Origin of the sequence: Buttiauxella warmboldiae, assembly GCF_003818135.1 — a bacterium.
In the GTDB taxonomy this organism is placed as follows: Bacteria; Pseudomonadota; Gammaproteobacteria; order Enterobacterales; family Enterobacteriaceae; genus Buttiauxella; species Buttiauxella warmboldiae.
Window position 1 is genome coordinate 1 of the sequence record NZ_RPOH01000021.1, and the last position, 57671, is coordinate 57671.

Here is a 57671-nt window from a genome sequence, read left to right on the forward strand (position 1 = left end):
AAAAACGGAAAATTGCCGTCCGATAGAAGCTACCGTTAAAGCCTATCGTTTGTACCTTGAGCAATGTCCAACCGGGTCAGACGAAAAACCAGTCTTGGGTTTAACACGCGCATGGACATTATTGCGGTTTATCGACTGTGGCATCATAAAGCATACCGAATGCTGTGTTTGTGGTGGTGGGTTTGTTGTCACCTCAGAATATTCTAAAAATAAATTTACCTGTAGCCTGTGTAGTCCTCCTTCACGTGCGATAAAAATGTGTGAATTACCTGACGCATCTTTTGACGATTTTGCTAACACAGCGGTTGGCTGAGCATTCTATAAATCTTGCTTGAACCTAGTGTCGTTAATATGTGATACGGACTTTTTGTGTGCCAAATTTATCTTTATAAAAAACACTAATCTGGTCTTGATATTGAATTATTTAAGGAGTACAGGTGCTGGTATTAATTGGTTATCTCGTGGTTTTTTCAACGGTGTTTGGCGGCTTCATGATTGCCGGCGGGCAGCTAGGCGCACTGTATCAGCCTACTGAACTATTAATTATCGGTGGGGCCGGTTTAGGCGCTTTTATCGTGGGTAATAATGGGAAGTCTATTAAAGCCACTGTGCGCGCATTACCGCATTTATTTCACGGTTCGCTCTACACCAAAGCTATTTATATGGATCTGATGGCAATGATGTTCCTGCTGCTAACCAAGGCTCGAAAGGGCGGGATGATGCAGCTGGAGAGTGATATTGAAGATCCAAAAAGCAGTCCTATTTTTTCGACCTATCCCAGGTTGCTGGCTGATGCATCATTGATGAATTTTGTCATTGATTATCTGAGGCTTATGATTAGCGGCAGCATGAATACCTTTGAAATTGAAGCCCTGATGGATGAGGAGATAGAGACCTGCGAACACGAGCATGAGGTCCCGGCGAGTAGCCTTAACTCCGTCGGTGATGCCTTCCCTGCTTTTGGAATTGTCGCAGCAGTTATGGGGGTCGTTAACGCCTTAGCATCTGCCGACCGTCCTGCAGCTGAAATGGGTGAGCTGATCGCCCATGCGTTGGTAGGCACTTTCTTAGGTATTCTACTTGCTTATGGTTTCTTTTTACCCTTAGCAACCTTGCTTCGTCAAAAAAGCGCTGAACAAATCAAGATGCTTCAGTGTATTAAGATTACTTTGCTTTCCAGTATGAATGGTTATGCCCCCCAAATTGCCGTTGAGTTTGGTCGTAAAACCTTATTTTCCAGCGAAAGACCAACGTTTGTAGAGCTTGAAGATCATGTCCGTGAGGCTAAATCCTCTGCTAGTTCGGAAAGCGCTGCATCATGAGTAAGAGTTCAGATCAGATAATTATCGTTCGCAAGCGTAAAAAACATAAACACGCCCATCACGGGGGATCGTGGAAAATCGCCTATGCGGATTTTATGACCGCCATGATGGCCTTTTTTCTTGTGATGTGGTTGCTATCAACATCATCGCCACTACAGCGAGAACAAATAGCAGATTATTTCAAAATGCCGCTGAAAGTTGCTTTGTCTTCGGGCGATAAATCTAGCTTGAGCAGTAGCCTTATCCCTGGTGGCGGGGACGATTTAATGAAGCAGAGCGGTGAAGTTTTCAAACAAAAACTGGTTCAGCGCGATAAAAATAAGAGCGTCCACAATTTACAGCATGCGCATGAAATGGTGGATACGTTGATCCATAAAGATCCGCGGCTCAGTAATTTTCAATCCAATCTTCGCCTTTCTTTAACCGAAGATGGGCTTCTGATCCAGATTGTGGATACCCAGGAGCGCCCGATGTTTAAAGTCGGCAGCAAAACTCCGGAACCCTATATGCATGGAATTCTACAGGCATTAGTACCGGCGCTTAATAATCTTCCTAACCATATAAATATTACCGGACATACGGATTCGTTGCCGTATGTCAATGGTGACGCAGGATATGGTAACTGGGAATTATCGTCAGACCGGGCCAACGCCTCACGACAAATGCTAGTCGCCTCTGGGTTAGACGATAATAAATTTCTGCGCGTGATTGGTACTGCCGACAAAATGTCTTTTGAAAATATTCAACCGAACGATCCGGTTAATCGGCGTATTAGCATACTTGTACTTAGCATGAAAAAAGAAAAGTCTATCCGGGATGAGGACACGGTCTTACAAAATATCTCAGATAGTCAGAGCAGCGAGAAAATTAAAGCTGAACTGGAAAAGATGTCGGGTGGTAACGAAATCATCTCTGCGCCACCTGCTAATAATTTACATAATTCCTTACAGGGGAAAGGTGAGCAAGATGGACATCAGTGATTTTTACCAAACATTCTTTGATGAAGCTGATGAGCTCCTGGCTGATATGGAAGGACACCTGCTGGAACTTGATTCCACATCACCCGATATTGAGATGCTGAACGCAATTTTCCGTGCGGCACACTCTATAAAAGGGGGGGCAGGAACCTTCGGTTTTACAATTCTGCAAGAAACCACCCATATTATGGAAAACTTATTGGATGACGCACGGCGTGGGCAGCTACAGCTGAATAGTGACATCGTAAATTTGTTTCTGGAGAGCAAAGATATTATGCAAGATCAGCTTAATGCGTATAAATCCTCGCAGGAGCCGGACCAGGACAGTTTCCGCTACATTTGTGAAGCACTACGCCAGATAGCACAGCAAGATAAACAACCGAGCGCGCCGGCAGCACCCGTAGTGATTGAGCAGCCTGAAGCGCCTGAAGCAGGCGATCCTGCTAATGTGATGACGATTGCTCTTAGCGCCGTTTCAGATTCGGATAAGGCGGTCTTGCTGGAAGAGTTAGCTAATTTGGGTGATGTACTCGAGCAGAGCCAGCAGGCTGATTTATTGCAGGTTAAACTCCGCACGGCAGTACCGGCAGACGATATTCTGGCCGTATTGTGTTTTGTGCTGGAGCCGGAACAAGTCGTTATTACTCCAGACGTTGCTAAAACAGATGACGCGCCGGAAACGGCTCCGGCCGCTGAACAAGCTAAGCCTGAGTTAAAGGCAACTCCTCCGGTGAAACAAAAAGCTGCCCCGCGCGTGCAATCGGCGGAGTCAAGCAGCCTGAGGGTTGCGGTGGAGAAAGTTGATCAGATTATCAACCAGGTCGGTGAGCTTATTATCACTCAGGCGATGCTATCACAACTTTCGGCCGGGCTGGATCCGGCACAGCATGCATCATTGATCAGTAGTATCGGGCAGATGGAACGAAACGCACGCGACCTGCAGGAGTCGGTGATGTCTATCCGCATGATGCCAATGGAGTATGTTTTCAGCCGCTTCCCGCGTTTAGTACACGATCTGGGTAATAAGTTAAATAAAGATATTGAGCTAACGCTTAAAGGCGGTTCTGCCGAACTGGATAAGAGCCTGATCGAACGTATTATCGATCCGTTAACGCATCTGGTACGTAATAGCCTCGATCATGGTATCGAATCAATAGAAACCCGTCTGGCCAAAGGGAAACCGGCTAAAGGTAATTTGACTCTCTCTGCTGAGCACCACGGCGGCAGTATTGTTATTGATGTTATTGATGACGGTGCAGGCTTAAACCGCGAGAAGATCCTCGCCCGCGCCCATTCCCAGGGCCTTGCCGTAAATGATAACTGGAGTGATAAAGAGATCTGGATGCTGATCTTTGCTGCAGGATTCTCTACTGCGGAAAAAATCACCGATGTTTCTGGACGCGGCGTTGGCATGGACGTGGTGCGTCGTAATATTCTGGCGATGGGTGGCCATGTAGAAATTTATTCTGAGCAGGATAAAGGCACCACCATCCGTATTATTCTGCCGCTGACCCTGGCAATCCTTGATGGAATGTCGGTACGAGTCGGGAAAGAAATTTATGTTTTACCTCTCGGTACGGTTATGGAGTCGTTAAAACCGTCGGAAGATGCGCTGTATCGTATGACCGGTGACGAACAGATGCTGTTAGTCCGGGGAGAATATCTACCCCTGGTGGAATTACAGCAGGTCTTTAGTATCGAGAGTGATGTTAAACAGGCCAGAGATGGTATTGCCGTTATCCTTGAAAGCGCCGGGTGTCGTTATGCATTATTAGTTGATCAGCTTATTGGTCAGCATCAGGTGGTGGTGAAAAACCTTGAGCTTAACTATAGAAAAATACCTGGTATTTCTGCAGCAACCATTTTAGGCGATGGCAGCGTTGCATTAATTTTGGACGTTGTGGCTCTGATTTCATTGAGCAAAAACAAAAAGCTTTCGTTAAATAATAATCAACCTTTACCGACCGTGTGAGGCAATCAAATGCATTTTTCGGGCACAGAAAAAAAGAATGGTGAATCTAATGGCGATCAAGAATATTTGGTCTTCACATTGGGTAATGAAGAGTATGGAATTGACATTCTTAAAGTTCAGGAGATCCGTGGTTACGATCGTGTAACGCGTATAGCTAATTCACCGGAGTTTATTTCAGGAGTCACTAATCTTCGTGGGATAATTGTACCGATTATTGATCTACGGATTAAGTTTCAACTGGATTCAGCGGATATTAATGATAATACAGTCACGATTGTTTTAAATCTCTGCGATCGTATCGTGGGCATTGTGGTCGATGGTGTTTCCGATGTGATGGCATTGCGGGCCGATCAGATTAAACCCGCGCCAGATTTTACTGCCACATTATCCACTAAGTATTTGCTTGGCTTAGGTGCGCTCGATAACCGCATGTTGATCCTCGTTGATATTGAAAAACTGCTTAACAGCGATGAAATGGAAATTGTTGAGAGAGTGGCTGAAACTGCCAGTTTGTAATTAATCTGATGTATTAGTCGTGGCTTAAATTCATATCCTTCCTTAAAAGATTGAGGGTTGCCCTATTTTAATAGGGGGCTGAGACCTTATATAAAATACAAGGTAACTCTCATGTTCCATAGAGAAGATCCTGGCGGCTGGTTTAAAAGTCTTTCAACCAGCCGACATCCCGCCGTTCTTAGCTTGATTCTGGAGTATCCGGGCTATCCGCACGGTTTATTTTGGAGGGAGTTTTTAACTTTTGCTGAAGCTGGACACGGATAGCCCTGGCCGCTATCCGCTGCGGGCGACCTGCCAATAATCGGCTATCCGAAGATTTGAGGCTCGGTGAGAGTTAAATGCAAACATCCATTAACGCACTCGATTATATTTTTCCCGGGCGGTTCTCTCGAGGGCAAAAATGATAAGCTGAAGTTGACGTTCCTGGGAAGGCGTCACCCCCAGGAAACGGAAACCCAGGCGTGGTACTGCGACAGTTTCATTTTTTCTGTTAATAATTTTTCGTTCGGAAATCGTGACCAGCTGCATATTGAGACAGAGTTTGCCGAAGCTTGCAAAATCCAGCTCCACTTGTTCAAAGCATTGCCCTTCCTGTAGCGCTGTGGGCAGCTCTTTGTCCAGCAATGCGCCGACTCCTCCGAGTGATATATCGCGTAAAGGGAATATAAAGGGTATGCCGTCATCAAACTTAGTGCTGCCATGAAAAGTTGCCTGCAAGGGGGCTTCAATGCGGAAATATTCGCGACGTTGTATAAAACGTAATGATGATGGCAGTGATGAACTAAATGCAGGGAGATTAAGGTAATGAGTTACCTGTAATTGAGGTAAGCTAAACTCGATTTTGGCTCCATGATTTTCAGCAGAGATTTTAATTTTGGACGCATGCTGGAGAGCTTCGTTATCTGCTGCATGGCTACTAAAATCAATAATCAGGCTACCATCGGTTACCTTGAGGATTTTGCTAATACACTGCTTGCCGGGCCAGCTAATACTTATTGGCGCATCTCTTTTTTGTAGTTCACGTAATACGTTAATAATTTCTAATGGGTTATCTTTCAGAAATTGATCATTGTTAATACTCACTTTCGTAAATCCTTGCAATGCTCATGTGGTTATTGTTTTGCATACGTTATCTACATGCAACTGAATTGTAAATATATGCACCAGGGCGATTGTTAGCTAATTATAAATGTCAATAATACTTATTATGTATGAGTGTTAGTATCTAATCCGGTTTCCAGACGATTTTTCGTGGAGCGGAAGTGTCAGGCATAACCACTAATTTTTGCAATGATGATAGTTATGCCGTGATAAACGAATGCTAATGCACGCTGATTACTTTTTTTGATAGTTAAAATTATATGGCCTGGCTTGCCATTTTTAATCCGGCATTTTTATTTAGCTCAATCAAACCAATGGAGTTAATGAAAGGCATTGATCGAACCTAAAGAATAAACCGCATTACACTTTTTGCTGCGGTTCAAGGTTGACATTTCTGTTTTTAAGTCGGCAAGACGGTTTTTTATCTTTTGTTCAATTTTAGTTTCATTTTCAATCAGGTTATTAAACATGATTCTAAAATCAGAATGTTCATCTGCCTGCACGCTTGAATCATGAGTGCTGATAACCTCGTGCAGTTTAATGACATAGATCTCAGCAAGCGCAATGAATTCTTTCCATTTTCCCTGTTGAGCCATTTCGAGCAGGTTGAAATTTAACTGATACATTTCATTATAGACTTCTGATACGGCATTAGCCATTATTCACCAACCTTTTCTTTGGCTCAATTTCCTTCCAGGTAATGGAAAGGTTTGTCAATATTTCACTGACGCTATTTAACTGCTCAGGAGAATTTTTACGGTTTGCCTCCAGCAGCGTTCGTGACATATATTCGTATAATCTGTCGAGATCGCCTGCAATATGCTGTCCTTTCTCATGATCCAGGCTCGTGCGTAAGCCGTTATCAATAATATTGATAGCTTTCGAGATCATCTCTCCGCGCTTAGCGATATTCCCCATTTCAAAATAAATTTTCGCCCGTAGTACCGCGTTATTGGCTCCATCATATAGCATGGAAATTAATTCATGGGGTGAGGCGCCCGCTAGTTGGCTTTCCAGATCAACCTGAGCGTAAGCTTTACTTACCGATTTAGAATACATGCCGCTCCCGGATAAATAAGCAGGAAAAAACCTTCTCCTGCTGGGTCATAAATGAATGGTGATGATTACAGTTTCGCTAACATGCCGGTCATCTGGCTGCTCAGGCTGTTCATTTTGGACATGGTGTTGTCCAGCGCTTCGAACTGCACCCGATAACGCTCAACCTGTGCATCGATCAGCTTTTGCGTTTTATCCAGCTGGGTTTGCATAATTTTAACCTGCTCATCCAGGCCATCCGTGGATGATTTAATGATCCCAGTGGTTTTAGTCGCAGAATCCCCGACATACTTGGTCACAATCTTATCCAGGGTTGTTGCCAGCCCTTCCTGAGCGCCATGCCCCTTAAATAAATTGGCGATAGCATCCGGGTTATCCGCAATGGCCGAATCAAGCTCAGTATCATTTAGCTTCATTTGCCCGGTGGCAGCATCAATCTTAATACCCAGATCGGCCAGAGCGTTAATATCTGCATTGTCTTCGCCATAAATACCATTCACCGCAGAACGTATTTCACCCACCAGTCCACGAAGGGTAGAGTCCCCCATCAGCGCACCATTCTGACTGTTTTTTGATGCGACATCTTCCTCAGCTAATCCGGAAGTATCATTCCTGACGTATTTACTGGCAGAGGCGGTCACGGTAAGCAATGAGTTATATTTTTGAACGAAATCCTTAACGCTGCTTTTAATCGCGGTATTGTCATGGGTCAGCGTCAGCTGCTCAGGCGCCGTAGTTTCTGATTTATCTTTCAGATCCAGGGTGACGTCCGCGATGATGTCCGTAATGTTGTTGGTTGAACGGATATAATTAATGCCGTCAATAGTTAACCTGGCATCCTGGGCCTCAGAAACCTGGGTCATGCCATCTGCGTTACTGCCGGAGCTGGTATTGCTCTTTCCGCCGTGTGTGGTGTTGAGCATCGTGGCAAGCTGTGTATCGCCTGAAACCTCGACCTTCATTTCACCATCTTTACCCGTTTCTTTAGAGTTCAGCAGTAATTGATAGCCCTGTTCGACACGTACAACCGATGCGCTGCATTCGCCATCCTGTTTATTAATGGCTTTAGCAATCTGGTCGAGGGAAGTTTCGTCATCCTTCAATTCAACTTTGGTCTGCTTCCCGCTGCCGTTTGTGATAGTGATGGTACGAGTGCTTCCATTTTGCACGCCCAGCTGATCTGTCGATTTGGCCACCACGCTGCTGCTGAGCTTATGGCTCACCGCCAGCTGCTCAACATGCACGGCATGGGTATCCGCAAAGGCCCCCGTTCCTGCTTTGGCGGTAAATGCTTTATTGGTACTCACTGACAGGGCGTTAAAGGCATCCTTAGAGAGGCTTTTGACACCGCCCTGAAACGCCGACATCGCACTCGATATTTGTCCCCAGGCAGAAATCTTCGATTTGTAGCCGTTCTGCATAAGACTGTAAGGCCTCAAGCGCAGTTGCTCCGAAGACTGGAGCTTTTCAAGCATTCCTGCCGTATCCATTTGGGAGCCGATACCCAATGATGAGATAGAAGCCATTAAACTCTCCTTTGAAGATATATTATTTTAAGTGCACTTCATTATTAGATATCGGTTGGCGATTTTTAAAGTTTAATTTTTTTATCATTCAGGCGGCAACTTGAATCGGCATTAAAAGCACTTTTATCTTCTTCTCTCTACATCGAATTAACGGGTTATGGATTTTCAAGGAATATTTTTGTGCTAATGACGCAATAAGCGCACATTAATAACGGCATTTCACCCGGTTCCGGGTAATGTAAAATATTCCGTAAATGCAACATTTTACTGCGATGTTTAACATCTGTGTCTGGGTTACAGTGATAAATAAACACCGCCGGGTTCTTTAGCCACACGGCCATGATTGCATCATTAAATGCGGCTGCTGATGCCATCGGTGAAATACTTTTTCGGTGCCTATCCGCTGATGATGATTTCCTGCCAGCGTTATCCTGGGAATACTGAAAATCATCATCAAGCACAGCAAAATACGCTCTGGGTAAAAATGCACCACCGCTTGGCTTATTGATTAAAAATAGACATTTTTTGCATCGACTGAAACACCATCATCGAAGAGTTCAGGGCAAAATCAGACATTTTTGACTGGCTGAGCATCTTAATAAACGAGGTGTAATCGGAACCGACCGTTTCCTGCAATCGGGTTTCTACATTCATTTCCTGGTTGGCAGAGGTCAGCGCCAGAGCATCAATTTGCTGAAGGCTGGTCCCCACCTGGGCCTGAACCCTTCCCAGGTTATCGATGCCTTGTTTAATCGATACGTTCGCGCTATCAAGAGTTGTCTGCAGTGCCTGGCGGGCTTTGTCGTCGCCATCCGCAATCGGAACCTTCAGTGCGGCAATGGCGGAATCCAGCGCCGCAAACAAATCGTGTGGCGTTCCGCTCATAAAGACATCGCTACCAATATGTCCTACCTGCATTTCCGTGCTGTCTGCCACGTGCTGTGTGATCGGCGTATCGCCTCCCAGATAGGCGCCTGTTTTACTAAAAGGAACCTTATCTGTTTCATAACCGGCGAAAATATAGCAGCCATCGCTATTTTTTGTGTTCGCCAAATCCAGCATGCTATCGTGAATTCCCTGTAATTCCGTTGCCAGCGCCTGGCGGTCGGCATTGGAGCTGGTTCCATTACCCGCGGCAACAATTTTTGTACTCAGGCTGGTGGTTAAAATATTGCTTAATGAATTGAGGGTATTGTCTTCGAAATTCAGCGCATCCTGCGCATTCTGGCGTGCGGAATCATATTGATCCATGGTGGCTAAAGCATTCTGATAAAGCACGGCCTGTGCAGCACCGGAAGGATCATCAGAGGGCGTGAGTAATTTCTGGCCTGCAGATAAACGCGAGCCAATATCATTGCTGGTATTCATCGCCTTAGACAGGCTATCGATATTGTGCTGGTACATATAGTGGGTACTAAGGCGCATAACAAATCTCCTTAAAGTGGCGCTTGATCTCGCCGGCGTAAAAATAGAATTAACGAATATTCAATAGCGCATCAAAGAGGGTATTGGCCGTTTGTAATACTTGTGCATTTGCCTGATAAAACTGGGTATACATCTGCAAATTGATGCTTTCTTCATTGATATCGACGCCAATAATGCCTTGCTGCTGCTGCACGAGAGACTCACATGCTTTTGCGGATGTCGATAAATCTTCCTTTAATGCGGTCATCGAGGAACCGACAGAGCTGACCAGGCTTGAGTAAGCTTCAATAAGCGTCCCATTGCCGATAAGCCTGGTGTTCTTGATGGCAAGCATATCCTTGATATTTTCGTTATTGCTTTGACCACCTGTTTGACCTGCCGCCGCAATCTGCTCACCGGAGGTGATCTTCATGCTGAGCTTCCCTGCGGCGCCCGAGACGGGGTTCATCGTAAAGTTATCACCCACCTGCGGCGTACCCTGAGGTTTTACAGACAGCCCATCAAATTCCAGCTCGCCATTTACGCCAACCGTGGGGGTAATGGCTTTGCCATCTTTGGTCTGCACATCCCAATCGGTTTTACCGGGGCCTTTAAATGTCAGAGTGTAATTCTCAGACTGTGCTTTGCTGGCATCTGTAAAGGTAACGTTTAATGCCCCATTGCCCGTATTTTCACGATTGGCTAACGCAACAGGGTCGGCAATATTGAAAATCTTCTCGCCAGCCTGCCCTTTAGGATCGAGACCTGCGGCATTCACTTCATTGAATTTATTGGCCATCTGCAAGGCCAGCTGATTTAACTGGTTACGGGCATCGGTGAGATCTTCATTACGAAACTTAAATAACCCCCCCAGGGCTCCATTGGTCATTCGGGTCTCATCAAACGGCATTTTATTGCCGGAGGCGTCAACATATGAAACGACCGTCTTAGAGGGGTCCTGTGCAGAAGGGGAGGCGTCAAGCAGATAGGAGCGATTGCCGTTAACGAGCGGCATACCGTTAGATAATGTAATATCAACCCGGCCATTGTCGGTATTTTCGTTAACTTTAATTCCCACCTTTTCACTAAGGCGGCTGAGTAATTGATCGCGTTGATCAAGCAGGTCCGCTGGTAAATCTCCCGTGCGGCCATGAATTTTACCAATTTCATCATTCAGCTTTGCCAGCTGTTTAGCATCAGCATTGATATCAGCAACATTTTGTGTAATCAGGGTATTGGTGCTTTTTTCCAGCCCATCAAGCGTATTGCTGTTGGCATTAAAGTGGTAAACCGTTGCCTGAAACTGCGCAAATGCTCCCTGACGTGCAGCGGGATCTGCGGGTTTGCTGCTAACCATTTCTAATGCTTTAAAAACGCTATTGAGGGATACAGAAATATTATTACTGTCGTCACCCAGCATATTATCTATCTGACTGAATTGCTCATAGCGACTGCTCTGGCCCATATTTTCTGTCGTCGCACTGCGCAGTTGGGTATTGACAAACCCATCGTAAGCACGCTGCACGCCATCAACTTCAGCGCCATAGCCGAAATAACCAGTGTTGGTGGTTTTACCTCCACTTTCTCCCAGAATGATATTTTCCCGGCTATAGCCTGGCGTCATCGCATTGTTTAAATTATTGCCAATGACATTCATTGCAGCCTGTGCCGAACTAAGCCCACTCTGAGCCAGATACATAAGATTCATGGTTCACCAATGTTGGATTATTAACGAAATGTGTTCGCGTATTTCCCCGAGTTCGTCATGAAAATCCGCCCTCTGGATAATTTATCGGTATTTTTCAAATAAACTAAAATACTAATGATTAAAAAATTGAGGACAGATCCGTTTTACAGGAGTCCAGCCCGTGGCTGATATTTAATTTTACTTTATGCATAATATTGATCAGCTTTTGCGCATAATCGGGGTCGGTTGCATACCCGGCAGACTGTAGGGCCTGAGCGGCCTTTTCCGGCGAACCGGATCGTGCAACGTTATGGTAAAGAGGGTTATGCGTCAGCAGGGCGATATAATCATCCAGCGCCGAAGAATATGACGGGTAAACCTTAAATGCCGCTTTAACTTTTTGTAGCGTACCGTTGATCAGCTCAGTGGTGGTGATTTCTGTTGATTCACCTTTCCAGGCCGGGGTGGCCTTCACACCAAACAGATTATGGCTTTTCTTACCCTCAGCCGTGGTAATTTCTCTGTTACCCCACCCTGATTCCAGCGCCGCCTGCGCAATAATTAACAGGTGTGGGATACCACTCTTTTTAGCCGTCGCTAGCGCGGGCTCCAGCATCTTCGAAATAAAGTGCGTATTTTTTTCCATACTCCGGATGCTGGTCGTGACGGTTTGTTGATTAAGCCCGATATCCATTTTTTGAGAGAGGCTGGAAAGTTTCGCTTTTGTTGCCGCAAAAGCAGTTTGGTTGAGTACATAGGGGGCTGGAGCTGCACCTCGCGTCGGTTGGGATGTGGGCGCTTCTCCTCCCATTTGCTTGATCATCAGATCGGCAAATCCCATTTTACTCTGGGCGGCAATATCCTGAGAAACCTGCTGGTCATACATGGCGGTAAACATATCCGACTGGTCACTATTGAATAAGCCATCCTTAAAAGATGCCTCACGCATGCTTTTCAGCATCATCTGGATAAAGATGCCCTCCATCTGTTTGGCGGCCGCTTTTAATCCTTCCCCGGAATGGTTTTTGACCTCGCGCTTTAGCCCATCAAGGCCGCGAATATCAAATGCGGCACCAGAAACAAGCGATAAATTGGCCATCAGTTAGTCTCCAGCCTGGCTCGTAGACAACCGGCGCTTTTCATCGATTGTAATATTGACATCAAATCATTAGGGGTCGCCCCCAGCCCATTTAATGCCCGAACGACATGATTAAGATCGGTACTGGTATTGACCTTCTGCAATGAACCATTTTGCTCACGCAGCGAAACCTGGGTGCCCGGGGTCACCACCGTCTGACCGCCGCCAAAGGGAGTATCAGGCTGGCTTACCTCATTAGACTGGGAGACTTCTACCGTCAAATCTCCCTGGGCTACGGCACAAGAGTCCAGCACCACGTGACGGTTAATGACCACCGAGCCGGTCCGTGAGTTGACAATCACTTTCGCATCCATAATTCCAATATGAATGGGGATATTCTGGACATCCGCCAGGAAGCGGACCTTGGCTGAAGTTTCAACGGGCGCAAAAAGCTTGATCGTGCGTGAATCTTCGGCCACTGCGGTGTTACCGCCAAAGTGACGGTTAATTTCATCACTGATCTGCTGTGCGACACTAAAGTCATCTTCATTCAGCTCAAGATGCAGGATATTGTCCTGAGAGAAGCCGGTGGGAACGCTACGTTCGACAGTGGCCCCACCGCTGATACGCGCACCATTTAATTGATTCGACTGCACCCGGCTGCCGCCACTTTGAGCGCCGGCGCCCGATACCAGCAGATTACCCTGAGCCAGAGCATAAATTTGATTATCCACACCTTTAAGCGGCGTCATTAATAGGGTTCCGCCGCGCAGGCTTTTGGCATTTCCAAGAGAAGAGACCACCACATCAATGTGTTCGCCCGGCCGTGCAAAAGGGGGTAATTCCGTGGTCACCATGACAGCAGCCACGTTTTTAAGCTGCATATTGGTGCCGGCAGGGACGGTGATCCCCAGTTGCGACAGCATATTGCTGAGGCTCTGAGTGGTAAAAGGCGTCTGCATTGTCTGATCGCCGGTACCGTCCAGGCCCACCACCAGTCCATATCCCATCAGGGAATTGCTACGGATCCCCTGAATAGAGGTCAGATCCCGAATGCGTTCAGCCCGTGCATGTTGTGGCGCCATGAAGATCAGGCTACCGAGCACGCTCAGAGACAATGTGAGAAGTAAATTTTTCATGCGCTGTCACGTTAGCCATTAGTAAGGAGAAAGATTAAGGAACAGACGTTGTAACCAACCCATCTGCTGCGCTTCGTTGATATAGCCATTACCCACATACTCAATGCGCGCATCCGCCACCTGTGTGGATATCACGTTATTAGCGCTGCTGATGGTTCTTGGATTCACGATGCCTGAAAAACGAATAAACTCAGTGCCTTGATTGATGGCGATTTGTTTTTCACCGACCACCCTAAGATTCCCGTTTTCCAGTAATTGCTGAACGGTGACGGTGATGGTCCCGCTGAAGGTATTGTTCGCCGCGGCGCCGCCTTTGCCGGAAAAGTTATTTTTTCCGCTGATATCGGTGTTTACGCGATCGCCTCCCAGCAGCCCCTCCAGCATACCCGGCACCGCCGTGATGGAAAGACCCGTAGATCCACCACGATTAGCGCTGGCTGAAGAGCTTTTACTGGCACTGACATTTTCCTGCAGAATAATGGTCAGGGTATCGCCGATATTTCTTGGCCTGCGGTCTTCAAACATTGGCTGATAACCATAATTCATCGTCTGCCCGGACTGGAAAACCGAACCATTCACCTGAGGAGGCGTGGGGGGGGCGGGGGAGGCCGTCGTCGCGCCCTGAACTAATGGCTCGTGGGGAAGGTAGGCACACCCGGTTAATAAAAAGAGTAATACAGCCGTGGCTATTGAAAACCTTACGCGGCGGCTATCTTGCAAGAAAGTCCCATCATCCGGGGAATAAGGCTGGTTTTTCATTTTATCACTACGCTTTAAACAGCCGCAAAACGACGCCCGTCTGCAGGACGGGAGCGGCGTTAATAGGTGCATGAGATTAGAGTTGCGCCAGGCGTTGCAGCATCTGATCGGATGTTGATACGGCTTTGCTGTTGATTTCATAGGCTCGCTGAGTCTGGATCATATTGACCAGCTCTTCTGCCACATTCACGTTAGAGGTTTCGACATAGCCTTGTTTTAGCGTGCCGCCGCCGTTCAAACCGGGTGTGGTTTCATTGGGGGCACCAGATGCCTGGGTTTCGCGGTAAAGGTTTTCACCAAGGCTTTCCAGACCCGAATCATTAATAAACGTACTTAACGTCAGCTGCCCTACCTGCTGCGGCGCAGTCTGTCCGGGGATAGTTACGCTGACAATGCCGTCATTACCAACGGTGAGCGAGTCTGCTCCCTGAGGGATAGTGATAGCGGGCTGCACCTGATAACCACTGGAGGTGACCAGTTGACCATTCTGATCGAACTGGAAAGAGCCATCACGGGTGTAAGCCGTGGTGCCATCAGGCAAAATAACCTGAAAGAATCCATGACCTTCAATGGCTAAATCTTTGCTGTTATTGGTTTGAGTCAGGCTGCCCTGGCTATGCAAACGTTCTGTGGCAACGGGACGTACACCGGTACCCAACTGCAGGCCTGAAGGGATGGTTGTCTGCTCAGAAGACTGGGCGCCGGGTTGACGCAGAGTCTGATAGAGGAGATCTTCAAACACCGCACGCTGGCGTTTGAAACCGTTGGTGCTGACGTTTGCCAGGTTATTGGAAATAACGTCCATGTTAGTTTGCTGGGCTTCAAGGCCGGTTTTGGCAATCCATAAAGAACGGATCATGTTGAAATTCCTCTTTACTGGGTTTAACTCATGCTCAGAAGCTGGTTAGCTTTTTTATCATTGTCATCCACCGTAGTGATGACCTTCATATTCATATCAAAACCGCGAGCAGAGGCGATCATATCCACCATTGATGTCGCCGGATTGACGTTGCTACTTTCGAGTGCGCCCGGAATGAGCTGTAAAGACGGGTCTGCAGATAACTGTGCTGAACCGGCATTGAGAGAATCTGGTGCAATATGAAAGAGCCCATCATCTCCGCGCGTCAGATCCTGGAGTTTGGCGTTAACCATCTTTAACTTTCCAATCGGTGACAGCGCCTTAGGTTGATCGCCCGCGCCCCGGGCCGTGATAGTGCCATCAGGTGCTATGGTCAATTCAGCCTGCGGTGGAGCATTAATTTGCCCGCCATCGCCCATTACCGGTAGCCCACGGACGCTTAGCAGCCCTTCGCTGTTCACTTCAATATTGCCCGCACGGGTGTAAGCTTCTGAACCGTCCGGGAGGGCAACCGCCAACCAGCCATTCTGCGGGAGTGCAACGTCCAGGTTGCGCCCCGTCTGGTTGATAATTCCCATTGAATCATCGTGATAAGGCGTTGATGCTGTCACCAGGGTACGGGTTTCGACAGAGGGCCCCTGCACGGGTATGGCTCGAAAAGCCGCAAGCTGCGCACGAAAACCCGCAGTCGACGCATTTGCCAGGTTATTGGAGGTGATAGCCTGACGATCCAGGGCGGCATTTGCTGCGCCCATTGCGGTATATATTGCGTGATCCATATCAGCCGCCGTTAACCAAGGTTAGCCAGCGTCTGCAGCAGCTCAGACTGCGTTTTGATGCTTTGTGAGTTGGACTGGTAGGTGCGTTGAAAGACGATCATATTGACCATCTCTTTGCTTAAATCCACATTCGAGGATTCCAGACGGTTCCCCAGTAAATTACCCAGGTTGCCTGTCCCGGCGATACCCGTTGCGGGTTGTCCGGATGCCGGCGTTTCTGACCAGCAGTTATCCCCTTTTGATTTCAGACCACCAGGGTTGGTGAAGCCCGACAATACCACTTGCCCCAGCAGCTGCGTCTGACCATTGCTATAGTTCGCAACGACCTGGCCGTTGTCACCTACCACGTAACCGTTAAGTAAACCCGGCGCGTAACCCGTTGTGGTTGGGCTGCCCATATCCGTATCCGACGCCTGCTGAGTCATGCCATCCATACTCAGGTCGAAATTTAGCGCGGCGCCCCCGTTATAGGTATCCCCCTGGATATTCAGTTTTGCCGGGTTGGTCGTCAGCTGTCCTGAGGTATCAAAGGACAATGTGGTTTGCTGGTAAACGGGTTTTGCCCCGTTCATCTTCGGCGATGTCGCATTACTGGAATATGCCTGCCAGGTATTGTCCGCCGTTTTGACGTAATAAACGTTGATGGTATGTTTATTACCCAGGCTATCGTATGCGTCCATCTGAGTTACAGAGTTGTAGCTTTTACTGTTCGCAGGATCGAAAGGATAGGTCTGCTGATTAACGATAGACGATCCAGAATCGAGATTACCTTTCAGCGTACCGGCATCAGAAGCACGTGCCTGCATCTGGTCCGTAGGTATTTTAATCCGGTCAATAGCCGCACCCGGTTGAATGGCTGGTGGCATACCGGTTGCCTGATAACCCGTCAGAAACATGCCCTGGTTATTGACGATATAACCGTTTTCATCCTGTTTAAACTGACCGTTACGGCTGTAAAAAATCCCTCCCGCGGCGTTCGCCAGACGGAAAAAGCCGTTCCCTTGAATACCCATATCCAGAGAGCTGTTGCCCATGCCTAACACGCCATCGCTGAAGTTCTGGTTTACTGCAGAAACCTGAACCCCCATACCAATCTGTGAACCTGCGAAGACGTCAGCAAAAGCTGCCGAGCCGGATTTGAAACCCACCGTTTGGGAGTTTGCAATATTATTGCCGACCACATCGAGGGCCTGCGATGAAGCATTTAACCCGCTGAGACCTTGTGAAAAACTCATTGTTATTCTTCCAGAACGTTAAATAAATTAAAAATTCAGGCCCGCTTATTCGATCAAATAAACTTTGCCAATAGGTACGCTGCCGTTTAATCCCAACTGCAACTTAGCGCCGCCATTGGTGAATGAAACGCTGTCCACTTTCCCTTTTTTAAGGGAGGTAATATTGGGTGTGCTACCGTCTTCATTTGCTGCCGAGAAAGCCACTTTGAATACGCTGCTGGCATCAAGTGAAGGAGCCGAAGGTGTAAAGTTGACCAAATCATCAAAGGTGTATTTATTGACCCCGGCTTTGGCATGTTTTATGTCTGCGGTATAAGCATTGCCTGACCGATCGGTCAGCGTTACCGCCACCTTGCTGGCGTCGCTATCAAGGTTAAATGCGAAGTCTTTATTTCCACCCTGGGCGCCAGAGATAACGGAATCACCTTCAATAAACACGCTGCTCCCAATCCACTGCGAGGCGTTCATCTGCTGCATACTGTTTACCATCACCCCCACGCCTTCTAGCGTGGTATTCAGCTTCTCCACCCCCGCTGCCGTATTGAATTGCGCGAGCTGTGAAGTCAGCTGATTGTTATCCATCGGGTTGATCGGATCCTGATTCTTCATCTGCGCCACTAACAGCGTCATAAAACTTTGCGTCAAATCAGCTGCACTGTTCCCCTGATTTGTTGCGGGTTGAGTGCTGGCATTACTCTTGTTCATTACTGGAGACACAGCCATTGATTCGCCCTTTATTGACCCAGAGTGAGTGTTTTCAACATCAGCGCTTTTGCCGTGCTCATGACCTCAACGTTCGCCTGATAGCTGCGAGAAGCAGAAATGGTGTTAACCATCTCATTGACGACATTGACATTGGGCATCCTGATATATCCTTTCGCATCAGCCAGTGGATTGGACGGGTCATACACCATTCGGTCTGGTTCATTGGTTTGCACCACATCGCTTACTCGCACCCCACCAATATCTTGTCCTGCTGCGCCATCGACCTGAAAAATAACCTGCCGGGCGCGGTAAGGTTGCCCATCGGGGCCGGCAATGCTGTCAGCATTCGCCATATTACTGGCGCTGACATTAAGGCGCTTCGACTGGGCCGCCATCGCTGAGCCCGAAATATCAAAAATACTCATCATAGACATAGACAATCGTTAACCCTGGCCAATGACACTCATCATGTTTTTAATTTGGGAGCCTAATACGGTTAAGCTGGTTTGATACTTCATGTTGTTATCAGCAAAACTGACACGCTCGCGATCCATATCAACGGTATTGCCGTCAGCCGTGGGCTGATCGGGAATGCGATAAAGCAGCTGACCGTTATCAATGACCGTGGCGCCCGCGGCAATATGGGATGTGGATGTCAATGATAAAGACAGGGGAGTTGTCGCCTGGATATTATGATTCATTGCGTTCTTTAACTGCGTTGAAAAATCAATATCCCGCGCCAGATAGCCTGGCGTATCCGCGTTAGCAATATTTGAGGCTAATATGTTCTGTCGCTGAGTCAGTAAACTCAGCGCATCCTGCTGGAAACGAAGCGCATTATCGAGTTTATCAAACATGAAGTCATCACCCTCTGGCTTATGAAAATTAACGGGTGCATTCTATGGTTGAATGATTCAATTTTATACTGCAAAGATAAGGCGAAAATAAGCTTAATTGGGGTGATAAATTTTCACGCAATATTTAAAAAGACTCATGCAGAGAATTAACGTCATAACTGTACGCATTTACTGCATTAATAATAATGTTTTTTGCCTTATACTCTGGCTATTAACAATGAATAGCAAAGGGATTTGTCACGCGTTACAAAATATAAGGTTTATTCCCTCATGTCTTCACTTCTCTGGTTATGGTCAAAAATTTCTCTATATCTTTTACTTTGCCTGGCGGCATTTCATTGTGCAGCGGCGCAATCTGTCAATGAGCGGTTGACCACGCAAATTGCCGCGTTGGTGGATACCTATAATGATGAGGCTAGAGAGGCAAAGGTTACCCATTCGGTAAAAATCCTTACCCCGGATCGCCAAATTTCAGAAACTTGCGCCGATCCGGAGCTTTTCCTTCCCGGCAATAATAGCCGTCTTACCGGAAACAAAAGCGTGCTGGTTCAGTGCGGCTCCTTACGAAAATTTATTCAGATTTCGATTCATGCATCAGGAAGTTGGTGGGTAGCATTACATCCCATTCAGTCAGGACAGGTCATCCTGTCTGATGATATTCAACGACGCTCGGGGCCGCTGGATCATCTTCCGGGTGAACTGCTGTTTAACGCCTCTAATATTATTGGACAAACCGCAACGCGTTATATCAATAAAGGCCAGCCGCTGACAAAAAACCTGTTGCGTAAAGGTTGGGCAATTGTTGCCGGGCATAATGCAGAAATTTTCGCAGCGGGTACAGGATTCCAGATCCGTACCAAAGGCAAAGCGCTAAATAGTGCCGCTGCTGGTCAACTGGTCAGAATATCGCTGCGTGGCGGTCAAATTATAACCGGCATGACTACCGTCGATGGGAAAGTGAAAATTAATTTGAAAGAATAATTTTAGTTTTTTTCAGTACAACCGATATTAGTTATATAACACCGGGATGAACGACTCAGACATTGTCGAGGAATACCATGAGTATAGAACGAACATTAGCCCCTCTTTCAGTGCCTGCGATCGCCTTACAATCGCAGGATTTAAAAATGCGTCCGGGCAGCGAAGACCTCGGTCCGGAAAAAATAACCAGCAATGGCAATCCCGCTACGCAGCTTAAACTGACCAAGCTTGTGCAGGAGATCCAGACGGATACTTCTCATGATGTTGATTACGATCGCATAGCTAAGATTCGGGCCTCGATGGAGGCTGGCGATTTACAATTCGACCCGGACTCGGTGGCGAATGCGCTGGTTGAAGATATCTTTCAACTTCCATAACTTCTTAGAAAGACAGATATAAAAATGGAAAACCTACGTTCGATACTACATAAAATGGAGGATTCTTTGGGGGATCTGGAAAGCATTCTTATGGAGGAATTGAATCAATTAAAACGGTTGCAGATTAACCCGGTATCTTTGCAAATCGTCTCAGACAGTAAAAGCCAGCAGCTCTCGACTATTGGTTATTACGATGATATGCGCAAGCAGCTGGAAGCAGCGATGCATATTTCGGCACCGTATCAACAAAATGCAAGATTTGCCACGCAATGGCAGGCTATCACGCTAAAAGTGAAGAAAGCCCAGAGCATGAATATGAAAATTTACGAATTACTCGATATGCACATGCAAAAAATAGACAAGCTTAAAAAGCTGCTGGGTAAATCAGAAACGACATCAACGCTATACGGTTCAGCAGGACAAACCCGTGCTCCTGTATCTGGCAATGTTTATAACATCAGCGTCTAGTTCACATGAACGCTTTAAATAAAAAATTTATGATGTGCCTGTAGTACTTAGCTCCTCCCAGGAGCTTTTTTTCTATCCGTTTATTAGCCAGCACAAGTGTTGGATATTCACACCTTAGCTTTATCATTATTCTCTGGTGAAAGTCGCTAAAATAAATGACAAAAAGTAAGCGAAATAATCAGCAAGGTGTGATGTGTCAGGAATAATATTACGTAGTGGTTATCTGAATGACTTTATCGCGTTAGGTGAGAGTGGACAGACACTGTTTGAAACCGCGATACAAATTCGCGAAACAATACGTTTGCAAAAACAACAGGCGCTTTTCGACTGTCTGGCCATTCCACAGCATAATGATGTTGAAGAAAAAGTAGACTGGTATGCACCATACGAAGGTGATATCACTCCGTGGGCTTCTGCCAGCGAACGACAACGTGAGTTCGCGCTTTCCTCGCTGGAAAACTGTCTGTCCGCCGCCGGTGAATTAAGCCAGCGCTACCTTTGTGCGGAGAAAGCCTCTTTACGGTTGTTTGGGTCAATGCTCACCAAACTGCTGCAGTTTCCCGGCAGCCAGTATATCTATCTGGTGGATGATAAACCGGTGATTGCTTTCTGGGGTTTTTTGAACCGCAATCAGTCTCCCAGAGAAGATGTTTTTGATTGTTTGCGTACCATGAAAAGCTCCGATCGGCGGGTTCTGCTGGAGCCTGTCCAGGAAATACCAGAAGAGCCTGAAGAAATTGAGTTTCCCGATCCAAAACCTGCGATCGTAAAAATCAGCCAACCCGATACCCCATTGTTACAACCCGTTTTCCAGACTCCGGATCTCCAGGCACCTGAGCATAAGGCGGAGCAGCCACAACCTGAGGCTATTTCTCAAACCGGTGAAAAAAAAACCAGGCCCTTCAGGCTGTTCCGGTTATTAAAAGTGATTGCGGTATTGATGATATTTGCTGCATTCCAGATGGGTTATTCATATGTGGTTCCACGGCTGTCATCCTACTTTGATATCACGCACGTTTCGGCCACCGCCGCTCCGGAAATGGTAACCGAAGTTCAGCCGGTTCGGCTCCCCGTGCAGCCAGCTACGGTCAGCGCTCCCGCTCCCGTCAAAAAGATAGATCCCGTTCCTCCTGTGGCGATGACATCTGCGGAAGTCCGCATCGATAAAAATCTACTGGTTCTGCCAGCTGACGCGGTGAAGATCGGTTCAAGTGCCTTTATGGATGGACGCTGGAAAGCCAGCATTAACGCCAGCAGCACGCCTGACATCAGACAACCCACTCTGCATCTTCGTATTAAAAACAGCAAAGGCACTCTGAAGGTTAATCTTGATAACAAGGTGGCCTGTAAAGCTGATATTTATCTCGGGTTGATGCAATCCGGGAATTTACAGATTAAAAGCCGCAGCAGGGCGAAATGTAACGATAAAAGCCGCTATCAGATACCGGAAATAACGTGTAAGCAAGGGGCGAGCGGGGCGGCACAATGCGCTGGGCGGTACGCCGACGATACTCTGGTCCCGATGACGCTTCTGAAGGTGGGCAAATAACCTATGCTGATAAATCTGATTAATTATAATGCGAACATAGCGCTGATCCAGAACAGCAGTATACAGTTTCTTGATTTTGGCCTTAACCCGATAACCAAAAACCCACACAGCGGACGCTTTGTTCGCCATAGCGTTAATGGTCCCCTGTTGCGTTTGCAGCATGACCGACTGACCGGGCGCTTTATATTGCCGGGTGAAAATGGTGAAGAGCCGGAAATTCTCAAACCAGAAAGTATCATTTTACTTGAACACTCACTGGACGTAATGGACAAGGTGTGGCTGCCTTTGCCTTTCATGCGCACTGATGCTTCCCGTTCTACCATGAATACGCCGCTAAACTGGGCTCGAGTGCAGCTAAAACGTCTACAGACACCCGATACCGCAGGGAATACGTTACGTATCTGTATCGCTTTCGATACCAAAATTCACGCTGATGATAGCGGCGCTGCGCCGTTAGCGCTCACCAGCCGGGATGTGCTTGATGGAACCCGCTTTGCGCTTGCCTGGCATGACCATGAAGTGAGCGAGTTCCTTGATCAAACCTGGGTTGATGGCTGGCTGCGTGAAGTGTTTACCCACTACGCCACACATCAGGAAGGGCGCAGCTGCTATGAAGTCAATGCCGCGTTGAAAGCTTTTGAATATCAGGCTCATTTCCTGAATATTCTTGAGATGCTTGGCTCGCAACTCTCGGTGCCGCAGGTTCAAATCGTGGCGGAAACGCTAAATACACCGTCAGTCCCTGTCGATCTCATACTGGATATTGGTAATACGCACACCTGTGGGATCATACTCGAAGATCATGGCAAAGATAATGCCGGCCTGCAGCAAAGTGCAGAGCTACAAATCCGCTCGCTCAGTGAGCCGCAGCGGATCGGTTCCCCGCTGTTTACCAGCCGTCTGGAGTTCAGTGAAGCCAAATTTGGTAAACCGCATTTCTCTATGGAGAGCGGACGCAAAGATGCTTTTGTCTGGCCTTCCTTTGCCCGGGTCGGTGATGAAGCCCGTCAGCTCGCCACACAACGCTACGGTACTGAAGGGAACAGCGGTATTTCCAGCCCGCGCCGCTATCTGTGCGACGACACGCCATCCCAGCAGGCATGGCGCTTTAGCCAACTGACCGGAAAAAATCAGCGTGAACCACGAGCTATTGCCCTGCCGTTAATGAATTTGATCAATGATGACGGGCAACCTTTAGATAGTTTGCCCTCTGAAGAACGCCTGCCCGTTTTTTCACCGAATTACAGCCCCAGCTCGCTGATGACGATAATGATGTGTGAATTACTCGCACAGGCGCTGACGCAGATCAACAGCGCGGCCCACCGCGAGAGCATGGGTCGGGCGATGGCACCACGTCAATTACGGCAATTGATATTGACGCTGCCTTCAGCCATTCCCAAACAGGAGCGTGAAATTTTACGTTTGCGGGCGCAGGAAGCGATAAAACTCGTCTGGAAAGCGCTTGAGTGGCAGGCGAAAGATGAGGAGAACAGCCCTTTCCTCTGCGTAACAGATAGAGATCGTTTTGGCGTTGTGCCGCTGCCAGACGTACAGATGGAGTGGGATGAGGCGACCTGTGGCCAGCTCGTCTGGCTGTATAACGAAGTCATTAATAACTACAGCGGGCAGGCACAGCTCTGTTTTCAGAGTTTGACCCGTCCGGACCGCAAGATTGAGGCAAATGAGCGAGCTGGTGGAACGCTGCGCGTGGCTTCGATTGATATTGGTGGTGGCACGACGGATATGGCTATCACGCAGTATCGTCTGGATGATGGAACTGAAAACCAGTTTAAAATCAACCCACAGCTGTTATTCCGGGAAGGCTTTAAGGTAGCTGGCGACGACATATTATTAGATGTTATTCAGTACAGCGTGCTCCCGGCGCTGCAGCTGGCCCTGGAAAAGGCTGGCGTCAGCGCGGCTGAGCGTGTCATGAGTGAGCTGTTTGGTGATGTTGATCCTGATGGTAGCCGTGCCATCCTGCGACAGCAGTCGACATTACAACTGTTTATCCCGCTGGGGCACGCCATTCTTGCCGCCTGGGAGAGCTGCGATCCACAGGATGACTGTGCGCTGTTTGCGGGGCGTTTTGGTGAGTTGTTAACTCATACTCCAACAGCGAATGTCATCAATTATATTGAGCAAACCGTACAATCCCTGCAGCCTGACGGTACACCTGCTTTTAAAGTGCTGGATGTTCCGCTGTTGGTTGAGCTGGCAACGCTGAAAGAGGCGCTGCTGAGCGGAAAATTCAGCCTGACTGCTCCTCTTCAGGCGCTGTCTGAGGCGATCGGCCATTACTGTTGTGATGTTCTGCTGGTTACGGGCCGCCCGTCTTGCTTGCCGGGCGTTCAGGCACTGCTTCGCTATCTGCAACCGGTGCCAATGAAGCGCATCATCTGGCTGGACAATTACCAGATACATGAGCATTTTCCGTTTGGTTATCAGGGGCGGGTGGTGAATCCCAAATCCACTGCTGCGCTGGGAGCCATGTTATGTCGGCTGGCGACGGACTTACGGCTGCCAGGCTTCAGCTTTAACGCAGCAGATATTCAGGCATATTCCACGATCCGTTACCTTGGCATGCTCGACAGCAACCATAAACTGCCTGAGGCTAACGTTTGGTATTCTGACATCGATCTTGATAACCCGGCAGCCCAGCTACCGGAAACGCTCAATTTTTCCGTCAAAAATGATATTTGCCTTGGATTCCGCCAGCTCGCAGATGCCCGATGGCCTGCGACCGCGCTGTATGGGCTGAAAATCAACACCCCTGAACTTTCCCGCAGCCTTAGCGGTAACGGTGTTCTGCATGTCAGTCTGCAGTACGAACCCCGCCATAACGGCTTTACCCTGGCGCAGGTCCGCATGGAGGACGGAACTCCCGTTCCGGCAGGCGCAGTACAACTGAAACTTAACACTCTGCCCCAGGGTAAAAATGACACTCACCAATACTGGATCGACAGCGGGAGCGTATATCTTAAATGAGTTATTCAGTCGCTGAATTTAATCAACTAATCGATTGGGTTAACAATACCCGAACGCATTCCCATCGCCTGAACCTGGAGGCTGACGGAATACTGGCACGGATTATTCCCTTATGTTATCGCCAGCGGCAAATCCAGGCGATGAGTGAAGCTCCGGTGACTTTCGGGTTGTACGGTAACTCTGTCGCAGGTAAAAACCATTTATTGAAAATGATCCTCGCTGAAGGTAGCGAAGAAATTAATATGCAGTTAGGGGAAAACACCCTTAATTATTTGCGTCATATTAACCCGGATAATCGTCCTTCCTCGATGGCAATCCGTTTTACTTCTGCCCAGCCACCTACAGTAGAAAACTTTCCATTACAACTGACGCTGTTCAGTGAAAGTGAGCTGGCACAGCGTCTTATACGCCAATACCACTCTTCTGCTCATCCTCATGTGGTGTGCGGTAACACCATTTCAGCAATGGTGGCGGAGCTTCAGTCCCGTAGCCGCCCTCAGCCCGAAGCTGGGCTGACCCGTGAACAGATGTCCTCTGTGCTGCTCTGTTACCATCAAGTGGTTGGAAGCCTGCATCGGCTGGATGATTCCCTGGTATATCAGCTATCAGACCTTGCTCCGCGGCTCAGGCTGGCAGATAGAGCCAGATTGCTCTCCCTTTTCTGGGGAGAGTACGCGGTATTCACCACGCAATGGCAGCAGATGGCGCAAACCCTACGCTATTTAGGCCATGCTTCGCGGCTTCTCGCGCCCACAAGCCTGATCGTTGATAATCTGCTGCAGCCAAACAAAGATTTTCTGTTCGAAGAGGGTGAAAGAGACAGGGGACAGAATAACGATGTGATTGTCTGCCCGCTGATACCGGGCGAAAAGCAGGCTCCAATGAGTATTGCACAACAGGATCTGGCCCGTATCTGTGCCGAGATCTGTTTTATGCTGGCCCCAAAAGCCTCGCTGAAAGCTGTGGATATCGTCGATATACCCGATAGTTTGTTGCATTACTATCAGGATCGCCTCCAGCCCGATACTTTGCTGATCTGCAATGCTTGCGAAGATATTCAACAACTTTTACCAACGGCCAGAATGCTAGCCGAGTGGGTGAAACAAACACAATCTCAGCATCAACGCAGTTTACCCCGGCTAGTCTGGGCTATTACACCCTTCGATCTGCGTTTTACCCAGGGAAATCACACCAGCAATGCTATACAGCGCTTTATCTCGCTTTCAGGAATAAGCTGGGGAACGTTGCAGGTCTTCGATCGCCGGGATACGGCAAGTTTGAATGAATGGCTGAGCGCGGTAATCGGTTCGTCATCTCACGCTGAACGGGTGATAGCACTGCAAGATGATTTGCGTGAACAGGTGAGGGCACTCTTCGGGCGTTTTCATCAGCAAACAACAAGCGATTCAGACAGTATGCGCAAGCAGGCTGAAGGCATGATCCGCACATTACAAGCGCAGGCTGAAAAACATGGAGAATTGATTGACCAGTTGACTCTTTCCCGGGACATCATTCAACAGTGTTGGCTACAAGCGCAACCAAAAGAGGGCGAACAGCCCGCAGCGCTGATGCCCAGCATCGATCTTTTTGACGATTCGCAGAGCGGTGACCCCACAGAAAAACAGGAAAAAAGTTTTGCTACAAAAGTCTTCTCATTGTGGGTAAATCATCTTTTCCGCCTCAGCCAGCAGCCCATGGGCCCTGCATTTTCATGGCTGCAGCAGCGGCAATTCCAGACGCTGTGTGCCATATTGCTCGACACCGCCTACCGGCTTGAATTACCACAAACGCTAGAAAAGAGCCTGGCTCCCTATAGTGATAATGCGGCGATGGCGATTACCCATGCCGGTAATGTAATTAGTGATTTTATTAGCTGGCTGGGATATGACTCCGTCGCGCAGGAACAGCGGCCGCTCAGCAAAATTTGCAAAGGCGCCCCTATTTTTACCCCCGCACAGCAGGCCGATATCCATCACCGACTGACCCGGCTGGGCAATAATATGCTACAGGACAACGCTCGTTATATCTTCGACTGGATGGTCGCATTGTTAACACGTGCGGTGGAGAATGCGGAAGTCGGCGTCGTCAATGGACTCAATGAGGAGCAAAGCGCCACCCTGCAGGGGTTACTGAAAAGATAATCCTTTATCCTCGGGTATTTATGGAGTTGCTATCTTGTGACTCCATAGTCACGGGTAAGTCTGGCACGACTCCTGGTCATGTTCAGGGTGGTTGTTTAGCCACCCACCATTAGGCATTGAAATAATTCCCTTTTACGACATCGCGGCTGGTAAACAGACGGCTTATTTAAATAACGGACAAAACCATAAGATCAGAACGGTAAGTTGGTGCTGTCTCGTGGAATAATTTCAAAACCGACATCGACAATCTCTCCCTGATAGGCGTTATCTTCACTCATTTTTAGCATCATTTCGGCTGTTTTGGCCGCCATGTTGTCTGCGTTGAGATTGACGCTTGATAGAGAGTAAGGGGCCAGAAATGCGCTGGCAGGAAAATCGCCAAAACCCAGAATACTCAGCTGCTGTGGAACCTGAATCCGCTTATCGAACGCTTCCATCAGCAGCGCACTGGCAATCGCATCACTGGAGCAAAAAATGCCGTCGAGCCCGCGCTCTTTAACCAGTGTTTTCATCAGCAAAGAGCGACTGGCCTGATAAATGTTGTCGGTACGTGGAATATCAACCACCACGGGTTGCAGGCCGGTGGCTGTCAGAGCCGCCGTAAACCCCTGATAGCGTTTCTGGGCACGAATATCTTCTTTAAAGCGCGTGGTAAAATAGGCCAGCTTTTTACACCCGGATTCAATCATAAATTGCGCCGCCTGAAAGCCGACATGGGTGTGGTCATTGCCCACCTGTGCGGGAAAATGGCTGCCTTCTATTTGCCACATCTGAACCACGGGTATTCCGCTGTTTTGTAGCATTTTCACGGTAGAAGGGTTGTGGTCGGCACCCGCGATGGCGATGACGGCGGGTGACCATTGCAGTATGGCTTTGACCTGTTCCTCTTCTTTATCCAGGCTATGGTCATGGGAGGCTATCGAAAGTTGATAGCCTGCGGCACTGACCGTGCGCTCAATCTGCTGGATAACCCGGCTGAAAATAATATTCGCAATAGACGGGACAATCACCGCCATACTGCTGCTGCGCCCACCGGTAAACTGGCTCGCTATCTTATTGTGAACATAGCCGAGCTCATCGATAGCAGCCTGGATTTTCTTGCCTGTTTTAACCGAAACCTTTTCGGGATAGCGGACAAAAAGCGAAACAGTAGAAGGTGAAACCTTCGCCAGATTGGCAACATCATCAAGTTTTACTGCTTGTCGTGATCTCTGACGCATTGTGATAACTCACTTTAGTTTCCGGTTCCATGTGCGTTGCTCTGTTTTTCGTCTGCCCATCACGTTTTTTCAGCCAGCTGATGAGTATCACTGCAAAGAACCAGATTGCGGCAATCAGCAGCGGGTAACTGTCTGGAATACCTGCAGTATTCGCAATACCCAGCGGTGACAGAGTGACGTAAAGACTGACCAGAGTGGCGAGCATCATAACACTGGCGGTATTTGCATAGCGCCATTTTTCCATTGGAATAGACGCTGGACGAAGAGCGGGCTGGTAATCCTTACGTGGTTTTATCTTACCGATAATCAACATGATAGAGATTTCTACCACGAATAAAATCCCCATCATATGGATGTAATGAATGGGTAACACCTTATCCAATCCTGAGAAGGTATAAATGCTATAGGCGATGATATGGAAAACGAGGGCGAATTTAGCCGCCGACGCGGGAACCTGACGGTTAAGGAAACCAATCAGGATAATGGCGATTATCGGAATGCTGTAAAAACCGGTGAAGCGGCGCATCAGGTCGAATATTCCATTTGGCGTATTGAGCAGTAGCGGCGCAATGGCGATGGACACCAGCGAAAAGGCGATCGATGCGATTTTACCTACGCGCACCAGTTTCTTTTCATCCGTACAACCCGTAAGCGGGCCGTAGAGATCGATAACAAAGAGCGTAGCGCTGGAGTTAATAATAGAGTTGAAATGGCTAATAACTGTGCCAAAAATTGCTGCCGCAAACATCCCAATCAACCACCAGGGCAGTACGGTTTTAACCAACATAGGATAAGCAAAATCTCCGTGAGTCAGATTATTGCCAAACAGGTTTAATGCAATAAGCCCTGGCAATACCATGACCACAGGCACCAGAAGTTTAATGGCTCCTGCCAGCAATACGCCTTTCTGACTTTCCGCCAGTGATTTTGCGCCCAGCGTACGCTGAATGATCATCTGGTTTGTACACCAGTAGAACAGATTAGCGCACAACATCCCGGTAAAAATTGTGCTGAAAGGAACGCTCGAGCCGCTGCTTCCGATGGCGTTGAGCTGTGCAGGATTGTTTCTGAGCAGCGTTTTCGCGCCCGCCAGGAACGAACCGTCACCGAGCATCACTAACCCCAGAATCGGGATCAGCAGGGCTGCGAGCAGCAGGATGACGCCGCTTATCGTATCTGAAACGGCTACCGCTTTAAGGCCCCCGGCAGTGGCATATAGCCCGCCCACTATACCCATCACCAGTGACAAAATGGCAATTGCCCAGGGATAGGAAATATTCAGGCTGTCATGAAAACTGAACATGGAATCCATCGTAATGGAGCCAAGATAAAGGCTGCATGGGTTTGCCATAATCGCATAACCGATGAGCAGCATAATACTCACCATGCGGCGAGTATTAACGTCAAAACGCTCTTCAAGAAATTGCGGCATCGTGGTAATACCGCGACGCAGATAGCGTGGCAAGAAGAAAATGGCCATGGCGATAGTGGCGACTGCCGCCGTGCTTTCCCACGCCATCCCGCTGATATCAAACTTGTAAGCATTGCCATTTAGCCCGACCAGCTGTTCAGCTGACAAGTTTGAGAGTAACAATGAACCCGCAATGAAATACCCGGATAGCCCTCGTCCAGCCAGAAAAAAACCTTCTACACCTGATTCCGAAATTCCTTTAGTTTTCTGATATGAATATAGCGCTACGATTATTAAAAAAAGAAAAAAAGTCGACAAAGTCACAAGGATCATGGCCATGTAAGTGTCTCCGATAATACGTTTCACTTACTATCACATGCCTTTTAATCGGTTTGCACTCGGAAATATGCAAATTTTGAACAAGATTATGAAAACCTCATAATAAGTAGTGTTTATTAGACGTTGATCACAAAATTGGTTATCTGCACCTTGTTAATCGTAGCGCTACGAATATACCGTAAAGGCAACTACAGAACACAGGTCAGGATCATGACATTCAACCAAACCAGCCTTAACCGACTTGAAATTTCACAGCTGCGCAGCCAGCGTTGGTATGCACCCGATACGATTCGCGCCTTTGCTCACCGCCAGCGTAGCCAACAAATGGGATTCAGCCGTGACGAATTTATGGGTAAACCAGTTATTGGCATCATCAATACCTGGAGCGATCTGAGCCCCTGTCATTCTCATCTGCGTGAGCGAGCAGAAGCGGTGAAGCGTGCGGTATGGGCTGCTGGTGGTTTTCCTGTTGAACTTCCAGCCCTGTCAGTGGGCGAAGTATTGGTTAAACCGACCACCATGCTTTATCGCAATTTCTTAGCGATGGAAGCGGAAGAATTACTGCGTCAGCATCCGGTTGACGGAGCTGTGCTGCTAGGGGGGTGTGATAAATCAACGCCAGCGCTGCTGATGGGCGCAATTTCCATGGATATTCCGGTGCTGTTTTGTCCGGCAGGGCCAATGTCTTCCGGCAAATGGCGCGGTCAAAAGACCGGTGCGGGCACCCATACCAAGAAATATTGGGATCAACTGCGTACCGGCGCTATCACGCAGCATGACTGGGTTGAGCTGGAAGGCGCGATGACGCGTTCCATTGGTACCTGTAATACGATGGGAACGGCCTCGACCATGACATCCATTGCTGATGCTATGGGGTTCATGCTTCCCGGAGCCAGCTCTATTCCTGCGGCAGATTCACGCCATGTGCAAATGGCGGCGCTATGCGGAAAAACCATTGTGGATATGGTGTGGTACGACCATAAACCTTCCCGCTGGCTGACCCGTGACAACTTCCATAATGGCATCGTGGCCTATATGGCATTGGGTGGTTCAACCAACGCAGCTATTCATTTGATCGCTATGGCTAATCGGGCGGGCATTACCCTGACGCTTGAAGATATGGAAGCGGTTGCCCGCGAAGTGCCTGTGCTGGCAAACCTGTTCCCATCAGGCGATCAGCTGATGGAAGAGTTTTTCTTCGCCGGTGGCCTGATGGCGCAGCTGAAGAAAATTTCACACTTCCTTAAACAGGATGCGGTGGGTGTGCTCAATACGTCTGTTAGCCAGTGGATCTCTACGGCTGAATGCTACGACGACAACGTTATTCGTGGTCTCGATAATCCTGTTGTGCCTCTTTCTCAAGGCTGCGCGCTGACCGTGCTTAAAGGCAATTTATGCCCGAATGGCGCGGTAATGAAATCTTCTGCGGCAAAACCTGAGCTGCGCCAGCATCGTGGCCCGGCCCTTGTTTTCGATACCCACCAGGCATTGTCAGAACAGATCGATCGCCCAGACCTGGACATCACCGCAGACACGGTACTTATCTTGCGAAACGCAGGGCCAGTGGGCGCACCGGGGATGCCGGAGTGGGGCAATCTGCCGATTCCGAAAAATCTGTTGCAGCAAGGTGTGACCGATATGGTGCGCATCTCTGATGCCCGCATGTCTGGCACGCATTATGGCACCTGTATTCTGCATGTTGCTCCAGAAGCTGCGATTGGCGGGCCGTTAGCACTGGTCAAAACTGGCGACATCATCGAATTAGATATTACGGCTGGCACGTTAAATATGCTGGTTTCCGATGAAGAGTTAACTGCTCGTCGCGCAAATCTTCAGCCAACACACCGTGTCTATGGCCGTTCTTATGCCGCTCTTTACCAACAGCATGTCACGCAGGCCAATGAAGGCTGTGACTTCGACTTTCTTCAGTCCGGCAGCGACGTGCCGGAACCTCCTATTTACTAAGGAAATGATTATGAATCCGTTTAAAGAAGCAATCGGTCACGGTCCGGTATTACTGGGGACCTGGATGATGACGGGCAGCGATACCGTGGCTGAAGCTATGGCGACAGTGGGCTTTGATTTTCTGGTATTGGATCAGGAACATGTTCCTGTTGATACGCTGGATGCAATACGAATTGACCGTGCCATTCGTGGTGTTAGCTCAACCACCACGCCGCTGTACCGTCTGGCATGGAACGATACCGTGCTGATCAAGCGTGCGCTTGATGGCGGTGCAACGTCACTAATGGTGCCGTTCATCAACACCGTTGAAGATGCAAAAAGGGCGGTGGAATCAGCTTACTATCCGCCGCTGGGTAAACGTGGTTTTGCCGCCGTACACCGTGCGTCACGTTACGGTAGCAACCCTGATTTTATCCGCCAGGCGCGTGAAGATTTATGCCTTATCCTGCAGCTCGAAACCCCTGAAGCTATCGAAAATCTGGAGCAGATTGCGGCTATTGAAGGTGTGAGTGGCCTGTTTATTGGCCCAGGCGATCTTTCGGCCTCAATGGGCTACCCGGGCAACCCTTCACACCCTGAAGTGCAGGCGAAAATCAAAGAAGGCATCGATAAGTGTAAAGCGCTGGGCGTGCCTTGCGGGATCGTTGGGGGCAACCCTGAACTCGCCAACAAATACCAGAGCATGGGTTTCCGCTTTGTCGCGCTCGGCTCTGACATGAGCTATTTACTGGCACGTGCCAAAGAGCAACTGGCCGCCATTCGTGGTGAAAAACTGACCGTTTCCGGTGGTGAGGTCTACTAAAGTGACTCCGCTTATCAGCCAATCCCAGGGGGATTTAACCCTGGTACTCGCGCCGGAACTTGGCGGTGCGATTGCCGCATTACGCTGGCGTGGATATGACATTTTGCGCCCGTTACCTGAAGAGGGTGAGCTGCGGGCCAACTTGTCAGGGTGTTTTCCGCTGGTGCCCTATTCCAACCGGATTGCCCAAGGGCGTTTCCTCTTTCAGGGGCAGCAGGTCACATTGAAGAAAAACTTCGGTGACCATCCTCATCCCTTACATGGGAATGGCTGGTTAAGCGCGTGGGAGCTGACAGCACAAACGGCAGATACGGTGACGTTGTCATTGCATCACGCAGCAGAAGGAGCTTCTTTTGAAGACTGGCCGTGGCCCTTTAAGGCAACTCAGGTCTTTGTTCTGACGGATAGCGGCCTGCAAATTACGCTGAGCATCAGCAACCTTGCAGGGCAGTCGGTTCCCGCAGGTTTAGGTTTTCATCCTTACTTTGCCAATGCGGCGGACTGCGAAGTGCAGTTTATCGCTCAAAAAGTCTGGCTGAATAACGACGATTCACTGCCAGCCAGTGAAGTCACGACGCCTGAATGCTGGAATTACGAGGTGTTTCGGCGCCCGCTTCCGGCCACTGTTGATAACTGCTTTACCCAATGGAGTGGCAGTGCCGTTGTGCGCTGGCCGCAGCGCAAAATTCAGGCGCGAGTCTCTTCTCCTGACGCGCGTAATGCGGTGTTTTTCACCCCTGTAGCCGGGAAAAACTTCGTGGCTATCGAACCGGTCACGCATATCAACAATGCCATCCATTTATTCCCGGTGGACGGTAAAGACCAGGCGATGAACCTGCTTGCGCCGGGCGAAAGTCTGTCTATCACGATGCATATTGAGGTTTCCGATGATGAATAACCCGAGCGTACTTTTTGATTACGTCGGCCACTTGCCTGAATGCCCAACCTGGAGCGCGCCGGAAAGCAGCCTCTACTGGACGGATATTCTCGAAAAACAGATCCACTGCTACCACGTTTTAACGGGTGAACATCAGATTTTCCATTTCGATGAAGAAGTCGGCTGTTTTGCATTACGTGAACGCGGCGGATTTATCGTGGCGATGCGCAGCGGTATTTATCTGACGGACGGCAGCGGGGCTATCCAGCAAAAAGTCTGTGATAACCCGAATAACCCTGCGCTTGCGCGCTTCAATGACGGCGGTGTGGATCAGGACGGGCGCTTCTATGCAGGCACTTACTGGGCTCCGCGTGATTTTAATGGTGCTTTACTTTGCCGGGTGGATGCTTCCCTTAAAGTTCGGGTGTTGCAATGCGACATTCTGGGAGCTAACGGCCTGGCATTTAGCGGCGATCGACAGTGGATGTATTCCACTGATACGCCGAATCACGTTATGTATCGTACCGCATTGGATAGCGAAGGAAATCCTGGCGTGCGTCAGGTATTTAAAACCTTCCCGGTGGGTTCTGGTCGCCCGGATGGCGCGGCGATGGATATTGAGGGCCACTACTGGACGGCAATGTTTGATGGCCACCATATCGCTCGCATTTCGCCCGCAGGAGAGATTGTAGAAACCTACAAGCTGCCTGTGCGCTGCCCAACGATGGTCTGTTTTGGTGGGCACGACATGAAAACCCTTTATATCACGACTACCCGGGAAAACATGACCGCGGATGAACTCGCGCAGCGTCCTCTTTCCGGCTCATTATTTACCCTGCAGGTCTCAGTTGCAGGTCTTGCCAAACCAAAATTTAAAGAGACAACAAAATGAAAACTATCGGCTTTATCGGACTTGGCCTGATGGGCGAAGCGATGTCCAAAAATATCGTAGCAAAATTTGATGGCAGGGTGGTGGTGTATGACCTCAATCCTGATGCGGTAGTTTCTTTAGTTTCAGCGGGCGCAACAGCCGCCAGTTCTGCACAGGAAATTGCCCAGACGGCTGATGTTGTCATCACCATGGTGCCACGTTCAGAACACGTTCAGGCTGTTTATGCCCAAATGCTGCCATTCCTGCGTAACGGACAAATCCTGATTGATATGTCGACGATTGATCCTGCGGTTTCACAGGCTGTGGCCCGCCAGGTGGCTGAAACGGGCGCAACAATGCTGGATGCGCCGGTGGTGAAATCTGTTCCGGCGGCGATTAAAGCCGAGCTGGGTATTTATATCGGTGGCTGTCGCGAGAGCTATCAAAAAGTCAGCCACATCCTGGCGATGATGGGCTGCAATCAAATTTATATGGGCGAAAACGGCAGCGGCCTGGTGATGAAGGTTCTGCATAACCTGCAGGTTGCCGGCATCCAGAATACCGTGAATGAAATGTTGGTTGCAGCCGATCATTTTGGGATCGACAAAGCTGATTTCCAGCAGGCGATCTCCTATGGCGGCGCGAGCAATTTCTATCTCACCAGCAAAATTAATAGCCTGATCGCCGAAGATTACAGTACCGCATTCTCTTTACAGAATATGGCTAAAGACGTGGGCATCATGAAAACCCTGCTGGATGAATCTGGCCTTAATCTTCCGGGGGTTGAACTGGTGAAAACCGTTTATGAGCAGGGACTGGCTGCCGGTCTGGGCGGCGAAGATTTCTGCGCCACTTATAAAGTCGTACAACAAAAATCACTAAACTGATACAGGGTGACGGGAATAACATTATGAATTATCAAGATTATGTTCAGTACGGTTCATTAAAAGATAAAGTTGTCGCCATCACCGGTGGCGCCAGTGGGATTGGTGAAGAACTGGTTCGCGCCTATGTTGCGCAGGGGGCGAAGGTTGCATTTATTGATTTTGACCGTGAAGCCGGAAAGCGTTTAGCTGAGGAGCTTGGCTGCCTGTTCCTGTTCTGTGATGTAACCCAGCTTACAATGTTAAAAAGCTGCTTTGATGAGATCGCAAGCCAGCTGGGGAGTGTGGACATTCTCGTCAACAATGCGGGTAGTGACGATCACCATAAAATTGACGATCTCACCGAAGAGTATTTCAACAACCGTATTAACGTGAACCTGCGCCACCAGCTGTTTGCTATTCAATATGTCATCGAGGGAATGACGCAAAAAGGTTCAGGTAGCATCATCAATATGGGGTCGATCAATTGGATGCGCGGCCGCCCTGGGCGTGTTTGCTATTCGTTGTCAAAAGCGGCGATTCATGGTTTTACCCGCACGCTGGCTCAGGAACTAGGTGCTCGTGGGATCCGTGTCAACAGCCTGGTGCCTGGCGCAATTCGGACGCCAAAACAGGAAGCTATGTGGGCGAAACTCGATCCCGCTGCGGTCAATCAGTTTGTTGAGCTACAGGCATTAAAAATTCGCCTTGATGGCTCTCATTGTGCTCGCCTGGCGCTGTTTTTAGGTTCGGACGAATCCTGTGGTTGTACGGGGCAGGATTTCGTTGTCGATGCCGGATTGAGCCTGAACTAAAAGGAGAGAACGATGGAATTCTTTACCTTTTTTACCCCCGACGGTTTGCAGCTGGAAACATCCACGGCGATTATCGTTATCGCCCTGATGTTCATGTATACCTTTGTGGGAGTTTGCGCCGGGTTTGGCGGCGGGTTGACCACCATGCCGCTGATTACCTTGCTGCTGCCGGTAAAGATGGCAGCGCCAATGTCCGTTATTGTGGGTACCGCTACGGCACTTTACGCCACCTGGCTTTCACGCAAAGAAACTGACTGGAAATCTGCCGCAGTGCTGATTGCCTTTTCTCTGTTGGGGATCCCGGTCGGGTTGTATGCGCTGTCCTATTTGCCTGACCATATAATGAAAGTGGGCCTCGGTGTCTTCCTGATCGTGTACTCATTTTACAGCCTGTTTATTCCACGTTTGCCGGTGTATGACAAACGCTGGATTGCGGCGCCAATGGGGGCGGTAGCAGGGGCATTAGGCGCTGCGTTTTCAACTAACGGGCCACCGGTTGTTATTTACGGCATGCTGCGTAACCTTGGGCCAGCTGCATTCCGTGGCACACTGAATGCGTTCTTTACGGCGAATAACATTGCCATTATTGGTGGGCTGGCCACCGGTGGGATCCTGACGATTTCAACCATCAAGCTGGTGATGTTCTGCATCCCAACCATGATCCTGGGGTCAATTGTTGGGCAATATGTTCACAAACGTATTCCCGTTAGCGTATTCCGTATTATGGTCTTTATTTTGCTGATTGCCTCCGGTGCGATGTTGATAAAAGGAGCAACAGGTCTGTCTGCACTGATGGTATTGGGCCCGGTATTTATCGTGCTGCTGCTGGCACAGTTACTGTTTGGTAAGAAAGTCGCGGCAATTCGTGCTCAGGAAGAATTGCGTAAAGCGAGTGTGGATAAAGTATAAAAATATCAAGCGAATCTCTTCTTCGGAGGAGATTCGCACCAACTGATAGTATTTACCGCTCTGGTTTTGCTGAAGAATATGATCAGGCTGCTATATGTCAGACATTCTGTGAAACGTAAGCCGACCCGAACCTACAACTGCGATCGTTACTCTCTGCATTTAAACAATAAAAATCACCTGGTAAAAAAGCGTTCATCGCAGGGGCCTTCGTTAGAGTAATAGAAGGGTTGGTGGGTTGATAAGTGATTTATTTGTTGTGGTTTAGCTGAACCTTACAATGGCGCGTTGATGAGCTTTGGGGATTATTTGACATTCTTGCTCCTCTTCTCAAAGAGCGGTAATCAGAATGGTGGGGTGGAGCAGGGGCGGATGTCATTTAGAAATAGTATTATCGCACCGACTAAACACCTCGATGAGATAAGATTTGGATAAATGAGTTTACTTATGGCAATGTTTTGCATTGGCCGGTGAGTATGATGCAGAAGCCTAACTGTAAATGTCTCGGCTAACTCGAGATAACGGCATAATGCCTACGGCCATGTTTGATTTATCACCGATTTAAAAGTTAGAAGGCTATTTAATACTTATATGTTTTACAATATAACTATTTTTAAAGGTGGTTACTCAAGGGGCAGAGGTTTTCTGTACCTCTCCGGGCCTCTATAAATATACCTGCCAGACACAACATATCCTCTTTTGGCCTTCAGTTTTGTTGATATGCTATAAAAGAAAGTATGGCATAAAAGATAAAAACCTCAGCGAGTAAATACAGCTCATTTATAGCCCCTTATTGATGCTTAATGGTTTTGGTTAAGGCCGCCAGTATTGCCGTTCTGGTCTGGCCCACATTACCCCTACAGAAAGTGCAGGGATACTATTACCAGCAAATTTACTAATACTGGCCTTCGCTTGCTGGGCATTAACCAGTTAAAGCTTGAAACCAGAATGGCGTCAATTGTTACTTATTGTAAACCATTAGGTAACAATTAATGTTAATTAAGATAGAGGTCATGCGCCATTAATTTTTTATTACCATATAAATCAAGTGGTAATGAGGTTTATGTGAGTGTGGCAAGAGCTTTATAAATAATGAACAATAAACAGGTGGTATTAATAAATGTTAAATTTGTTCACTTCGTTGGAAAGATGAACGAGATATAGCCGCGTTTTGTGCCGTGCTAACAATCAAAAGTGAGCATTGAAAACCAATAACAATAGTTATTATTAACTATGAAACTTATATCTTTAATGTTTATAAAAGAATATTCCAGACAACAAGAGTTAATTGATCTCTTGAAATTAAAATGATTTTTATCAATGACTTATGCTTATCATTGCCTTTTTTAGTTGCTTTTTTTTGTTGAAAATAGAGTTTGTCATTATTAATAAAATCTTTATTTTCGTGAAAAAATATGTATTTTAATAATGGAAAGGCAATGAATGGTCATGGCGTTGTGATTTACACTCGCCATGCCCCGGTTGTTTATTGAGCGCCACTATAAGAATGCAATTTTATAAAAGTTACTTGTTGAACTTGTTAATAGAAAATATTGTAAATACGATACTGGTGAAATGTAATGAATGTTAATGAATGTTACTGCAATGGAGCATTTTTATTACAGGATGAAATAAAAAAATCTAATCACTCATGGTACGTTGAGAGAAAAAAGGGTCAAAGTCTTAATATATATGAACTAGGCGTTGTGGCATTTTTAGCTTCGGGTGTGGTTTCTATTTATAATAAGAAAACCGATTTGTTAATCGTTGAGTTTCAGGCTCCTTGTATTATCGGTTTGTTAGCGCTGAAATACCCAGAGGAAAGTTTTTATGTAGTAACGAAAACTACCTGCCAGATTCACTCCATTAAACTTGAAGATGTAAGAAAAATTATTGTCGACAAAAAACTGTGGGGAGCTGTTTTTAATATCATTTCTGCACACTTATATCATTATACTAAAATAGAATGTATTTTTAATAAAAAGAGTGCGATGGATATCGTACTGGAAAGTATAAACTATATAAACGAATTATCACCAGGTTCCAGAAAAAACATATCATTATATAATTTTATTCTATCGCGCTGCACCATGTCACGCAGCGCGATATATAATGAAATAAAAAAACTAGGTTTAGAAAAAACAATAATTAATAGAGGGATAATAAAGTAATTTATCCTGATGAAAGACTTTTAGCTTTATCTGGGGATTAGGTATGTCATATAATACATCTGTAAAAAAATTGGGTGAGGCTATTTCATCCAGTGCATTAGCGGTTTCTTGTTCAGCGAAAAAGAAACAAAGGATAAACTGGAGCGCGTCGACAGGGATCAGGTATCTCAAAAAAGGCACCATCTCTGTTTATCGCATTGATAACGGTGTGAAATTATTTACATTATCAGCTCCTTATATTCTTGGCCTACCGCTCATGCGGGCACCTAAGGTCACCGACTTTTATCGCTGTGATACGGATTGTGAATTTTCGGTGGTTTCCGTAGATGAAGCCGATAGAATATTTAACGAATCCGATTTATGGGAGCATGCTATAGAAGTTATGTCGTTTCATAAGGGCAGTTTCTTTTCCAGAAGCGCAATTATGACAACAAATAACTCCGATCAAATTGTTTATGAAAGCCTCAAAGTAATTCATGATATGAAAGAGATTGAAAAAAATAAAACTTCCATTTATTCATTTATTATGGAGCGGTACCCCATATCTCGGGGAACGATTTATAAAATAGTAAATAAACTGGTTCATGCCGGTGAAATTGAAATTGAACGAGGGCATTTAATAAGAATGAATGCATAAACCTTTATAAATAAGAGATGCAGCAACAGGTAGCTTTATTGGCAGCATCATTTCAGATTTTATTTAAATAAATTAAAACGTTGTAAGACTACCTCTGATGGAGGTGGTCTTACAAGTTGGCATTCCAGCTCAATATTTGCGTAAGGTGGTGTCAATTTGCCTGTCAGCTGCGGCAGTTTACATATGACATCGATCGCTGACCACCCTGCCTTTTGTTTTCTGGACCCATTCACTACTGATTCAACTCCTGTAGCAGCCTGGTGTTGATATACAGCTTTTCACGGCCAACGCTCATTTCCTCCAACACGCCAATTTTGACCAACTGCTTGAGGTACGTCGATGCCGTCTGGCGCTTGGCCACACCACGTTCGACAAGATTATCGATCCGACAATACGGTTGTGCAAAAAGCGCCTGGACAAGTTCATGAGTGTAGATTTTCGGTAGCTTCTCGCGTACATACTCTGTGGTTTCTGCCATTAATGCCCGCACAATCGATATCTTATCAGTAGTCCATCGGGACGTACTCTCCACAGCCTCCAGCATAAATAATATCCACGATTCCCAATCACCATCTTCTGTCACCCTACGCAGGAGCGTGTAGTAATCATCGCGTCTTTCCAGGATGAAGCGGGACAGATACAGGATAGGTAGCGAGAGCAATTTGCTCTGGATCAGATACAAAATATTCAGGATACGGCCCGTTCTTCCGTTACCATCCGGGAACGGGTGGATGCACTCAAACTGGTAGTGCGCAATCGCCATTTTTACCAATGGATCTAAATCATCATCACCGTGTATAAACTGCTCCCAATTCGCCAGTAAATTACGAATGGAGTCTGCACCCACCGGTGGTGTATATACCTCGTTATTATTCTGATCACGCAATACCGTGCCCGGCGTTTTTCTGATATCAGTTTGAACTGCGCGTAATTTGGTGCAAATAGCCACCGCTGTGTTTGTACAGAGTGGATAGTCCTTAAGCTGGGTATAGCCATCATAAAGCGCTGTACGATAGCGCAGCGCTTCTTTAGTAGCCGGATCTGCTCCATCTGCGCGGTCAGCATACTGAAAGAGTTGATCGCTAGTAGTGACGATATTCTCTATCCGCGATGAGTCCTTCGCTTCCAGCATCGGAAGGATGTTTATCAGCAACCCCTGGTCGGGGATCAACTCACCGGCAGTTTTCAACGCAGCGATTGCTGCGCGTGCGCTTATGCATGCTTTAAGTACGCTGCGCGTTTCAATGCGCTCCAGGTCAGGCGGCAGTATCGGCAAATCGTTGTAGGGGGTTTCTGGATCCCAGTTCATATGTGTATAAAAACCGTTTTAATCGACATATAGCCATAATATGTCGATGCCATAGACATGTCACGTCACCATGTTGAAAAAATCATGTTTTATCGACATATGCCTGGGACGTGTCGATGCGGTAAACATATCCAGACAACATGTTTAAAGAAATGCATTTTATCGATATGTTCTAAGATTTTCACCGTAGGCTATCACATAAAACATCATCACCACTTTTCTCGTTTTGCCTTTTTTTAAGGCAGGCAGAGGTGGCACCGCAGTTGCAGTCCCTTTCGCCAGCGCTTTCCAGCATCCGGCGAGCGGTCTGGGTATCCGTAATTCAGCACACCTTTTGGTCAACCCTTCAATACTGATATTACAGAGAGAAGCGATACGTTCCGCAGGTTCACGCCAGACCAGAAGGTACAACGCTTCCCGATCTTTAGCTAAGGTTTGAATAATACTGGATGCAGGTTCCCTGACATAAAGCTCCCCATTGCGAGAAACATTATCAGAGAACCTGGCTGGCAGGTGATTGAACAAAACACTTTTTTTGCAATGAAAATTTAAGGATGAATACAGTATTGAGCCAAACCAGGATGCTTTCTTAGCTAGTTACACGGTGCTTCGCATAATCCATTAACTCCTCACGCTGCCTACCTGATAATGAAAAAAATATCAGCATTAACTCAGCTAAATCATTATCTTCAGCGTAAAAATAGGCCAACGGAACACGTAAAACTTCTGCTAATTTCTGCATAATCTCAGCATTGGGTTCATGTACTCCTTTTTCGTACCGATTGATGCGTGTACTCGCAACAAACTCATCTATACCTGCCGCGATCCCCAAACGTTTTTGAGACAGCCCACTCGCTAACCGAGCCTGTTTTAAGCGTCGGCAAAAAATATCGTTGTAATGATTAGTCGTTTTCATAACTACGATAATCGTAGTTTTAGCTTGCCATAGATACTACGATTAACGTAGCATTAAAGTGCGAATAGAGAAGAGTTCAGATACCTTTATCATAACGATAAAGACGAGTGCTCGCCCCAGAGTGGTTAACTGCTGTAGCGTTCCTTACAGCAGCTTATGAAATCCCTAATCGCTGCCGGGCTTCTTTCAATCATTGAGTGAAGACATCTCGCGGCCTTAGTCGTTTTTTCATAACTACGATATTCGTAGTCTATTAACGGCCTCGATGCTACGAAAAAACGTAGTGACCAGGTCTAAAGGGGTAAACGGAATGATTAAACAAGACTGGAACCCAGCCGATATTATCGCCGCTCTGCACAAGTGCGGTACCAGTATGGCGGCAGTCTCACGGGAGGTGGGGCTGGCTTCTTCCACGCTGGCGAACGCGCTTTCACGCCGCTGGCCTAAGGGCGAGTGGCTGATTGCCACCGCACTGAATATTCATCCCGCAGAAATCTGGCCCAGCCGTTATGCCAGGCAGGAAAAGTATCGGCTGCCAAAACACCCGTGGCCCGGTATGAAACTCGTTGTGCCAGCAACTTATTTTCCCGTTCCGGAGAAACATTCACGCCTTGCCCGCGGAACGGTTTTCCCAGCGTAGGGCAGGGGATGACATCGTGCTGAAAGGAGGGTTATTTATGTAAACCACAATTCTGTCTGTACTTAAATATAACAAAAGATTAGTACGCCTCACGTACTCAGTTTGAAAACTACTTAAACAACTTTTTAGGGGTTTAATTATGAAAATTACTTTATTTGGTGCCGGCGGTAAAATGGGGCAGCGCCTGACGCGTAACTTAAAAAAATCAAACTTTAACGTTGATTATGTCGAGTTGAATCAAAAAAATCGTGAAACTTTATGGTCCAGTTTTCATGTTGAAGCCACTGAATCCGCTCAAAATATAAATGAGTCTGATTTTGTTATTCTTGCAGTGCCTGATACGTTACTGGCACAGATAGGTAACAGCCTTATTCCTTCGTTCAAGCCCGGAGCCACTGTTTTTGTATTAGATCCTGCAGTTGCCTATGCGAATAAATTACAGTTGCGTAATGATATAAACATATTTATTTCGCACCCTTGTCATCCGCCGGTTATTAATGATGAGGTAGACGAAAAAGCAAAATATGACTTCTTTGGTGGAGTCTATGCCAAACAACCCATCGTCAACTGCATGTATCATGGGGATGACAGTATCTATCCTGTGGCTGAAAGCATCGCTAAAGTTATGTATGGCCCGGTGACGCGCTCGCACCGAGTGTCAGTGGAGCATTTTGCGTTACTGGAACCCGGCCTGGTTGAAACAATTTCTTCTACTTTCCTGGTCAGCATTAAGGAAGCGATGGATCATTTAGTGGCGCAGGGCATTGATGGAAAATGTATCCACGATTTCCTGATGGGGCACTTAAATATCCAGATTGCAGTGATTTTTGGTTATTTGGATATTCAATTTTCAGATGCTGCCAATAAAGCCGTAGAAAATGCGCGAAATAAACTATTAAAAGAAAGCTGGATGGATATTTTATCAAAAAAGGAAATTGAAGAAAGCGTAAAACAAATTATTAGCTAAACTCAATGACCACTGCCAGAGTGAGTTCGCAGCGGTGGTATAACTGACGCATTGTCCCTTTTATGGTGAGATAATTATTATGTCAGAAAATATCATTCCATCGGCTATTGAAAAGTCTGCTATCAGAAAAGTCTGTTTACGGCTTGTTCCTTTTGTTGCACTGATGTTTTTTATAAATTTTCTCGATCGCACGGCCATTTCTTTTGCCGGACCTAACGGTATGGTTGAAGATTTAGGAATGCATATAGCGCAGTTTGGGCTGGCATCGGGGATCTTTTTTATCGGATATATTATTCTGGAGGTGCCGAGCAACCTGGCATTACACCGTATCGATGATCATCAGTGAACGTTTACCAAAGCGTATACGCAGTTGCTGGGTCTCACGTGTACAGGCTTCAATGTCACTGACTGCACACACTTCGCCCTGGAATAGCACATTACACACGCTTGATTTACCTGCGCCGGTCTTTCCCATCACGCCAATGACAGGTTCATAGTCGATAGCTTCACTGATTTTGTTAACCAGACTTTCCCGCAGCGATTGAGGGAAAACATCTAGAATATCCCTGATGTCAGGTATGAGCGGCGTTCTGTCGGCTTTTATCGCATTGCTATCATTAAACATGTTGTCCCCTATCCCTGAAACCTCCCCTTCTCTTCTGGTGATGCCATTAGCATCAGTAATCATCCGGCCTTCGCCCTTTACCGGGTCACCCATAAAGGTCTCCTTGCTTATGTTGAAATGAATGTTGCCAGTTACTCTCTAAAGGTGTGAATAACGTCGCTGATAAAACGAAAGTGAGGAAGAGTCGAAATAAACTCCTCACTGGCGGTGAGTGCATCAAGTTCAGGCTTTCTGCGAAAAGAGGTGTCAAGAACAGTCACAGCGTTAACGTCTTCCATCCGAAACACCTTTAGCTTTCTGGCTCGGGTAGCCACAAGAAACCAGTTTCTGGACTGGAAGATCAGGCGGCGAGGAGCCACTCCGTCGTAGCTCTTACCATTGACTAATAGCGTAACGGCCCGGTAGTCACGGATAGCTTCGGCCAGTTCCAGAAAACAGGTGGTCTGCGTGATTGGCGATGGCAGCCCTCCATGCCCGATAAGACATGGAGAGCCACCAGAGCTGCTGGTAATCAGCCGGATTAGTCTGCGGTTCTGAGCCGGAATGATCCCCGAAATGCCAGAGTTGAGGATAAACGCAAAGGTATTGGGTAAATGCTCTCGACCAGTTCGCCGTATAAGTCGATAGCAGCCACTGGAATGTTCAAGATCCAGATGGATTAGACGCTGCTGAAAATCCCGCTGTAAAGTGCGCTCTGAGACACCAAACTCATTAGCCAGCGCTTTCAACTCCAGGGATTGGCCAGCCAACAATCGGCTGATAATGACCGATAACCTGACAGACAGGCGGTCATAATGATCATGTTGTATTTTCATGGTGAGAACAGTCCTGAACTCCCAAAATAACCTGATATTGATATGGGAGATTATGACGTACTGGTTCGACACGTTATGTCGTACCAAAGGGAGGTGGATTGAAAAAATGGTGGGGGTAACTGAAGCTACCTAATATTATGAAAGATAAGTTAATTATTTGATTTCAAGGCGAAGGCATCATCAAAAAAACGACACAACCTGTCGCATTCCGCATTGTCAGAAAGACAGTATCTACTGCTCACGAAAATGATTTAGTTCTGAAAATAGTTATAAACCAATATATATCCGTGCAGTGATTGCGTTGCTGCAGATGATCTATGGTGAGATTTCTTTTGGTTGGCTCTATGTATGAAGAAGTGCAGTAATTATAGGAAGTAATAAAAAATTCAAGATCGATGTAATCTGACAGCTATCCGTATAAAAAACCGATAACTGCCAGTTCAGGTTTGAGCTAATACATCCCATTTTTACAGCTGGCGCTGCTCCAGACTGCTATATATCGTCTGAATTTCTCCTTTTAAACTTTCACCACGGTACACCATTGACGTATCGTACCGTTGATACTTATCTTCTCTCGCAGCGCTGAACCAGTTAAACGATCCCACGCACAGTAGCCCTTCATCGCCAATCACAATTTTACTATGAACGCGATTGACCAGTTTCGTAGTTATGCCCATATCGGTTAGCTTAGCCACAGCCTCGTTAAGGCTCTGCTGCTTTTCTTTACGTTTCTGATAATCGGTATGTTCGGTATTAAAATTTCTATCCGTTACTACGGTGATATCAATACCACGCGAGCGCGCCAGGATCATCGATGCCAGAAAACCGGTTTGTTCCAGTTTTTTCCAGGCCAACCAAGGGGAAACAATAGTAATGTTCTTCCCGATAGTGACAAAGGTTTGGTTCAGAAACGCATCATGCTGTTCCACACCGTGCAGGGTTGAGATCTGCGTTTGTGCTGCACTTAAGTCTTTGCGCTCCTGAAACTCAAACTGCAATGCATTGCTGGTGGAAGCAAACAGGTATTTTGCCAGCAATCCGCGTGGCGAAGAGCCAGGCTGGATCTCAAACAGGTCCATATCACCAAAGACCAGGAAGCTATCTTTTGCACGGGAAACAGCGACGTTCAACATGCTGTTCTCGCGGTCGATAAAACCACCATCCTCATGCTTAGAATAGACTGAGGAGAAGAGCACGATAGCTCTTTCTGCCCCCTGCAACGAGTGCACTGTACCAACCGTTAGCGAATCCTCATCACCGCTACAGTTAATGTCGAGCTTGCGTAACGCTGCTTTGATGGCGTTGACCTGCGCTGAAAATGGCGTCACAACCCCAACCACTTTATGCAGCGGCTTGTCGTAATGACGCTCGATTTCTTCTTTGTGAGCAGTGAGCCAGGCCGCTATTGTCTCTGCCTCAAATGCGTTATAGCGGCTCCCACTGTTTGCCTGCACACCTTTGCCATCAATATGCAGATAGCCCATCGCTGGAAAAAGCGTCTCATTTTCGATTCCCCGCTTTGGTTGTAACTTGCCGTGATAGCACAGAGTATTGCAGTAACCGATAATGTTATCGAAGCAGCGACGGTGCTCGTACAGATACATCCCACGGGATAAATCCAGATCGTATTGATAGCGAGAATTAAACTGGGCTATCTTCATTACGCTGCCTGATGCCGCACTTTTCCCTGAATCACACACCAGTGCATAGGCATCCGTGAGCTCTTCTTGGGTACCGCCAGGAAGAATGTTCTCCTCCACCATATTACCGATATCAATGCTGGGTAAACTGTTCCAGATAGGTGCAATCTGTTCTGTGTCGCCAATCACTAGCGCTTTCTTCGCTAGTGCGAAGGAGGCTGCGGCCACTTCGGGAAGCACCTGCCCGGCTTCATCTACGATCAGCAAGTCGGCAAAGTTATATAAATAGTTACCATCATATTTCTTAGTCCCACCGACAAACTCACTAGTCTTCATATGGTTAGGGAGCATGTAGCAGGTCATCACGACGCAGGGTGTGAGCTTCATTCTACGCTGCCAGCGGGCTTTTACGCTTTTCGCCCCGCGACGGCCTTTTTCTTTCTGAAGATTATCAATCGCCGCCATATCCATCAGCCAGCGACCTTCCCAGTAATGGGTCGCCAACAGGAATGCCGGGAAGCGGATCATCATATCGGCAAGCTCATCAGCTCCAGCCAGGCTCAGCTCCTCTTCGCTTGTATGCCCCAGTGACTTGGTCAGTTCATGCCAATATCGGGTAGCCTCACTTTCGCGTCGGGAAACGTCTTGAGCAAGATCAATTTGCTGCTGATATCCATCCCGTTCTGTTTGCACCTGGGCAACAAGGCCGTCGATATACGCATCGATACCTTCAGGTGCGGTCCCCTGGAACGCGGCCATTCTTGTGCCAAACGTCTCGTCCAGGAAGAGGTTAATCTGGTAGTGGCGCTTAGTACGGACTGCGGGAATCCAGGAGAAGATCGCATACACAATTGACTCACCCGCACGATATTGCTGCCATTGTTTTTTGCCTTGGTTCAAAAATGCGATTTCATTCTTGCTATCGAGCAATGACGTACTTTTGTGCTGAATATATTGGTCGAGATCTTCGCTAATAGCATTACGCTCCTGGCGAATAAAATTCAGGCATTCCCATGCAGTCTCGATGTCATTTAGCTGCGCGGACTGCTTGGTTAAACACTCATGCAAAAGATCCACGACGCGTTCGGGAGAGCAGCAATCCGACGATGGGAACGCCGCCCTTGCCTTCTCCAGATAGAAAACCTTTGCCTCTTCAATGTATTCCAGAGATTCAACGCGGTTAAAAAAATCATCCGTTTGGTATTTTTTCGCTGCGTCAGCCTTACGGCCAGAAGACGGGAAGTAAGCGCCATAGCTTTTTAGCTCAGGCAGCCAGCGCCCGGACATAGCTCCGGTGCCAGTGGAAAAATCCTTACCGAAGGCTTCGATAATATTGGTCACGGCCTGATTGTTGGTTGAGGTAGCAATAACCACCGGCGGCTCGGTTTTATTGAGGGCCGCTCTTGCCCATTCAGTAGCAATGATAGAGAGAACCAGAGTGGTTTTTCCGGTTCCCGGCGGGCCATTAACCGCGAGGATATCGCCAGATTGCTGGGTGAGATAATGGCCTAGGGCATCTCGCTGCGCCATTGCCAACGGGAACTCATCCCCGGAATGCCCCAGCCGCTCGCAGAACATTGCATTGGCGGCAAGGAGAGGTTCTACAGATGGCATTTCAGTCGAAGCAAAGCGCGTTAGTAATGGAACCTCTTTTTTGCACGACAGCAGATGATCGTACATGGGCAGGATATGGATACTGGCCCCTCCGGGTTGGTTGGCTTTAATAATGTAGCCGTATCCAGTTGGTTCGTATTGCTCAGGTGATGCGAGCCATTTGCCTGCAACATGTTTTAAAAGTTCGCCTGTATCTTTAAGATACTTTTGCCACAACTGCTGATAACGAACATATCGCTCCGCTCGTTGTTCGTCTGTTTCCTCACGCTGCTCATCCTCATCACCAGGACCGAAAGTGGTTGAATCATTTGTTGTTTTAAACTTGTCATATTCCGTCATCTCACCAATAGAAAAGGTGCCTTTAGGAAGCGGTTCAAGCAGGTCACGGGGAATAGTGGTAGGAGATATGGGGAACAAAAAACCTTCGCGGTTCAGGAGAGCAGAGGTAATCAAAGGTGTAACGATACCAGGAGCACCCGCAGTCCGCTCTTTGCCATGCTTTAATAGGCGAATCCATACCTGTGGTCGTAACATCACCTCAACAGTCTTAACCTGAGCGTCTTCACCAACGAAGAACGAATGAACAATCTCCTCATTTAACTTTCCCGCTGCGACATCCATCCACTGCGTGAATAAATCGTCATCTTTACGCTCAAATGCGCCTTTTCCAGACTCGGCATCAGCTAAGGTATTACGCCAGTATGAAGTGAATCCCTGAGTATTGTGGTCCATTCCCCATCCCGTAACTTAGATAAAATTATTGATTTCGTTGATATAAATTCCTGATGATTAAACATTGTCCACGATGCGAGCGTGATCGCAATAATTTGTTTGTGCTGTGAAAAGGACTGTAACATTAAAGTCAGAGCCAGCCCATTTTGACGTAGTAGTGTTAATCAACGGTGGAGCAGGTCAGTGCCAATTTAGGAACAACGACAGCTAACCTCGGGCTACATTGCTCTGGTTTTGCTCATTGTTCTTAGTAACACTGTAAAGATATAAATAATGGTCTTATTAATAAGTTTCGCGAATTGATTGATCAGAACAAAAGGTTATAATTCGTTCAATTACAAACAATTTTCATAGACGCTAGGAATTAACTTTGATTGAGAAAGCAAATAAACTTCGCCATCTTGTAGATGAAGTCCTCAAAAGCAATAGCCTTCATTCTCATCAAGTTAATGCAGCAACCAAAACATTTGAAGCGCTCTCTGGCAATGTCAGAGCCGTTGTTACAGCAGCAGAAATGCAAGCTGGTAAGTCTGGGATTGCATTAGCATTATGCTGTCTTCAACGGCTGAGTTTGAACGATCAAGATATATGTGACCGTAAGCAACTGAAAGACACGCTTTACCTTGTCACTATGCCGGATACTGCTTTGAAAGAACAATCAGAGCAAGATCTCAAACAGGCCAAAAACGTTGTCGTAAGTAACTTTGTCAATTTTGAAAAAGCATTGGAAACAGAATTTAAAGGTAATCCACCTAAGCTTATTATTATTGACGAATGCCATTATGGCTCGAATGTATCTGCCGTTCGTTACAGCAAAATATTTGACTACTTAGAACAAGAGAACGACAAGTGCAAAGTTGTATTTATTTCAGCTACGCCATTTGGGGCGTTGTATGGTGCAGATACTGAATATCAGGATGCAATTGATTTGCAACAAGAAGCTGAAGAAAGCAATGACATTCAATTGCTGCAGGAAGCACGAGATGTTGCAAATAATGCGCTCAAGGACTCGATTCTAAGACGTGACTTCAATACCCGCTTAGTGTTTCACAAAACCAGTGATGAATACTACGGTGTCCGAGAAATGCTCAGAAATGGAAAAGTTATAGGATTAGAAGACAATTCTAAAAATTTCTTATACCCATCTCAAGAACGAGATTCTTTCATTGAACAATTTTTAGCTCATCAAGAGATGGGATGGTCACTGGTACGCGTTCCCGCAGGCTTAGCCATGGAAGCAAAACAGTTCCTAATTTCTAAAGGCATCGACGAACACTCAATCTACATACTCGGCAATTCACTAAGTGGTGTTCCTGAAGACGAACATTGCAGTATCGAGCGATTTAAAAAAGAATTCGATGATGCATTACTGTTTGAAGATAAATTGATAGCCATCACTGTTGCAGGAGCCAGGGCAGGAATTAATTTTGGCGCAATGATGAAAAACAACCTCATTTCAACATGGGACAGCACCGTTGCCAGTGTAGCGGCTGTTGTACAGGCTAATATTGGCCGGGCCTGTGGTTATCATGGTAATAATTCTTCCATGCACTACACCAATTTAAACGCAGCAGAGGCTTATGGCGCGATCCTCAGTCACCTGGAACAAACTTGCTCTGACTATGCAGCATCAGACTTTGACGGAATAAGGGAGTTCTTCGAAGACGTCTGTCAGGAATACAATGTAAATGGGTTGGATGTTGGTCTTACAATTAAGTATAAACGTCGCCGCCCTATTGGTGATGTAGAGACCTACAAAACCGATAGTTATATTGCTGTTCCGGCCAAATTACTTCAAGAAAGCACCGATTTTAGCCACTACACTAAAGATAAAATCCTTCTACAGGCAATTGAGCTCATACGCAACGAATTCACAGCTAAAGGTGCGCCTAGTGTCAAAGGCAATCGGGCTATGCGGGGCAAAAAGAAGAACTGGATCAAAGCACATTGGGTTAATGGAGATAGCTTCAACAATCACGAAAAAGCACAAGCAGATGGTACGCAAAAGATTAAAACCAAGCTCTATACTCAATTGCTCGACAATGGTGAATTCCTTGAGTTTAACCGAGTAGTAGCCCCAGGTTCTGGCGAACTGTCTGAAAACAAATTGGTTACCGCTACGATTTTTAGTATCTACAACATTTCCCGAAGAAATGTTAAAAAAATAATAATGACAACTGAAGACGTCTGGGATATGTGCGATCATTTTGGTATTGAACGTGATGATACTCTGATCGTGCTCTACAAACGCGGTGAATATGATATTGAACGCTCAAATGCTAAGAAACAGCACAATGAGCTACCTGAAAAGTCTGGGGAGTTAAGTAATGAATCCCATTTCTCCGATAAAACAGATGTTACTTACTAGTTCATGGGGCCTCGAAGCCCCTTTTGTCAACTAGCATCAAGCCCAATATGAATATCGAAAATAAACATCGCCTATATGTCAAAGAAATACTTGAAGCTCAAACATTTGAGCATCAACGAATAGCAGCAAATAAAACCTTCTCTAAATTATTATCAGGCTCTCGTGCAGTAGTTTTGGCTGCTGAAATGCAATCTGGTAAATCAGGTATTGCTCTCGCCCTTGCTGGACTGCAGCGACTTTCACTTTCAGATGAGTTGATTGGCAATCGGAAGTTACTAAAGGACACGTTATATCTTTTAACGATGAGCGATATTAGTTTGCAAGAGCAAGCCAAACGGGACCTGTCACCCTGTAAAAATGTCGTCGTGAGTAATTTTATAAATTTCGATGTCACCATAGAAACTGATTTCAAACACCAAAATCCCAAACTCATTATTATCGATGAATGTCACTATGGTTCCAGTAGTGACAGTATACGCTACGATAAAATCTTCAACTATTTAGAGTTTGAAAATCAAGATTGTAAGGTTGTCTTCGTCTCAGCAACCCCCTTCAGCGCACTTTACGCAGCTGGAGGGGGTTCGATACTTCGCCATAACTTCAATACCTCTCTTGTATTCCATAAAACCAGTGCTGAGTACCATGGTATTCGCCAAATGCACAGCCATAACCAAATAATAAAACTTGATCAAGATTACAGGGATTTTTGTCAAGACTCTCTGTTACGTAATCGATTTATCCGACAGTTTAAGGACTACGATGGTGCAGGGTGGTCATTAATCCGTGTTCCGAGTAGCCAAGCTAACCTCACCAGGCAAATTCTACTCGACAATGGCATAGAGGCTGAGCATATCTATATCATCGGCCAGAAGCTCGTCGGAATTGATGATCGTGAATTATGCTCTATCGATGACTTCAGACGTGAATTTGAAACTGCAACATTATTTGATGAAAAACTAATTGCGATTACAGTTGCTGGGTTTAGGGCCGGAGTAAACTTTGGCCAAGAAATGAAAAACGCAGTAATCAATACTTGGGATAGTACTATTGCCAACATTGCAGCTGTTGTTCAGGCGAATATAGGCCGGTCTTGTGGTTATCATCAAAACACAAGGGCTAAACACTACACTAATCTAGATGCCATTCGCGCTTATAGTGAACTACTTGATCACCTCGAATCTCAGGATGACACCAAGGAATTCGAAGGGCTCCAGCAGGTCTTTGAGCAAATATGTTCTCGTTACGACATAAGAGGTTTTGACAGGGGAACTAGTGTTGCTCCGGTACCAGAACTCAAGGTGACAACAAAAATTGATGATAGTACTACTTACTTAACGCAAGGATATATTTCTGTGCCTGGTAAGTTAAGTGATCCGAATTTTGATTTTTCAACTTATACAGAAGATAACGAGTTATTAGATGCGATAGAAATCATCCGCAAAGAACTTCTTAGCGAAGAAGGGCCCTATCGGAAAAAAGGACGAGCTCTTAGAGGTGATCATCAAAACTGGGTAAAAGCTCAGTGGGTTAATGGTGCCACATATGATGATGGCACTCCAAGCTGTGCAAAATCACGTGCCCTTTCTTTCACATCTCGATTAGATAAAGGTGAAGATGTCGAATTCAACAATATTGTAAAACCTGGTGGCGGCGAAAAAACTGAAGATAAACGAGTTATGGCAAGTATCTTTAGCATTTATAACCTTTCGGGTCAGATGGATGCATTTAAACGCGCTATGGATATTGATGATATGGCAGAAATCTGTGATGCTTTAAATACAGAGTATGATGACACGCTGATTTTACTGTATAAGCGAGGCTCATTTTCTCAAGTATTGTCGGATGAAAAATCTATAATTTCAGAAAATATCGAAAAGACAAGCATCCGCCATAAAAGTGTTTTTCGATAAAAGTTTATAATTTTTAGGTGTTTTCTTTCAAGTATTAGAGTTCTTCGTTACAGTATCTACCTTAACTAAGCTGAAACAGTTATAAGGCAGATACTGCAGGTATGTCCTGAGGGGCCTCTAGGTAATTAATGCCTTTTGGCCGCAGACTCATTAATAACTAGTTTCCTATCATTACTAACCCTGCTTTCTTAGATCTATTACTGGAGTTAAGCACTCTTGTAGTGATATGCCACCATGATTGTAATAATCACCCGAAACATAACCTGAAATTCCAGGGGCCATCGCCACAGATACATTGGAATTCCAGAACCAAGGAACCACTAAACCATCGTAATGCACGTTGTCTTTTAAAATAGCGCAGCGGCGCTGACGATTCTTACCTAGTGATTTATTGAGTTCCCCTTTTGGCAAACCATTAGGAACCCATAACCAACCATGGTCAGTAACGATTTTTATACGCTTCCAACCAGCATCAAACAAACCACTTACTCGAGCTACAACGTCCCCAAGAACCTTATCGATATATTGGGGCATTTGGCGCTGGTGATCGTGACCTAAATGGTCCAAGTCACCTGTTTGTACCCAAGCATAACCGCCTTGTGGCTCACCGGTTTCAAGTCCATCCAAAAATTGCCAGCCTTTTTCTTCCAACAATTTTTTCAAATAATGGCTGCTAAATGACGAATGGCTGTCGGCTAAAACAGGAATAAAATCATCATTAGTATCATTACCCGTCAGCATATCAGCTAATGGTGTTACAGCAGCCTTGGCCGTTGCAGTAAGGGAAGGTAATGCAGCCCAACGCGATGTTAAATGGCTCTCAATACCGCAATTGAACAGTTTCTCTTCCAGCATTTTAGCTGTATCAAAACGCAAACCATCTACAAAAAACACAACCTGACTACCAACTGTGTATTGAGCTGTATTTTCCTTAACCTGGTTATCACCAGGGTACCCAAACTGGGCTACTAATTGCTGAAAGTTTAATGCCGTTTTTTCGAGCCATGGCGTGTAAATAATACCAAGCACATTTGCAATCAGCTCTTGCTGGTGGATATCTTTCGCTTTGGACATTGCACTTAACACTGCAGCATCCGCTTGCCAAAATTGCTCCTTAAAATGGTCAGCCATCGATTCTGGTGTACTACCGGAAAAATTGATTTCCGTGTGCTCGAGCACCATCATCATATCTTCCAACACGCTTAGCCAAGGTGACAGCTCCAAACGATGCCATATCCATGTCTTACGTTCTTTCTGAGTTAGCCAAAGATCACTGAAAACTGCTTTTAGCTCTTGACGCCCTTGTCCCTCAATCCTATGAAAAGCGGATTCTATCGACTGCTCGTCTTCCAGGTTTTTGGACAAATAGTTTTCTGGAAATAGCACAACTAAGTCGGCAGGCTGAATAGCTTTGAGTTGATTCACTAGTAATGGCAAATTATTAGCTGTTTCCTCAAATCGGCGCCATATACCTTGCCATTGGCCTTCAGCCTGGCATAGCAATTGTAAAGCTTGAACCACACCTTCCTTGTTTGGAATAAAGCCATATTGTATCTGGCATGAATTTGCAAAAATATCCCAGCGACTCCCCTGCCATAGTTTTTCTTTCTCTTGAGGATTATTCAGCCAACCTAAGATATCTCGTGCCATATCATCAAGAACAATAGAGTAGAAATCCTCTGCTTCAAGTTTTTTACCTTGCAGACTAACAACAGGCGTCTCTAAGAGATCTGGTAGTACCTGCAAAATGGCTTCATGCGTCTTCTTGTCTTTCGCAAGATCCAACTCGAGGCCAGCTTTAGGGTTTGTGAGGAACGAACCCACAGACCAATCACGGCCCGCGGAATTATAAGCCCACCAACAGCCGCGATATTGCAATTCTGCTAAGGGTTTAAGAAACTCAGGACATTGTTCAATTGCTCGTAAATCTTTACGACCGACACCAGGCAGATAGATAATCGGTGTTTTTCCTTCAGGTAAAACACATTCCTCAAGCACACCAGCAATAGCGCATTTCACCCATATTGCCGGGCCAGTGCGAAGATCAGGATTATAATCACCAAGTTCAATCAATTCAGGCAGCTGCTGCTTAATGTAGGGCATTGCTGACTGCCACTGCCTATCAATATCCGTCCACAAAATGGCAGCAGGTGGGACCTGAACACTTTTGTTAAAGGCAGCGGAGCTACGAATCTGAACGATCAATTTATTGATTACTAACATATAGTTTCCAGTTCGATTTACACAACTCAATCAAATCATGTTGTCGACTTTCTAGTACAGAAGGCATCCATTCACCCGTATTTAATACCTGCGTAGTCAATACGTATGACGACACACCATTTTGTCCCGCAAAGTATGCCATTTTTTTACGTTCAAAATCGAAGTTTGAGGCTTGTGAATTTCTTCTTTGTGTTAGTGGCACGAGATTAGCAAGACGATGGGTCCACTCTTCTCGCTGTGCAACATTTGGCCAGTTTATATCCCACTGACTTCCTTCTTCCACCGTCTGTGGCAAAACATGCTCAATGGTCAGAAGAGAATGTTCGTATTTAGCAGCCCCGTCAGACAAAAATGAATCAATTCTCAAGATAAGATAATTACGTCGGCGGGCAGTCAAGTAATATACATCACCATCGATTTGGTTAATAAAATCTGTTGTTTCTTCTTGAGATAAATCTACTGAGCTAATCTCTGTAGAATTTGCATTATCAAGTTCAATTAACACTTTTGCATAACGATCAATGCGTTCATTAATGTTTGCAGCACAAATATGAAGTTTCGCGGCTAAACGCTCTAGCCGAAACATAAAATCCATCACAGCTGAGCTATCAAAACCAAATTTAGATAAATATTGAATAGCTACCGGCAACCAATCTGAATTGTCAATGCGGTTTAGCCAATGCAACAATTGGTTAATGTCTCCAGCATTTGACGATGACAAATAACGAGCATCTCGAGCAACCAAGTAGGCATCAGCGTAAGGAGCTATGACTTCATTGATCAACACTTCAGGATCATGAATTTTTGATTGAACATGCTCTCGAAATTCTTCCAACAACACGCGTTTTGCTTTGGTCTTGGCATAAATCATTCGGATATAAGTAAGAAGACCATTCAATCCTTCTCTTCCTGTATCTACCTCAATTTCTTCCCATTTATCATTAAAAGCATCACGTTTCGACTCAGTAATTTTACCAATCGCATCAGCTTTAATTAGATCCGAAGGCAAAAGATCCATACCGCGATTATTCAAAACCGAAAATACACGAAAAGCAGACTGCTGACTTGGTGAGGTCACAGCAACCAAAAAACACCGGGTCATCAAAAAAATACCAAAGTTTATCAAAGCGTCACTATCGACAAATGCCTGCTGCAATTTAGTTTGCAAGAGCAAGGCATTTTTCTGAATATTAATTTGTGACTCATTACCCAATGTTGCCGAATCAATAGAGGCTAACTCAGAAAAGTTTAATGATTGGACAGTTGAAGCAAAAAATTCACGATCGCGTTGACGCAGAGCTAAGCGCGGTTTCGCAGGTATCCCTTGCAATTTTTTTCCAGGTTCTTGAATATAAGCGAAACATTCAGCTTTAGCGCCTTCATCATCAATTAAATGAGTTAACGCAGCAATTAAAATTGTCAGTGTGGTTAACCGCTGCTGCCCATCTATTACCTGAGCATGAGGTCTACTTTCCTGCTTGATTAATACAATGCTGCCAAGAAAATAACTTTCTTCTTTTTCATAGTGGTAGAAATCATTTAGATCATCAAACAACTCA

Annotated in this window: 49 protein-coding genes and 2 pseudogenes (1 of these 51 running past the window's edge); 26 read left to right on the forward strand and 25 right to left on the reverse strand. The window is 46.5% G+C overall.

The features are described 5' to 3' along the window. The 5 genes from EHN07_RS06095 to cheW form a co-directional block, all read left to right on the forward strand. Nucleotides 1-313 (forward strand): FlhC family transcriptional regulator (locus tag EHN07_RS06095; protein WP_244202366.1); only part of this gene is annotated, 313 nt, incomplete at its 5' end. Between the two features lie 124 nt (nt 314-437). Beyond that, entirely contained in the window at nt 438-1322 is an 885-nt protein-coding gene (gene motA / locus EHN07_RS06100) for a flagellar motor stator protein MotA (protein ID WP_124023292.1), read from the forward strand. After that, nucleotides 1319-2302 (forward strand): flagellar motor protein MotB, encoded by a 984-nt coding sequence (gene motB / locus EHN07_RS06105; protein WP_124023293.1) that lies wholly within the window; start codon nt 1319-1321, stop codon nt 2300-2302. The genes motA and motB overlap by 4 nt, the downstream gene beginning before the upstream one ends. Beyond that, nucleotides 2289-4271, forward strand: a complete 1983-nt coding sequence (gene cheA, locus EHN07_RS06110; protein WP_124023294.1) for a chemotaxis protein CheA — start codon at nt 2289-2291, stop codon at nt 4269-4271. Before motB ends, cheA begins: the two co-directional genes overlap by 14 nt. Before the next feature lie 9 nt (nt 4272-4280). Next, nucleotides 4281-4787 carry a chemotaxis protein CheW gene (cheW, locus tag EHN07_RS06115; RefSeq protein ID WP_124023295.1) on the forward strand — a complete coding sequence of 169 codons (507 nt, stop codon included), beginning with the start codon at nt 4281-4283 and terminating at the stop codon, nt 4785-4787. A 351-nt stretch (nt 4788-5138) separates the two neighbouring features. Here cheW and EHN07_RS06120 read toward each other — a convergent pair whose 3' ends face one another. From EHN07_RS06120 to fliD, 4 genes are all read right to left on the reverse strand, one after another. Then, nucleotides 5139-5870 carry a flagellar brake protein gene (locus EHN07_RS06120; protein WP_124023296.1) on the reverse strand — a complete coding sequence of 244 codons (732 nt, stop codon included), beginning with the start codon at nt 5868-5870 and terminating at the stop codon, nt 5139-5141. Nucleotides 5871-6208: 338 nt separating this feature from the next. Beyond that, complete coding sequence (locus EHN07_RS06125) at nt 6209-6547, reverse strand: flagellar protein FliT (RefSeq protein WP_124023297.1); 339 nt, start codon at nt 6545-6547, stop codon at nt 6209-6211. After that, complete coding sequence (gene fliS, locus EHN07_RS06130; RefSeq protein ID WP_124023298.1) at nt 6540-6947, reverse strand: flagellar export chaperone FliS; 408 nt, start codon at nt 6945-6947, stop codon at nt 6540-6542. The genes EHN07_RS06125 and fliS overlap by 8 nt, the downstream gene beginning before the upstream one ends. 65 nt (nt 6948-7012) lie before the next feature. Continuing rightward, complete coding sequence (gene fliD / locus EHN07_RS06135; RefSeq protein WP_124023299.1) at nt 7013-8470, reverse strand: flagellar filament capping protein FliD; 1458 nt, start codon at nt 8468-8470, stop codon at nt 7013-7015. A 355-nt stretch (nt 8471-8825) separates the two neighbouring features. On the opposite strand from fliD, the gene EHN07_RS20460 reads away from it, so the two are divergent. Next, a complete protein-coding gene (locus EHN07_RS20460; protein WP_167467293.1) occupies nt 8826-8978 on the forward strand; it encodes a hypothetical protein in 153 nt (50 codons plus the stop codon). Here EHN07_RS20460 and flgL read toward each other — a convergent pair. The 11 genes from flgL to flgB form a co-directional block, all read right to left on the reverse strand. Beyond that, entirely contained in the window at nt 8972-9895 is a 924-nt protein-coding gene (gene flgL / locus EHN07_RS06140) for a flagellar hook-associated protein FlgL (protein WP_124023300.1), read from the reverse strand. The genes EHN07_RS20460 and flgL overlap by 7 nt on opposite strands. Before the next feature lie 49 nt (nt 9896-9944). Further along, nucleotides 9945-11582, reverse strand: coding sequence for a flagellar hook-associated protein FlgK (gene flgK, locus EHN07_RS06145; RefSeq protein ID WP_124023301.1), 1638 nt, complete (start codon nt 11580-11582; stop codon nt 9945-9947). 118 nt (nt 11583-11700) lie between these two features. After that, the gene (flgJ, locus tag EHN07_RS06150; protein ID WP_124023302.1) at nt 11701-12660 is read right to left on the reverse strand and encodes a flagellar assembly peptidoglycan hydrolase FlgJ; all 960 of its coding nucleotides are present in this window, start codon (nt 12658-12660) and stop codon (nt 11701-11703) included. Then, nucleotides 12660-13778: a flagellar basal body P-ring protein FlgI gene (locus EHN07_RS06155; RefSeq protein WP_124023303.1), complete on the reverse strand. Its 1119-nt coding sequence runs from the start codon at nt 13776-13778 to the stop codon at nt 12660-12662. The genes flgJ and EHN07_RS06155 overlap by 1 nt, the downstream gene beginning before the upstream one ends. Before the next feature lie 18 nt (nt 13779-13796). Next, nucleotides 13797-14537 carry a flagellar basal body L-ring protein FlgH gene (locus EHN07_RS06160; protein ID WP_124023304.1) on the reverse strand — a complete coding sequence of 247 codons (741 nt, stop codon included), beginning with the start codon at nt 14535-14537 and terminating at the stop codon, nt 13797-13799. Between the two features lie 76 nt (nt 14538-14613). After that, on the reverse strand, nt 14614-15396 hold the full coding sequence (gene flgG, locus EHN07_RS06165) for a flagellar basal-body rod protein FlgG (RefSeq protein WP_124023305.1): 783 nt from the start codon (nt 15394-15396) through the stop codon (nt 14614-14616). Nucleotides 15397-15419: 23 nt separating this feature from the next. After that, complete coding sequence (locus tag EHN07_RS06170; protein WP_124023306.1) at nt 15420-16175, reverse strand: flagellar basal body rod protein FlgF; 756 nt, start codon at nt 16173-16175, stop codon at nt 15420-15422. 11 nt (nt 16176-16186) lie between these two features. Next, nucleotides 16187-17410 (reverse strand): flagellar hook protein FlgE, encoded by a 1224-nt coding sequence (flgE, locus tag EHN07_RS06175; RefSeq protein WP_124023307.1) that lies wholly within the window; start codon nt 17408-17410, stop codon nt 16187-16189. Between the two features lie 45 nt (nt 17411-17455). Continuing rightward, complete coding sequence (locus EHN07_RS06180) at nt 17456-18133, reverse strand: flagellar hook assembly protein FlgD (RefSeq protein WP_124023308.1); 678 nt, start codon at nt 18131-18133, stop codon at nt 17456-17458. Between the two features lie 11 nt (nt 18134-18144). After that, nucleotides 18145-18549 carry a flagellar basal body rod protein FlgC gene (gene flgC, locus EHN07_RS06185; protein ID WP_124023428.1) on the reverse strand — a complete coding sequence of 135 codons (405 nt, stop codon included), beginning with the start codon at nt 18547-18549 and terminating at the stop codon, nt 18145-18147. Between the two features lie 9 nt (nt 18550-18558). Further along, nucleotides 18559-18972, reverse strand: a complete 414-nt coding sequence (flgB, locus tag EHN07_RS06190; RefSeq protein WP_124023309.1) for a flagellar basal body rod protein FlgB — start codon at nt 18970-18972, stop codon at nt 18559-18561. Nucleotides 18973-19242: 270 nt separating this feature from the next. Here flgB and flgA point away from each other — a divergent pair, with 270 nt between their 5' ends. The 6 genes from flgA (at nt 19243) to EHN07_RS06220 (ending at nt 27476) form a co-directional block, all read left to right on the forward strand. Continuing rightward, complete coding sequence (gene flgA, locus EHN07_RS06195; RefSeq protein ID WP_124023310.1) at nt 19243-19953, forward strand: flagellar basal body P-ring formation chaperone FlgA; 711 nt, start codon at nt 19243-19245, stop codon at nt 19951-19953. 77 nt (nt 19954-20030) lie between these two features. Next, the gene (locus EHN07_RS06200; RefSeq protein WP_244202367.1) at nt 20031-20330 is read left to right on the forward strand and encodes a flagellar biosynthesis anti-sigma factor FlgM; all 300 of its coding nucleotides are present in this window, start codon (nt 20031-20033) and stop codon (nt 20328-20330) included. Between the two features lie 24 nt (nt 20331-20354). Next, the gene (locus EHN07_RS06205; RefSeq protein WP_244202368.1) at nt 20355-20798 is read left to right on the forward strand and encodes a flagella synthesis protein FlgN; all 444 of its coding nucleotides are present in this window, start codon (nt 20355-20357) and stop codon (nt 20796-20798) included. A 193-nt stretch (nt 20799-20991) separates the two neighbouring features. Beyond that, nucleotides 20992-22347 carry an SrfA family protein gene (locus tag EHN07_RS06210; protein WP_124023312.1) on the forward strand — a complete coding sequence of 452 codons (1356 nt, stop codon included), beginning with the start codon at nt 20992-20994 and terminating at the stop codon, nt 22345-22347. Nucleotides 22348-22350: 3 nt separating this feature from the next. Next, complete coding sequence (locus EHN07_RS06215) at nt 22351-25335, forward strand: virulence factor SrfB (RefSeq protein WP_124023313.1); 2985 nt, start codon at nt 22351-22353, stop codon at nt 25333-25335. Further along, nucleotides 25332-27476 (forward strand): virulence factor SrfC family protein, encoded by a 2145-nt coding sequence (locus tag EHN07_RS06220; RefSeq protein WP_124023314.1) that lies wholly within the window; start codon nt 25332-25334, stop codon nt 27474-27476. Before EHN07_RS06215 ends, EHN07_RS06220 begins: the two co-directional genes overlap by 4 nt. 191 nt (nt 27477-27667) lie before the next feature. Here EHN07_RS06220 and EHN07_RS06225 read toward each other — a convergent pair whose 3' ends face one another. Further along, nucleotides 27668-28696 carry a LacI family DNA-binding transcriptional regulator gene (locus EHN07_RS06225; protein ID WP_124023315.1) on the reverse strand — a complete coding sequence of 343 codons (1029 nt, stop codon included), beginning with the start codon at nt 28694-28696 and terminating at the stop codon, nt 27668-27670. Continuing rightward, nucleotides 28662-30446: a solute:sodium symporter family transporter gene (locus EHN07_RS06230; RefSeq protein ID WP_124023316.1), complete on the reverse strand. Its 1785-nt coding sequence runs from the start codon at nt 30444-30446 to the stop codon at nt 28662-28664. The genes EHN07_RS06225 and EHN07_RS06230 overlap by 35 nt, the downstream gene beginning before the upstream one ends. Nucleotides 30447-30656: 210 nt before the next feature. On the opposite strand from EHN07_RS06230, the gene araD reads away from it, so the two are divergent. The 9 genes from araD to EHN07_RS06275 all read left to right on the forward strand — a co-directional run bounded on the left by araD (nt 30657) and on the right by EHN07_RS06275 (nt 40353). Further along, on the forward strand, nt 30657-32411 hold the full coding sequence (gene araD / locus EHN07_RS06235; RefSeq protein ID WP_124023317.1) for an L-arabinonate dehydratase: 1755 nt from the start codon (nt 30657-30659) through the stop codon (nt 32409-32411). Between the two features lie 10 nt (nt 32412-32421). After that, nucleotides 32422-33213 (forward strand): HpcH/HpaI aldolase family protein, encoded by a 792-nt coding sequence (locus tag EHN07_RS06240; RefSeq protein ID WP_124023318.1) that lies wholly within the window; start codon nt 32422-32424, stop codon nt 33211-33213. Nucleotide 33214: 1 nt separating this feature from the next. Next, complete coding sequence (locus tag EHN07_RS06245) at nt 33215-34111, forward strand: aldose 1-epimerase (RefSeq protein WP_124023319.1); 897 nt, start codon at nt 33215-33217, stop codon at nt 34109-34111. After that, complete coding sequence (locus EHN07_RS06250; RefSeq protein ID WP_124023430.1) at nt 34104-34982, forward strand: SMP-30/gluconolactonase/LRE family protein; 879 nt, start codon at nt 34104-34106, stop codon at nt 34980-34982. Before EHN07_RS06245 ends, EHN07_RS06250 begins: the two co-directional genes overlap by 8 nt. Continuing rightward, entirely contained in the window at nt 34979-35848 is an 870-nt protein-coding gene (locus EHN07_RS06255; RefSeq protein WP_124023320.1) for an NAD(P)-dependent oxidoreductase, read from the forward strand. Before EHN07_RS06250 ends, EHN07_RS06255 begins: the two co-directional genes overlap by 4 nt. Nucleotides 35849-35871: 23 nt before the next feature. Next, nucleotides 35872-36639, forward strand: a complete 768-nt coding sequence (locus EHN07_RS06260; protein ID WP_124023321.1) for an SDR family NAD(P)-dependent oxidoreductase — start codon at nt 35872-35874, stop codon at nt 36637-36639. Nucleotides 36640-36651: 12 nt separating this feature from the next. Next, nucleotides 36652-37548 (forward strand): sulfite exporter TauE/SafE family protein, encoded by an 897-nt coding sequence (locus EHN07_RS06265; protein WP_124023322.1) that lies wholly within the window; start codon nt 36652-36654, stop codon nt 37546-37548. A 1577-nt stretch (nt 37549-39125) separates the two neighbouring features. Continuing rightward, nucleotides 39126-39716, forward strand: a complete 591-nt coding sequence (locus EHN07_RS06270) for a helix-turn-helix domain-containing protein (protein WP_124023323.1) — start codon at nt 39126-39128, stop codon at nt 39714-39716. Nucleotides 39717-39759: 43 nt separating this feature from the next. Then, on the forward strand, nt 39760-40353 hold the full coding sequence (locus EHN07_RS06275) for a cyclic nucleotide-binding domain-containing protein (protein WP_124023324.1): 594 nt from the start codon (nt 39760-39762) through the stop codon (nt 40351-40353). 232 nt (nt 40354-40585) lie between these two features. Here EHN07_RS06275 and fic read toward each other — a convergent pair whose 3' ends face one another. The 3 genes and pseudogenes from fic to EHN07_RS06290 form a co-directional block, all read right to left on the reverse strand. Continuing rightward, nucleotides 40586-41662, reverse strand: coding sequence for a protein adenylyltransferase Fic (gene fic / locus EHN07_RS06280; protein ID WP_124023325.1), 1077 nt, complete (start codon nt 41660-41662; stop codon nt 40586-40588). 216 nt (nt 41663-41878) lie between these two features. Beyond that, nucleotides 41879-42106, reverse strand: a pseudogene (locus EHN07_RS20620) (hypothetical protein); the annotation flags it as partial. A 145-nt stretch (nt 42107-42251) separates the two neighbouring features. After that, nucleotides 42252-42578 (reverse strand): helix-turn-helix domain-containing protein, encoded by a 327-nt coding sequence (locus EHN07_RS06290; protein ID WP_124023326.1) that lies wholly within the window; start codon nt 42576-42578, stop codon nt 42252-42254. Nucleotides 42579-42888: 310 nt separating this feature from the next. Between EHN07_RS06290 and EHN07_RS06295 the strand changes: the two genes are divergently transcribed. The 3 genes and pseudogenes from EHN07_RS06295 to EHN07_RS06305 all read left to right on the forward strand — a co-directional run. Then, nucleotides 42889-43218, forward strand: coding sequence for a helix-turn-helix domain-containing protein (locus EHN07_RS06295; RefSeq protein WP_124023327.1), 330 nt, complete (start codon nt 42889-42891; stop codon nt 43216-43218). 139 nt (nt 43219-43357) lie between these two features. After that, on the forward strand, nt 43358-44185 hold the full coding sequence (locus tag EHN07_RS06300) for a phosphogluconate dehydrogenase C-terminal domain-containing protein (protein ID WP_124023328.1): 828 nt from the start codon (nt 43358-43360) through the stop codon (nt 44183-44185). Nucleotides 44186-44264: 79 nt separating this feature from the next. Beyond that, a pseudogene (locus tag EHN07_RS06305) lies at nt 44265-44513 on the forward strand (MFS transporter); the annotation flags it as partial. Here the strand turns inward: EHN07_RS06305 and EHN07_RS20800 are convergent. The 3 genes from EHN07_RS20800 to EHN07_RS06320 all read right to left on the reverse strand — a co-directional run bounded on the left by EHN07_RS20800 (nt 44505) and on the right by EHN07_RS06320 (nt 49611). After that, on the reverse strand, nt 44505-44903 hold the full coding sequence (locus tag EHN07_RS20800) for a GTPase (RefSeq protein ID WP_124023329.1): 399 nt from the start codon (nt 44901-44903) through the stop codon (nt 44505-44507). The pseudogene EHN07_RS06305 and the gene EHN07_RS20800 sit on opposite strands and share 9 nt — an antisense overlap. 38 nt (nt 44904-44941) lie before the next feature. Continuing rightward, the gene (locus tag EHN07_RS06315; protein ID WP_124023330.1) at nt 44942-45625 is read right to left on the reverse strand and encodes a WYL domain-containing protein; all 684 of its coding nucleotides are present in this window, start codon (nt 45623-45625) and stop codon (nt 44942-44944) included. A 467-nt stretch (nt 45626-46092) separates the two neighbouring features. Beyond that, nucleotides 46093-49611 (reverse strand): AAA domain-containing protein, encoded by a 3519-nt coding sequence (locus tag EHN07_RS06320; protein ID WP_124023331.1) that lies wholly within the window; start codon nt 49609-49611, stop codon nt 46093-46095. A gap of 370 nt (nt 49612-49981) precedes the next feature. On the opposite strand from EHN07_RS06320, the gene EHN07_RS06325 reads away from it, so the two are divergent. Both EHN07_RS06325 and EHN07_RS06330 read left to right on the forward strand, forming a co-directional pair. Beyond that, nucleotides 49982-51979, forward strand: a complete 1998-nt coding sequence (locus EHN07_RS06325) for a DEAD/DEAH box helicase family protein (protein WP_124023332.1) — start codon at nt 49982-49984, stop codon at nt 51977-51979. Between the two features lie 47 nt (nt 51980-52026). Beyond that, nucleotides 52027-53889: a DEAD/DEAH box helicase family protein gene (locus EHN07_RS06330; protein WP_124023333.1), complete on the forward strand. Its 1863-nt coding sequence runs from the start codon at nt 52027-52029 to the stop codon at nt 53887-53889. 174 nt (nt 53890-54063) lie between these two features. Here EHN07_RS06330 and pglZ read toward each other — a convergent pair whose 3' ends face one another. Then, nucleotides 54064-56112 carry a BREX-1 system phosphatase PglZ type B gene (gene pglZ / locus EHN07_RS06335; RefSeq protein ID WP_124023334.1) on the reverse strand — a complete coding sequence of 683 codons (2049 nt, stop codon included), beginning with the start codon at nt 56110-56112 and terminating at the stop codon, nt 54064-54066. After that, nucleotides 56096-57671: the 3' portion of a DUF262 domain-containing protein gene (locus EHN07_RS06340; RefSeq protein WP_124023335.1), read on the reverse strand. The gene runs 116 nt beyond the window's last position; the window shows 1576 of its 1692 coding nt (coding positions 117-1692); its start codon lies beyond the right edge, outside the window — the gene reads right to left on this strand; its stop codon occupies nt 56096-56098. The genes pglZ and EHN07_RS06340 overlap by 17 nt, the downstream gene beginning before the upstream one ends.

Bases quoted from the DNA above. Each gene is read 5' to 3' on its own strand.
- motB (WP_124023293.1), top strand. From the start codon at position 1,319: ATGAGTAAGAGTTCAGATCAGATAATTATCGTTCGCAAGCGTAAAAAA.
- cheA (WP_124023294.1), top strand. From the start codon at position 2,289: ATGGACATCAGTGATTTTTACCAAACATTCTTTGATGAAGCTGATGAG.
- cheW (WP_124023295.1), top strand. From the start codon at position 4,281: ATGCATTTTTCGGGCACAGAAAAAAAGAATGGTGAATCTAATGGCGAT.
- EHN07_RS06125 (WP_124023297.1), bottom strand. From the start codon at position 6,547: ATGGCTAATGCCGTATCAGAAGTCTATAATGAAATGTATCAGTTAAAT.
- fliS (WP_124023298.1), bottom strand. From the start codon at position 6,947: ATGTATTCTAAATCGGTAAGTAAAGCTTACGCTCAGGTTGATCTGGAA.
- fliD (WP_124023299.1), bottom strand. From the start codon at position 8,470: ATGGCTTCTATCTCATCATTGGGTATCGGCTCCCAAATGGATACGGCA.
- EHN07_RS20460 (WP_167467293.1), top strand. From the start codon at position 8,826: ATGCGGCTGCTGATGCCATCGGTGAAATACTTTTTCGGTGCCTATCCG.
- flgL (WP_124023300.1), bottom strand. From the start codon at position 9,895: ATGCGCCTTAGTACCCACTATATGTACCAGCACAATATCGATAGCCTG.
- flgK (WP_124023301.1), bottom strand. From the start codon at position 11,582: ATGAATCTTATGTATCTGGCTCAGAGTGGGCTTAGTTCGGCACAGGCT.
- flgJ (WP_124023302.1), bottom strand. From the start codon at position 12,660: ATGGCCAATTTATCGCTTGTTTCTGGTGCCGCATTTGATATTCGCGGC.
- EHN07_RS06155 (WP_124023303.1), bottom strand. From the start codon at position 13,778: ATGAAAAATTTACTTCTCACATTGTCTCTGAGCGTGCTCGGTAGCCTG.
- EHN07_RS06160 (WP_124023304.1), bottom strand. From the start codon at position 14,537: ATGAAAAACCAGCCTTATTCCCCGGATGATGGGACTTTCTTGCAAGAT.
- flgG (WP_124023305.1), bottom strand. From the start codon at position 15,396: ATGATCCGTTCTTTATGGATTGCCAAAACCGGCCTTGAAGCCCAGCAA.
- EHN07_RS06170 (WP_124023306.1), bottom strand. From the start codon at position 16,175: ATGGATCACGCAATATATACCGCAATGGGCGCAGCAAATGCCGCCCTG.
- flgE (WP_124023307.1), bottom strand. From the start codon at position 17,410: ATGAGTTTTTCACAAGGTCTCAGCGGGTTAAATGCTTCATCGCAGGCC.
- EHN07_RS06180 (WP_124023308.1), bottom strand. From the start codon at position 18,133: ATGGCTGTGTCTCCAGTAATGAACAAGAGTAATGCCAGCACTCAACCC.
- flgC (WP_124023428.1), bottom strand. From the start codon at position 18,549: ATGTCTATGATGAGTATTTTTGATATTTCGGGCTCAGCGATGGCGGCC.
- flgB (WP_124023309.1), bottom strand. From the start codon at position 18,972: ATGTTTGATAAACTCGATAATGCGCTTCGTTTCCAGCAGGATGCGCTG.
- flgA (WP_124023310.1), top strand. From the start codon at position 19,243: ATGTCTTCACTTCTCTGGTTATGGTCAAAAATTTCTCTATATCTTTTA.
- EHN07_RS06200 (WP_244202367.1), top strand. From the start codon at position 20,031: ATGAGTATAGAACGAACATTAGCCCCTCTTTCAGTGCCTGCGATCGCC.
- EHN07_RS06205 (WP_244202368.1), top strand. From the start codon at position 20,355: ATGGAAAACCTACGTTCGATACTACATAAAATGGAGGATTCTTTGGGG.
- EHN07_RS06215 (WP_124023313.1), top strand. From the start codon at position 22,351: ATGCTGATAAATCTGATTAATTATAATGCGAACATAGCGCTGATCCAG.
- EHN07_RS06220 (WP_124023314.1), top strand. From the start codon at position 25,332: ATGAGTTATTCAGTCGCTGAATTTAATCAACTAATCGATTGGGTTAAC.
- EHN07_RS06225 (WP_124023315.1), bottom strand. From the start codon at position 28,696: ATGCGTCAGAGATCACGACAAGCAGTAAAACTTGATGATGTTGCCAAT.
- EHN07_RS06230 (WP_124023316.1), bottom strand. From the start codon at position 30,446: ATGGCCATGATCCTTGTGACTTTGTCGACTTTTTTTCTTTTTTTAATA.
- araD (WP_124023317.1), top strand. From the start codon at position 30,657: ATGACATTCAACCAAACCAGCCTTAACCGACTTGAAATTTCACAGCTG.
- EHN07_RS06240 (WP_124023318.1), top strand. From the start codon at position 32,422: ATGAATCCGTTTAAAGAAGCAATCGGTCACGGTCCGGTATTACTGGGG.
- EHN07_RS06250 (WP_124023430.1), top strand. From the start codon at position 34,104: ATGAATAACCCGAGCGTACTTTTTGATTACGTCGGCCACTTGCCTGAA.
- EHN07_RS06255 (WP_124023320.1), top strand. From the start codon at position 34,979: ATGAAAACTATCGGCTTTATCGGACTTGGCCTGATGGGCGAAGCGATG.
- EHN07_RS06260 (WP_124023321.1), top strand. From the start codon at position 35,872: ATGAATTATCAAGATTATGTTCAGTACGGTTCATTAAAAGATAAAGTT.
- EHN07_RS06265 (WP_124023322.1), top strand. From the start codon at position 36,652: ATGGAATTCTTTACCTTTTTTACCCCCGACGGTTTGCAGCTGGAAACA.
- EHN07_RS06270 (WP_124023323.1), top strand. From the start codon at position 39,126: ATGAATGTTAATGAATGTTACTGCAATGGAGCATTTTTATTACAGGAT.
- EHN07_RS06275 (WP_124023324.1), top strand. From the start codon at position 39,760: ATGTCATATAATACATCTGTAAAAAAATTGGGTGAGGCTATTTCATCC.
- fic (WP_124023325.1), bottom strand. From the start codon at position 41,662: ATGAACTGGGATCCAGAAACCCCCTACAACGATTTGCCGATACTGCCG.
- EHN07_RS06290 (WP_124023326.1), bottom strand. From the start codon at position 42,578: ATGAAAACGACTAATCATTACAACGATATTTTTTGCCGACGCTTAAAA.
- EHN07_RS06295 (WP_124023327.1), top strand. From the start codon at position 42,889: ATGATTAAACAAGACTGGAACCCAGCCGATATTATCGCCGCTCTGCAC.
- EHN07_RS06300 (WP_124023328.1), top strand. From the start codon at position 43,358: ATGAAAATTACTTTATTTGGTGCCGGCGGTAAAATGGGGCAGCGCCTG.
- EHN07_RS20800 (WP_124023329.1), bottom strand. From the start codon at position 44,903: ATGGGTGACCCGGTAAAGGGCGAAGGCCGGATGATTACTGATGCTAAT.
- EHN07_RS06315 (WP_124023330.1), bottom strand. From the start codon at position 45,625: ATGAAAATACAACATGATCATTATGACCGCCTGTCTGTCAGGTTATCG.
- EHN07_RS06320 (WP_124023331.1), bottom strand. From the start codon at position 49,611: ATGGACCACAATACTCAGGGATTCACTTCATACTGGCGTAATACCTTA.
- EHN07_RS06330 (WP_124023333.1), top strand. From the start codon at position 52,027: ATGAATATCGAAAATAAACATCGCCTATATGTCAAAGAAATACTTGAA.
- pglZ (WP_124023334.1), bottom strand. From the start codon at position 56,112: ATGTTAGTAATCAATAAATTGATCGTTCAGATTCGTAGCTCCGCTGCC.